Below are 56,973 nucleotides of genomic sequence, written 5' to 3'. Positions count from 1 at the left end.
GCCGAACTCCGCGCAGGTGCGGATCAGCGCGTCCTCCAGGCGTCGTACGTGCGCGACGACGTCCACCGGGCGGGGGAGCTGGAGGATCGGGTAGCCCACCAGCTGGCCGGGGCCGTGCCAGGTGATCTTGCCGCCGCGGTCCACGTCGACGACCGGGGTGCCGTCGAGGGGGCGCTCGCTCGGGTCGGTGCGCCGGCCCGCCGTGTAGACCGGGGGGTGTTCGAGGAGCAGCACGGTGTCGGGGGTCTCGCCGGCGAACCGGGCCGCGTGCACCCGGCGCTGCTCGTCCCAGGCCCGCTGGTACTCGACGGCCTCGGCACCGAAGCCCATATGGACGAACCGCAACTCGCTCACGGCAAGCGCCTCCCTGAAGGTCGCAGGACTCGAAGGTCGTAGGACTGCGAGGTCGTAAGGCACGTAACGCGCCCACGCCACTGTACGTCCGTGCGCCGGGCGTCAGTCTCGCGGCCAATCCTCACACGATCGGATGAATGAGCGTCGAGATGTGCGATCGGTTGCTTACGCTCCGCTACATTCGCGCCGTTCATGAGGCCGCAAAGGCCGCTCACCGCAATCAGGGCACTTCATCCGGGCACGTCAGAGGCCCGGAAGGCAGGAGACCGCACCGCAGATGACGGAACGACCCGCGCAGCGCACTCCCAACCGCCAGCTCGCCGCGCTCATCGCAGAAGCGGGCTTCTCCAACGCGGGTCTCGCCCGTCGCGTCGATCAGCTCGGTCTCGAGCACGGGCTCGACCTCAGATACGACAAGACCTCCGTCACCCGGTGGCTGCGCGGGCAGCAGCCCCGGGGCACCACCCCCGCCCTGATCGCCGAGGTCTTCACCCGCCGCCTGGGCCGCCGCCTCACCGCCCAGGACCTCGGCCTGGACGCCTGCGCCCCCGTCTACGCGGGACTGGAGTTCGCCGGCACCCCCGAGGAGGCCATCGACATCGTCGGCGGACTGTGGCGCAAGGACTCCGGCAGCCACGCCGAGCTGCGCAAGATCGCCTTCACCCCGGCGGGGCTCGTGGTGCCCAGCCGGGACTGGCTGATCGGACGGGCCGACGAGCGGGTCGCCCGCGCCGGCGAACAGCCGCCCCGGGTGCCCCTCCAGGGCGGCCGCCCGGCCCCCAAGTCCCCGGTCGCGCCCGCCCCGCAGCCGCCCGTCCAGCAGACGTCAGGCCAGCAGCCGCCCAGGCCGCCGGCCGTCCCCCGGCAACGCGGCCACGGCACCGAGCGCGGCCCCGGTCAGCGGGTCACCGGCGGCGACATCTCCGCGCTGCGCTCGGTCGGCGAGCTCTTCCGCACCCTCGACGACATGTACGGCGGCGGCCACGCCCGCCAGGCCCTCGTGCGCTACCTGGAGCACGAGTGCGAGCCGATGCTGCGCGGCTCCTACGGCGAGCAGACCGGCCGTCGGCTGTTCGGCGCCGCCGCCGACCTCACCCGGCTCGCCGGCTGGACCTCCTTCGACATCGCCGCGCACGGCCTCGCCCAGCGCTACTTCGTCCAGGCCCTGCGCCTCTCCCAGGCGGCCGGCGACCGGGCGTACGGCTCCTTCGTCCTCGTCACCATGAGCCGCCAGGCCGTCTACCTCGGCCATGGGCGCGAGGCCGTGCAGCTCGCGCGGGTGGCCCAGCAGGGGGTCGGCACCGGGGCCCCGCCGGTCGTGCAGGCGCTGCTGCACGCGGCCGAGGCGCGCGGGCACGGCGTGCTCGGCGAGGTGCGCGCCTGCACCGCCGCCCTGGTGCGCGCCGAGCGGGCGCTGGAGGCCGCCAAGACCGGCGACGACACGCCGTACTGGGCGCGGTTCTTCGACGACGCCCAGCTGGCCGACGAGTTCGGGCACTGCCACCGCGACCTCCAGCAGTACCGGGCCGCCGTCCAGCACGCCGAACGCGCCCTCCAGCTGCGCCCCGCCGCCTTCGCCCGCAGCCGCCTCTTCTGCCGCGTCGTCCTCGCCACCGCCCGCCTCGGCCTGGGCGAACTCGACCAGGCCTGCCAACTGGCCGCCGAGGCGGCCGGCCAGGCGGCGGAGATGCGGTCGGTGCGCGCGGTGGAGTACATCAGGGACTTCGAACGCCGCCTGGAGCCCTACAAGGACGCGGGCCCGGCCCGAAACTACCGGGACAGGGTGGCGGCGCTGGGGTAGGCGGGGGAGGGGCAGAGGCCGGGGGGCTGGGGGCGGGAGCCCCCGGTACGTCGGCTGCACCCCGCCCCACCCACCCGGCAAGCCCCCGGAGGAGCCCCTCAGGCCGCCGCCTGGTCCTCCCGGGCCGTCGGTAACGGGTCGGCCCGGTGCAGCGAGTTCGCCGCGCCCAGGTCGGAGACGATCGCCGCGGACACCCGGTGCGCCGAGTGCAAGGCCCCCTGCACGGTGCTGGTGTCCCGGTGGTCGCCGCACACGTACAGCCCCGCCAGCAGCCGTACCGGCCGCCGCAGATCGTGCGGCGGCCGCATCGCGGGGACGGCCTCGGCGGTGCGACGGACGGCGAGGGTCTCCCACCGGGCGGTCGAGACGCCGTACAGCCGGGCCAGATGCATTCGGACGGCGGTGTCGACGTCGTCGGGCGGGACGCCGAGGACCGTGGACGAGATCAGCGCGCGCCCGGCCGGCGCCCGGCTCGGGTCGACCTGGCTGACCACCGCCGTGTGCGCGACCGGCCCGCCCCGGTCGGCGTCCAGGAGCAGCGAGGCCCCGGTCGTCGGGGGCTCGTCCGTGGTGTGGTGGACGACCGTCACCGGGTGGAAGTCCGGCACGCGCAGCCCGGGCAGCAGTTCCGCCGCGGTGCGCGCGTCGGTGGCCACCAGCACGGCGCGGCAGCGGAACTCGCCGTGCTCGGCGGTGGTCACCGAGGTCGTGGAGACCGAGGTGACCCGCACCCCGGTGTGCACGGTGCCCGCCGGCAGCGTCCGCGCGAGCAGCTCCGGCAGCACCTCGGCCCCGCCCTCCGGCAGACACAGCCGGCCCGCCGCGAAGGCGCGCAGCGCGAGGTCCGCGCACCGGCTGGAGGTGGTGAGGTCCGGGTCGCAGAGCAGGGCCGCCAGCAGGGGGCGCAGGAAGCCGTCGATCGTGCGGGCCGGCAGCCCGCGCGCCGCGAGGGCCTGCGCGGCCGGCGACTCCGGGCGGCGCAGCAGCCGTTCGGCGGGCGTGGCCGCGAGCCGGGTGAGCGCGGCGCCCAGCCGCGCCTGGTCCACGGCCGTGCCCAGCGGCGCGCCCGCCCGGACCCGGGGCGGGGCCGCGGCCGTCTGCCACGGCGCGCCCGCCCGCCTTCCGGGCAACGGCACCGCCCGGGGGCCGCCCGTGCGCGGCCTGGGCAGCGCGGGCAGTGCGCCGGGCCGTGGGGCGCTCGCCAGGGCGCGTACGGCGTGCAGTGCGCCCCTCGCGCTCCCTGCGCCCACCTGCGCGCCCGCGCGATGGTGGCGTCCGTCGCTGTGCAGCAGAACCCCGGGGGCGAAGGGACGCAGGACGAGCGCGTCCAGCCCCGGGGTCTGCGCCAGTTCGGGATATGCCGTGGACAGCAGCTGCCCGATCCGGTCGAGCCGGAATCCGTCGACTTTCTCGGTCGACATGCGGCCGCCTACGCAAGGGGCGGCCTCCAGGACTGCGGTCGTTACTCCTGCGCTGGTCAGCCGATGCGCCGCCGAGAGTCCGGCGACCCCGGCTCCCACGACGACAACGTCCGCCTGATACGCGGGCTCAAGCACGTGCCCCTCCTCGAGGTTGCGCGGCCGGTGGAGACGTCATGCCCCCAACGGGCGTCCGGGATACCCGAGTTCGGATCGAGGTTAGGGCCGTGATCGGTCAGGGACAGTCGCGCATGAACAGGGCACGGTCGCACGGCGGTCGCATACGGTCCCTCCCGGGTCAGGCGGCCCGGATCGCGTCCTCGATCCCGGGGAACGCGAAGGCGAACCCCGACTCCAGCAGCCGCTTCGGCACCACCCGCGCGCTGCCCAGCACGTCCCCGGCCATCTCGCCCAGCACGGTCCGCAGCACCGGCGCCGGCACCGCGAACAGCGTCGGCCGGCGCAGCACCCGCCCCATCGCCACGGTGATCTCGCCGTTCGTCAGCGGCTCGGGCGCGGTCAGGTTGAACGGGCCCGACAGGTCGTCCCGGTCGAGGAGATGCCGGATCGCGGCCACCTCGTCGTGCAGCGCGATGTACGACCAGTACTGCCGTCCGTCGCCCATCCGCCCCCCGAGCCCCGCCTTGAACAGCGGGAACAGCTTCCCCCAGGCCCCGCCGCCGCGCGCCACGACCAGCCCGGTCCGGGTGAACACCGTGCGCACGCCCGCCTCCTGTGCCGGCGCGGCGGCCGCCTCCCACTCCACGCACAGCTCCGGCAGGAAGCCGGTCCCGGCGGGCGCGTCCTCGTCCACGACCCGGGCGCCCGTCTCGCCGTAGAAGCCCATCGCGCTGCCGTTGACGAACACCCGGGGCCGTTCGTCCAGTTCGGCCACGGCGCGGGCCAGGGCCCTCGTGCCGTGCACCCGGCTGTCGTGGATCCGCCGCTTGTACGCGTCCGTCCAGCGCCGGTCGCCGACCCCCGCCCCCGCCAGATTGACCACGGCGTCGCACCCGGCGAGCCCGGCCGTGTCCACCCGCCCCTGCTCCGGGTCCCAGCGCACCTCGTCCGTCCCCCGGGGCGCATGGCGCACCAGGCGCACCACCTCGTGCCCGTCGGCGGTCAGGGACCGCACCAGGGCGCTGCCGATGAGACCGGAGGCGCCGGCCACCACGATTCGCGTATGTTCCATGCCCTCATCCTGCCGCGCGACCCCGTAAAACCCCGGTCGGGTCACCGCCCTCGCGTCGTAGGGTGACGCTCATGCCCGAGTCGCACCCACCCCGCATACGCACCGCGCGTCCCGCCGACGACGAGGCGCTCGCCCTGCTCGACGCCCGGACCTGGTCGCCCCTGCACGCGGTCATGCCCGAGCCGCAGCCGCCGTACGGCCCCTTCTTCGACGCACGCCATGCTCCCGAGGACCATCTGGTCGCCGAACTCGACGAACCCGACGCCCGTGTCGTGGGCTATGTCCGCCTCGGCTTTCCCACCGAACTCGCCTGCAACGCGCACGTACGGCAGATCCAGGGCCTCGCCGTCGCCGACGAGGCGCGCGGCCTGGGCGTCGGACGCGCGCTGATCCGCGGAGCGGTCGACGAGGCCCGACGGCGCGGCGCCCGCCGCATCACCCTGCGCGTCCTCGGCCACAACACCCCGGCCCGCAAACTCTACGAGTCCGAGGGATTCGTGGTGGAGGGCGTCCTCCCGGAGGAGTTCCTGCTGGGCGGGGAGTACGTGGACGACGTGTTCATGGGGCGCTCGCTGTGACGCGCACGCCCTGACACGGCGGCCGCGCCAGGCCCGCTCCTACGACGTGACCAGGCTCCCCGTGTCGACCGGCGAGGTCGCCGTGGCGGCCCGCCGGGCGTCCCCGCTCACCTCCGCCGCCGTCAGGACGTAGCCCGTCTCGTCGTCCGAGGTGGAGCGGGCGAAGACCACGCCGAAGACCTGGCCGTCGGTGGTCAGCAGCGGGCCGCCGGAGTTGCCGGGGCGGACCGTGGAGCGGATCGAGTAGATCTCGCGGGTGACCGTCTCGTCGTTGTAGATGTTCCGGCCGGTCGCGTTCACCCGGTTGGCGACCGTGGCCGCCTGGAGATTGAGGTCGCCGTCCTGCGGATAGCCCGCGACGACCGCCTCGTCGCCCCGCTCCGCGCCGTCGTCGAAGCGCAGCAGCGGGGCCCTCAGATCCGGCACGTAGAGCACGGCCACGTCCTTGTCCGGGTCGAAGAGCACCACGCGCGCCTCGTACGACCGCCCCACCCCGCCGATCCGTACGGTCGGGTCGTCGATGCCCGCCACCACGTGCGCGTTGGTCATCACATGCTCGCTCGCGTACACGAAACCGCTGCCCTCGCGGCCCTGGTCGCCCGAGACGCCCTCGATCTTCACCGTGCTCAGCTTCGCCGCGTTCGTCGCGCTGACCGTGACGCTGTCGCCGGTGGGCTTGGCGACCTCGGCCGTCGACTCGTTCTCGAACGGGTTGAAGACCTGCGGGAAGCCCGCCTGGGTCAGCGCGGACGTGGCCCGCGAGAACCAGGTCGGCGTGGTGTCCGGCATGGCGTCCTGCACGGCGCCCAGCAGCTTGGATTCCTGGATCGACGACGTCACCGTCGACGACGAGGACGCGCCCAGCACGCTCGCCGCCACCCACGCCACGATCAGCACCGCCACCGCGTTCGCCGCGGCCCCGCCGATCCCGTCGGCCACCCGCAGCGGCCCCCGGTCCAGCTCGCGGCGCAGCCGCAGCGCCAGCCGCCCCGCCAGCTCGTGCCCGACCACCGCCGGGACGAGGACCGTGAACACCGCGGTCACCGTCGCCGCGGTCGTCCCCGGCGTCACCAGGTTCATCAGCCAGGGCAGGACCCACACGCCGATCACCGCACCGCCCACGAACCCGGCCAGCGAGACGCAGCCGGCCACCAGTCCACGGCGGTAGCCGGAGCCGGCATAGGCCAGGATCACCAGTGCCAGCAGGATGTCGAGCAGGTCCACGGAGCCGCCTTTCTCTAGGACCCCTTAGTACGTGGGGGACGGGCCCAGTGATCAGCCGCGCGCGCGGGACGCCCCGAAACGGTCACGCGCGCGTACACCCCGGAAAACGTCCCGGACCGGGACGATGGTTCCGCCAGGTGGCACAGCACACATCGCGGGCGGAGCGGAACCGGCCGAGAGTGGGTCCATGTGCGCCATCCGACCGGTCCCCCGCACGACGCGGGGCACGCGGGGCATGCGAAGCCGGCGCCCGGCGCGGATACCGGGCCCGCTCCTCGTGCTCCTGGGCTGTCTGCCCGGGCTCGCCGCCGTCGCCGCCCTGGGGCTGTGCGCGGGCGGAGTCGACCGCGCCGCCACCACCGCGCTGACCGCCCGCGCCGCCCGGCCCGCCGCCGTCCGCCCCGCGACGGCCGGGCACCCGGCCGGCAGGCCGCGCATCCTGCCCCGCGCGGCCTGGCTGGACGACCTCGCCGTCGCGGCACAGCGCACCCAGCCGCCCCCGCGCTACGACGACAAGGTCGTCGCCGTCTTCGTCCACCACACCGACTCGCCCAACGGCTACGACTGCGCCGACGCGCCCCGCATCATCCGCTACCTGTACGCGGGCCAGACCGGCACCCGCCAGTGGGACGACATCGGCTACAACTTCCTCGTCGACCGCTGCGGCACGATCTACGAGGGCCGCGCCGGCGGGGTCGACCGCCCCGTCACCGGCGCGCACACCCAGGGCTTCAACCACCGCACGGCCGGCATCGCCGCGCTCGGCACCTTCACCTCCGGCGTGCCGGTCCCGCAGCCCATGGTCGACGCGATCGCGTCCCTGGCCGCCTGGAAACTGGGCCTGTCCGACGTCGACCCGCGCACCAGCGTCCGGCTCACCTCCAGCAACAGCCTCAGCCGGTACCGGTCCGGGACCACCGCCACGCTCCCCGCGCTGGCCGGTCACAAGGACGGCTACATGACGAGCTGCCCCGGCGCGGCGCTCACCGCCCGCCTCCCGGAGATCCGCACGACGGCGGCCCGCCTCCAGGGCCGGACGCCCTCGGCCGCACCCTCAGGAACGCTCACAGGAACCCCTTAGACAAGCTTCAGGGTTCTCCCATCCCCGCGTCCTACGGTCATGGACAACACACACCGACTGGAGGCGGGGATCATGAACAGCAGTCGTATCGAGTCCACGGAGACCACGCACGCCAGGGAGGCCAGGGAGCAGAACGCGGGCTGGGCCCGGGCCGCCCGCAGCCCCTGGACGGTGCTCTGCGCGGTCGCCGCGGTCGTCCTGGGTCCGGCCGCGACCACCGCGTCCGCCCTCGAACAGGCCAACAAGGCCCCGATGCACCACGCGGTGCGGGTCGACCAGACACAGGCGTACATCCCGACGGACAGCACCCGCCGCCGGCTCGCCGTGTGACGTTCACCCGTGGCGCCCGTGGGTGACGCTCACTCCTTGAAGCGCTGCCACAGCCGGGGATACCGCTCGGCCAGCGCCCCCTCGTTCTCGAACGCGACCGGTGCGCCCTCGGGCTCGGCGGGCGCGGGCGGAATGCCCAGGTCCGGGGCGACGGTCCCGGTGAGCTGCTCGTAGGCCTCGTCGGCCGCGTAACCGAGTTCCTCGCCGTCCCCGTCGATCTCCTCGTCGAAGTCGTCCAGCAGATCGGCGAGCGAGTCCGGGTCGCCGTGCAGGGCCCCCTCGAAGACCTCGCGGCCCTGTCCGATCAGCCAGCACCGGAAGAAGTCGAAGGCGTCGTCGCTCGCGCCGTCCAGCAGCACCCAGGCCGCGCCCCACAGGTCCCAGCGGTAGGCGCGGTTGTAGCGGGACTCGAAGTGCCGGGCGAAGTCGAGCACGGACTCCGGGTCCAGCCGGAGCAGCCGCTCCACGAGCAGGTCGGCCTGCTCCTCGGGGTCGCCCTCCGCGGCCTCACGGGAGGCGTCCACCAGCTCCCAGAACTCCGTCTCGTCCATCACGGGTCCAAGCATCGTGCCTGGACGGGTGGGCCGCACCCGGAGTGCCGGGGATTGTCGCCACCACCACAGTCACCGCCGGTACAACTCGGCCAGCCGCGCCGCGTCCTCGGCCAGCCGTCGCCGCAGCGACCCGGGGGACACCACCTCCGCCTCCGGGCCCAGCGCCGTGAGCTGAGTGTGCGCCACGTCCTGCGACTCCACGCCCAGCGTCACCGTCACCCACCCCCGGCCGTCGGGCTCCCCGGCCGTCGCCAGGGCGTCCCGCGCGGCCACCGGATCCACGGCGTGCGGCAGTCTGCGCACCCCCGCCGCCGAGAGCCGCAGCACGACCTCGTCCCGCAGAAGCGACCGCGCGAACCCCTCGGCCTGCTCGGCCCAGAAGGCGGGAAGGTCGAACGCCTCGTCCCTGCTGAAACGATCCTTCAACCCTTCGGCCTCGACGAACCGATCAACCCGATACGTCCGAAACAAGCTGGCCCCCGCTGCTCCCGCCCCGGCCCCGGCCGCCTCGGCCCCGCCCACCGCCTCGGCCCCGCCCGCATCAGCCGCCCCGGCCCCGCCCGCCTCAGCCGCCCCGGCGTCGGCCACCACCCGGGCGCACAGGTACCAGACCCCCGCCTTGAGCACGAGGCCGTACGGCTCCAGTTCCCGTATCGCCTCCGCCTGCGGCTCCCCCTTGCCGCGTCGGTAGCGGGTCGCGATCCGGCGGTCGTCCCACACCGCGTCCGCGATCGCCGGCAGGAGCGGCGAGGCGGCCGGTTCCCGGAACCAGGCCGGCGCGTCCAGATGGAACCGTTGGGCCGCCGTGTGCGGAGCGTCCCGCAGGGAGGGGAGCAGGGCCGCCGAGACCTTCAGCCGGGCGGCCGAGCCGACGTCCTCGAGCCCCATCTCCCGCAGTGCGCCCGGCACTCCGCTCAGGAACAGCGCTTCGGCCTCGCCCCGCGCCAGCCCGGTCAGCCGCGTCCGGTAACCCCCGACGAGCCGATACCCCCCGGCCCGACCCCGCTCCGCGTACACCGGCACCCCGGCCTCCGACAGGGCCTGCGCGTCCCGTGTGACCGTACGCTCCGACACCTCCAGCTCGCGGGCCAGCTCGCCGGCGGTCATGGCGGGCCGGGACTGGAGCAGGAGCACCATCTTGATCAGGCGGGCAGCGCGCATGGGGCCATCATGCCGGGGTCCACTGACAACGGAAGGGGGGCACGGCAGTCGCCGTACCCCCCTTCCGCGTTCCGTCACACGAAGACCGACAGGCCTGTAGGCCTACAGGCCGTAGCGCTCGCGCGCCTCCTTCACGGCTGTCGCCTTGACCTCGCCGCGCCGGGCGAGCTGGGCCAGGGCCGCGACGACGATCGACTCGGCGTCGACGCCGAAGTGGCGGCGGGCCGCCTCACGGGTGTCGGAGAGGCCGAAGCCGTCCGCGCCCAGCGAGGAGTAGTCCTGCTCGACCCACTGCGCGATCTGGTCCGGGACCTGGCGCATGTAGTCGGAGACCGCGAGCACCGGGCCCTCCGCGCCCTGGAGCGCCTGACGGACGTACGGCGTGCGCTCCTCGCCGCGCAGCAGGCCGGCGTCGGCCTCCAGCGCGTCGCGGCGCAGCTCGGTCCAGGAGGTCGCGGACCACACGTCGGCGGCCACGCCCCACTCCTCGGCGAGCAGCTTCTGCGCCTTGAGCGCCCAGTGGATCGCCGTGCCGGAGCCCAGCAGCTGGATGCGCGGGGCGTTGGCCACCGGGGTCAGACCGGCCGACTCCGCCGTGTTGAAGCGGTACAGGCCCTTGACGATGCCCTCGTCGACGCCGGGGGCGGACGGCTTGGCGGGCTGCGGGAGCGGCTCGTTGTAGACCGTCAGGTAGTAGAAGACGTTCGAGTCCTCGCCCGGAGCCGCCTCGCCGTACATCCGGCGCAGACCGTCCTTGACGATCGCCGCGACCTCGTACGCGAACGCCGGGTCGTACGACAGGGCGGCCGGGTTCGTCGCCGCGATGACCGGGGAGTGGCCGTCGGCGTGCTGCAGGCCCTCGCCCGTCAGCGTGGTGCGGCCGGCCGTCGCGCCGACCAGGAAGCCGCGGCCGAGCTGGTCGCCGAGCTGCCACATCTGGTCGGCCGTGCGCTGCCAGCCGAACATCGAGTAGAAGATGTAGAACGGGATCATCGCCTCACCGTGCGTGGAGTACGCGGTGGACGCGGCGATGAAGTCGGCCATCGAACCGGCCTCGGTGATCCCCTCGTTGAGGATCTGGCCGTTCTTGGCCTCCTTGTAGTACATCAGCTGGTCACGGTCGACCGGCTCGTACGTCTGGCCCTTGGGGGAGTAGATCCCGAGGGACGGGAAGAGCGACTCCATGCCGAAGGTGCGCGCCTCGTCGGGGACGATCGGCACCCAGCGCTTCCCGGTCTCCTTGTCGCGGACCAGGTCCTTGACGAGACGGACGAAGGCCATCGTGGTCGCCACGTTCTGCGTGCCGGAGCCCTTGTCGAAGGACGCGAACGTCTTCTCGGCGGGAGCCGGGAGCGGGGCGAGCGCGTGCGTACGGCGGGCCGGGGCCGGGCCGCCGAGGGCCGCGCGGCGCTCCTGGAGGTAGCGGACCTCGGGAGAGTCGGCGCCGGGGTGGCCGTAGGGCACGACCCCGTCGACGAAGTCGCTGTCCTTGATCGGCAGCTCCAGGAGGTCGCGCATCGCCTTGAACTCGTCCACCGACAGCTTCTTCATCTGGTGGTTGGCGTTCTTCGACGCGAAGCCCTCGCCGAGGGTGTGGCCCTTGACCGTCTGCGCCAGGATCACCGTCGGCGCGCCCTTGAACTCCACGGCCGCCTTGTACGCGGCGTACACCTTGGAGGCCTCGTGGCCGCCGCGGGAGAGGTGGAAGCACTCCAGGATCTTGTCGTCGCTGAGCAGCTTCGCCAGCTCGACGAGCGCCGGGTCCTTGCCGAAGAAGTCCTGGCGGATGTAGGCAGCGTCACGCGTCTGGTACGTCTGCACCTGGGCGTCCGGCACCTCGCGCAGCCGGCGGACCAGCGCGCCCGTGGTGTCGAGCTGGAGCAGCTCGTCCCAGGCGGAGCCCCACAGCGACTTCACGACGTTCCAGCCGGCGCCGCGGAACTGGGCCTCCAGCTCCTGCACGATCTTGAAGTTCGCGCGGACCGGGCCGTCGAGGCGCTGCAGGTTGCAGTTGATGACGAAGGTCAGGTTGTCCAGACCCTCGCGGGAGGCGAGCGCGAGTGCCGCCGTCGACTCGGGCTCGTCCATCTCGCCGTCGCCGAGGAACGCCCAGACGTGCGACTGCGAGACGTCCTTGATGCCGCGGTTGGTCAGATAGCGGTTGAAGCGCGCCTGGTAGATCGCCGACAGCGGGCCGAGGCCCATCGACACCGTCGGGAACTCCCACAGCCAGGGCAGGCGGCGGGGGTGCGGGTACGACGGGAGGCCGTTGCCGCCCGACTCCTGACGGAAGTGGTCGAGCTGCTGCTCGGTCAGCCGGCCGTCGAGGAAGGCGCGGGCGTAGATGCCGGGGGAGGCGTGGCCCTGGATGTAGAGCTGGTCGCCGGACCCGTCGGCCTCCTTGCCCTTGAAGAAGTGGTTGAAGCCGGTCTCGTACAGCCAGGCCGCGGAGGCGAAGGTGGCGATGTGGCCGCCGACGCCGTGTTTCGCGCCCCGGGTCACCATCGCGGCCGCGTTCCAGCGGTTCCACGCGGTGATCTTCCGCTCCAGCTCCGCGTCGCCGGGCGCGGACGGCTCGGCGGCGGTGGGGATGGTGTTGACGTAGTCCGTCTCGAGCAGCTTGGGCAGCGCGATGCCGTTGCCCTCGGCACGCTCCAGCGTGCGCCGCATCAGATACGCGGCACGGTGCGGCCCGGCCGCCTGGGTGACGGCGTCCAGGGAGGCCTGCCATTCGGCGGTCTCCTCCGGGTCCCGGTCGGGGAGCTGGTCGAGCGCGCTCGGCTGGATGGCGTGGGGGTCGGTCATGTCGCCGCCTTCCTCAGTCGAAGGGGGTTCCCTGTGAGGTGGTGTTCCGGGGGTGCCCTTGGTCTTTGGCAGGACAGGGCGTGAGGCTCTGGTGGGAGCCCGTCGGCGACTGTAACTCCCTGATCGATGATCGATCAAAGGGTTGAAGGGCAAAACCTCTCGATTACGAGAAAGTCGGCACGGGGTGCCTTTCGGACAGGCACCGGGTGCCGCTCATTTGGGGCATTCTCGCGCTGTTTCCGCAGGTGAGCGTGGGGGCGCTCGACTGCTTCACTGCACGGCTGCACGGCTGCACGGCCGGGTCACGCCCGCGGCGCGCACCCCAGCACATGCGCCTTCACCAGTTCGGCGATCCGGGGGTCGCGCCGCTTGAACGCGGCCACCAACTCCTCGTGCTCCTCCGCGTACGACTGCTGCACCGTCCCCAGCCAGCGGATCGACAGCGCCGTGAACACCTCGATGCCCAGGCCCTCCCAGGTGTGCAGCAGCACCGAGTTCCCGGCCGCGCGCACCAGCTCCCGGTGGAAGCCCACGGTGTGCCGCACCTGGCCGGTGCCGTCCGCGTCCCGGTCCGCCTCGTACAGCGCCGCGACATGCGGCTCCAGGGCCGAGCAGTCCTCCGCGAGCCGCTGGGCCGCCAGCTCCGCCGCGATGGCCTCCAGACCGGCCCGTACGGGGTAGCTCTCCTCCAGGTCCGCGGCCGTGAGGTTGCGCACCCGGACGCCCTTGTTCGGCGCGGACTCGATCAGCCGCAGCGACTCCAGCTCGCGCAGCGCCTCCCGCACCGGCGTCTGGGAGACCTCCAGCTCGGTCGCGATCCGCCGCTCCACGATCCGCTCGCCCGGCTTCCAGCGCCCGCTGACGATCCCCTCCACGATGTGCTCGCGGATCTGTTCGCGCAGCGAGTGGACGACGGGCGCGGTCATGAGGGCTCCTTAGGGAGGGGCCGCCCATCGGCCCCGGGGGCGTTTGACGTTTAGACAATACGGCCGCAAGCGCTTTCCAGAAGGGCGGGCGGGGGTGCTTTTACGCAGGTGAGACGAGACTTACACGCTCACGTCAGGGTGGCGGCGTCCGCACGCACCCGCCCCTGGGGCGACGACCCTCTAGGTCGAGGAGGTCGACCTAGAGGTCGAGTACCGCGCGGAGCGCGTCGTCGACGAGCGCAAGCTGTTCCGGGCCGATGTTGCCGTGTGCGGTGGCGGTGTCGAACCGGGCTGCGGAGAGCTGGAGCAGGTCGACGGCGACGACGGAGGCGGCGACGGGGGACGACAGGCGGACGCTCATGGCCGTGTCGGGGTGCACGGCCGGGGCGTGCAGGACCAGGGTCACGACCACCCCGTAGGCGTCGGCGAGCCCGTCAAGGCTGACGACGAGTACCGTGCGGACGCCTTTGCCGGTGTCGACGTCCCACACGTCCCCCCGTTGGATGCTCACAGCGCGTCGCCCTCCCCTTCCAGGTCGAGAGGCCCGAGCGCGGCGAGCTTGCGAGCGGCGTCCAGCGTCATCTGCCGACGTACGGCCTTCAGTATGTAGTCGTTGAGCGAAGGGGCGTCGGCGGCGGCGTCCCGCAGCGCCTTGTCCATGGAGTCGGGGATGCGCAACGTGATGGCACTCATGAAGCCAAATCTAGTGTCAGATATGCCGTCAAGGAAGCCGGTCGCCGAAATGGACAGACGAGTGCCCCCGCCCGGAAAGCTCCGGACGGGGGCACTCGCTGTCGAACCCCGGGAGGTCAGAGGCCGAGCTCGACCTCGAACTCGCCCGCTTCCAGGATCGCCTTGACCGCGGTCAGGTAACGGGCCGCGTCGGCGCCGTCCACCAGACGGTGGTCGTAGGACAGGGTCAGGTACGTCATGTCGCGGACGCCGATGACCGTGCCCTCCTCCGTCTCGATGACGGCCGGACGCTTGACCGTGGCGCCGATGCCGAGGATCGCGACCTGGTTCGGCGGCACGATGATCGTGTCGAACAGCGCGCCGCGCGAGCCGGTGTTGGAGATGGTGAAGGTCGCGCCGGACAGCTCGTCCGGGGTGATCTTGTTGGCGCGGACCTTGCCCGCCAGATCGGCCGTGGCCTTGGAGATGCCGGCGATGTTCAGGTCGCCCGCACCCTTGATGACCGGCGTCATCAGACCCTTCTCGGAGTCGACGGCGATGCCGACGTTCTCCGAGTCGAAGTACGTGATGGTGCCCTCGGCCTCGTTGATCCGGGCGTTGATGACCGGGTGGGCCTTCAGCGCCTGGGCCGCCGCCTTCACGAAGAACGGCATCGGGGAGAGCTTGACGCCCTCACGGGCCGCGAAGGAGTCCTTCGCCTGCGCGCGGAGCTTCATCAGCCGGGTGATGTCGACCTCGACGACCGACGACAGCTGGGCCTGCTCTCGCAGCGCCTTGACCATGTTGTCGCCGATGACCTTGCGGATGCGGGTCATCTTGACGGTCTGGCCACGCAGCGGGGAGACCTCCAGGGAGGGGGTCTTCTTCGCGGCGGCGGCAGCCGGGGCGGCGGCCGGAGCCGGAGCGGCCGCGGCGGCCTTCGCGGCCTCGGCGGCGGCGAGGACGTCCTGCTTGCGGATCCGTCCGCCGACGCCGGTGCCCTTGACGGCGGCCAGGTCGACGCCGTTCTCGGCGGCGAGCTTGCGCACCAGCGGGGTCACGTAGGCGCCGTCGTCACCGGCGGGAGCCGCGGGCGCGGGGGCGACCGGGGCGACCGGAGCCGGAGCGACCGGCGCGGGGGCCGGGGCGACCGGAGCCGGGGCGGCGGCCACCGGAGCGGGCGCGGGAGCCGGAGCCGGGGCGGGCGGAGCGACCGGAGCGGGGGCCGGAGCCACCGGAGCCGGAGCGGGCGCCGGGGCGGCGGCGACGGGCGCCGGGGCCGGGGCGGCGGGGGCCGGGGCGGCAGCCGGAGCCGCGCCCGGGGCGCCGATGACGGCCAGCTTCGCGCCGACCTCGGCGGTCTCGTCCTCGGCGACCACGATCTCCAGCAGCACGCCGGCGACCGGCGCGGGGATCTCGGTGTCGACCTTGTCCGTGGAGACCTCGAGCAGGGGCTCGTCCTCCGCGACCTCCTCGCCGACCTGCTTCAGCCAGCGGGTGACGGTGCCCTCGGTGACGGACTCGCCGAGGGCGGGCAGGACCACGTCGGTGCCGGTGGCGCCACCGGCCGGAGCGGCGGGGGCGGCGGCCGGAGCCGCGGGAGCCGGGGCCGGAGCCGCGGGGGCCTCGGCGACCGGGGCCGGAGCGGCCGGAGCCGCCACGGGCTCGGCGGCCGGGGCAGGGGCGGCAACGGGGGCGCCCGTGCCGTCGTCGATGAGGGCCAGCTCGGCGCCGACCTCGACCGTCTCGTCCTCGGCGACCTTGATGGACGCGAGAATGCCGGACACGGGCGAGGGGATCTCGGTGTCGACCTTGTCGGTCGAGACCTCGAGCAACGGCTCGTCGGCCTCGACGCGCTCACCCTCGGCCTTCAGCCAGCGGGTGACGGTGCCCTCGGTGACGCTCTCGCCGAGCGCCGGAAGGGTTACGGAAACCGCCATGGTTTCGGTTGCTCCTTACGAATTGCGGAAGTCTGAGTCGTCGCTTAGTCGACCGAGGGTCAGTCGTGCGAGTGCAGCGGCTTGCCCGCCAGGGCCAGGTGAGCCTCGCCGAGCGCCTCGTTCTGCGTCGGGTGGGCGTGGATGAGCTGCGCGACCTCGGCCGGCAGCGCCTCCCAGTTGTAGATCAGCTGGGCTTCGCCGACCTGCTCGCCCATACGGTCGCCGACCATGTGGACGCCGACCACGGCGCCGTCCTTGACCTGGACGAGCTTGATCTCGCCCGAGGTGTTCAGGATCTTGCTCTTGCCGTTGCCCGCCAGGTTGTACTTCAGAGCGACGACCTTGTCCGCGCCGTAGATCTCCTTGGCCTTGGCCTCGGTGATGCCCACGGAGGCGACCTCGGGGTGGCAGTACGTCACCCGCGGGACACCGTCGTAGTCGATCGGGACGGCCTTCAGACCGGCCAGCCGCTCCGCCACCAGGATGCCCTCGGCGAAGCCGACGTGCGCGAGCTGGAGCGTGGGGACCAGGTCGCCGACGGCGGAGATGGTCGGGACGTTGGTGCGCATGTACTCGTCGACCAGGACGTAGCCGCGGTCGATCGCGACGCCCTGCTCCTCGTAGCCCAGACCGGCCGAGACGGGCCCGCGGCCCACCGCGACCAGCAGGACCTCGGCCTCGAACTCCTTGCCGTCGGCCAGGGTGACCTTGACGCCGTCGGCGGTGTACTCGGCCTTCGAGAAGAAGGTGCCCAGGTTGAACTTGATGCCGCGCTTGCGGAAAGCGCGCTCAAGAAGCTTGGAGGAGTTCTCGTCCTCGAGGGGCGCCAGGTGCTTGAGGCCCTCGATGATCGTGACGTCCGAGCCGAAGGACTTCCACGCCGAGGCGAACTCGACGCCGATGACGCCGCCGCCCAGGATGATCGCGGACTTCGGCACGCGGTCCAGGACGAGGGCGTGGTCGGAGGAGATGATCCGGTCGCCGTCGATCTCCAGGCCCGGCAGCGACTTCGGCACGGAGCCGGTCGCCAGCAGGACGTGGCGGCCCTGGACGCGCTGGCCGTTCACGTCGACGGAGGTCGGGGACGACAGACGGCCCGTGCCCTCGATGTACGTCACCTTGCGGGAGGCGATGAGTCCCTGCAGGCCCTTGTACAGGCCGGAGATGACGCCGTCCTTGTACTTGTGGACCGCGGGGACGTCGATGCCCTCGAAGGTGGCCTTGACGCCGAACTGCTCGCTCTCGCGGGCCTGGTCGGCGATCTCGCCCGCGTGCAGCAGGGCCTTGGTGGGGATGCAACCCCGGTGCAGGCAGGTGCCGCCGACCTTGTCCTTCTCGATCAGGGCGACGTCCAGGCCCAGCTGAGCCCCGCGCAGGGCCGCGGCGTAACCGCCACTACCACCGCCGAGGATCACTAGGTCGAAAACGGTGCTGGCGTCGTTCGCCACGTCACGTCCTCCATGCATGTGCGCCACGCCGGTCTCCAGTGACCGGTCGGCGGCTGGTGTCCGGCCGCTCTTCATCGGCCCTGTGGTGGGGGCCCTATCCTGCCGAGCCCCATCTTCGCACTTGCGGAGGACGAACGAGACGCGGGGCCCGGGTGTGAGACACCCCACGCTCACATGTGACCAGCGGCGAGTGGCCTTGCCAAGGGGCGCGGGGAACTGCGCGACCAGCCACATCCGGTCCGCACCCGCCGTGAAACGGATACGACCGAGTGATCAGGCGCACAGTCCCCACACCCCGAAAACGGGGACGTCAGCCCAGGTCGCCCGCAGCGGTCAGCTCAGCGAGCCGCACCAGAGTCCGCACAGCGCTTCCCGTTCCGCCCTTGGGCGTGTACCCGAACGGTCCGCCGTCGTTGAACGCCGGCCCGGCGATGTCCAGGTGCGCCCAGGTGATCCCCTCGCCCACGAACTCCCGCAGGAAGAGCCCGGCCACCAGCCCGCCGCCCATCCGCTCGCCCATGTTCGCGATGTCGGCGACGGGGGAGTCCATGCCCTTGCGCAGGTGCTCCGGCAGCGGCATCGGCCAGGCCGGCTCGCCGACCTCCTCCGCCGCCTCGTGCAGCGCGGAGCGGAACGCGTCGTCGTTCGCCATGATCCCGAACGTCCGGCTGCCCAGCGCCAGCACCATCGCGCCGGTCAGCGTCGCGACGTCCACGATCGCGTCCGGCTTCTCCTCGGAGGCGGCCCACAGCGCGTCGGCGAGCACCAGCCGGCCCTCGGCGTCGGTGTTGAGGACCTCGACCGTCTTGCCGCTGTACATGCGCAGCACGTCACCCGGGCGGGTGGCGGAGCCGGACGGCATGTTCTCGGCCAGCGCCAGCCAGCCGGTGACGTTGACCTCGAGGCCGAGGCGCGCCGCGGCGACCACGGCGGCGAAGACCGCGGCCGCGCCGCTCATGTCGCACTTCATGGTCTCGTTGTGACCGGCCGGCTTCAGCGAGATGCCGCCCGAGTCGTAGGTGATGCCCTTGCCGACGAAGGCGAGGTGCTTGTTCGCCTTGCCGGCGGTGTACGACAGCTTCACCAGGCGCGGGGTCGCCGCCGAGCCGACGCCGACGCCGAGGATGCCGCCGTAGCCGCCCTTGGCCAGGGCCTTCTCGTCGAGCACCTGCACCTTGATGCCGTGCTCCTTGGCCGCCGTCTGCACGAGGGCGGCGAAGGCCTCCGGGTCGAGGTCGTTGGGCGGCATGTTGATCAGGTCGCGGGCGCGGTTGAGCTCCTCGCCGACGGCGCCGGCGCGGACCAGCGCGGCCTTGTGGGCGGCGTCGCGCGGCTTGCCGCCGAGCAGGGCGGCCTCGGCGAGGGGCGCCTTGCCGTTCTTGGCCTTGGCGTCGCGGGGGGCGGCCTTGTAGGCGTCGAAGGAGTACGCGCCGAGCACGATGCCCTCGGCGATCGCGCCGATGTCGGCGGCGTCGGTCACCGGCAGGGCGAAGGCGGCCTTCTTGGCGCCGGTGAGGGTGCGGGCGGCCACGCCGGCCGCCCGGCGCAGGGCCTCGGCGTCGAAGGAGGCGTCCTTCTCGGGCTCCGCGCCCAGTCCCACCGCCAGAACGAGCGGCGCCTTGAAGCCGGCCGGGGCGGGCAGCTTGGTCACCTCGCCCTCGGCGCCGGAGGCTCCGAGGGTTTCCAGGACGCCGGCGAGCCGGCCGTCGTAGGCCTTGTCCACGGACTCGGCGCCCGGCGCGACGACCGGGCCGTTCGCGGCCTTGGCGACACCGATCACGATCGCGTCGGCCCGGAGGCCGGGCGCCGCGGCGGTGCTGAGAGTGAGAGCAGTCACGGTGGTGAATTCTCGCTTCCGATGTGAAGTTGCAATGGCCGGAAAGTGTGGGTCGACCGGGCCCGACAGCCGACCCTAGAACCGGGCCGAGGGTGCGGTCGCACTCGGGGTCGGCCCCACCGGCGCGGCGAACCGATGCGACGAACCCCGGGAACGAGCGTACGCGTGCGTGCGCACTCGCTCATGCACGCGAGTGTTCACCTGTCGGTGGCGTCGTAGCCACCTCTCGATCCTCGCACCCCCGGTGGGCCGGCTCGGACCTATGAGAGATCCTTACTTCGGTGAGACGCCCGATCCTGCTCCTGACCCTCTTTCTGCTGCCGCTCGCGGGCTGCGCCTCCGCGCCGGACGACGCTCCGGACGGCAGGACTTCCGACGCGGCCGGGCAGCGCTGGCGGCCCGCCCCCGGCATCGACTGGCAGTGGCAGCTCAGCGGTCGGCTGGACACCTCGATCGACGTGCCGGTCTACGACGTCGACGGCTTCGACCACACCGCGGACACGGTCGCCGACCTGCACCGCGACGGCCGCAAGGTCATCTGCTACCTGTCCACCGGCGCCTGGGAGGACTGGCGTCCCGACGCCGACGAGTTCCCCAAGTCCGTGCTGGGCAAGGGAAACGGCTGGGACGGCGAGCGCTGGCTCGACATCCGCCGCACCGACGTCCTGAAACCCCTGATGGCGGCTCGCCTCGACATGTGCCGCGAGAAGGGCTTCGACGCGGTCGAGCCGGACAACATGGACGGCTACAAGAACACGACCGGCTTCCCGATCAAGGCCGCAGACCAGCTCCGCTACAACCGGCTCATCGCCGAACTCGCCCACGACCGGGGCCTGTCGGTCGGCCTGAAGAACGACCTCGACCAGATCCCGCAGCTCGTCGACGACTTCGACTTCGCGGTCAACGAACAGTGCGCCCAGTACGAGGAGTGCGACGACCTGACCCCGTTCATCGAGGCGGGCAAGGCCGTCTTCCACGTCGAGTACGAGCTCCCCACGAGCCGCTTCTGCGCCGACTCCCGCCGCCTGAAGCTGAGTTCCCTGCTGAAGAAGTACGAGCTGGGCGCGTGGCGCGAGGCCTGCTGACGCCGACGGCCTGGTCCTGCCTCATGCCCCGTCAACTTCCCAGGCCAGTCAACTTCCCAGGCCAGTCAACTCCCCAGGCCGGTCAACTCTCCAGGTCCGTCAACTCCCCAGGCACAGCACCACGAGCGCGGTCGTCGTCGCCGTCTCCGCCAGGCCGCCGAAGACATCGCCGGTGACCCCGCCGAAGCGGCGCGTGCAGTGACGTAGCAGGAGTTCGCCGACGGCCAGCGCGAGGACGACCGCGACCGCCGTACGCACGCTGTCGTACCCCCCGAGTGCCCACGCGCAGGCCGCCGCCGCGAGTGTGCAGGCGGCCGTCACCGCCAGCGCGCCCGGCGCCGGGACCACCCCGGCGACCGCCGCGCCCAGCCCCTCGGGGCGGGCGGCCGGGACCCCGGCGCGGGCGGCCAGGGTGAGCGCCAGCCGTCCGGCGACCGCCGCGGTCACGGCCGCGATCGCGCCCCGCGCCCAGGAGGCGTCGTAGAGCTGCGCCAGCGCGGCCGCCTGGGCGAGCAGCACCAGCACGAGCGTGAGCACGCCGAACGGTCCGATGTCCGACTGCTTCATGATCCGCAGCGCGTCCTCCGCGGGCTTCCCGCTGCCCAGCCCGTCGGCGGTGTCGGCCAGCCCGTCGAGGTGCAGACCCCGCGTGAGGACGGCGGGTACGGCGGTGGAGGCGACGCCCGCGAGAAGGGGGCTCGCGCCCAGGAAGAGGAGCAGCAGCCCCAGCCCCGCCGCGCAGCCGCCGACGACCAGCCCGACCACGGGGGCGCTCAGCATGCCCGCGCGCGCGGCCCGGCGGTCCCAGCGGGTCACCCTGACCGGGAGGACGGTGAGCGTGCCGAAGGCGAAACGGAGGCCGTCGAGAGGCTGGGGCGGCGAGGACGACGGAGGCGGCGGAGGCGGCGGGGGCGTGGACACGTCGGCAGGGTAGCCCGGTCGCCGCACCGGCCGGGCAGCCCGCCCGGCTCCCCGAGAGACTGGGGACATGGGCCACTGGCTGCAGCGCAACATCGTCGAACCGGGGAAACTCCCCCTGCTCGTCGCCCTGGCCGCGTTCGTGCTCACCTTCCTGATCACCCGGGTCGTCACCCGTCTCATCCGGGCGGGCAAGGGGCCCTTCGGCAACATCAGCTCCGGCGGGGTGCACATCCACCATGTGGTGCCCGGGGTCGTGCTGACCGTCGCGGGCGGCTTCGGCGCGGTGGCGAGCGGCCGGCACGGCTTCGGGGCGGTCGTCTTCGCGGTGGTCTTCGGCATCGGCACGGGCCTCGTCCTCGACGAGTTCGCGCTGATCGTGCACCTCGACGACGTGTACTGGACCGAGGCCGGGCGCAAGAGCGTCGAGGTCGTCGTCCTGGCGGCGGCGCTGGTCGGACTGCTGCTGGTGGGCTTCGCGCCGTTCGGCGTCAACGACATGAGCCAGGACGAGCTCCAGGACCGGGGGAGCGTCATCTCGACCGTCGCGGTCAACTTCCTCTTCTCGTTGGCCGTGCTGAGCAAGGGCAAGGCCCGGATGGCGATCTTCAGCGTGATCGTCCCGTTGGTGGGCCTGATCGGCCTGGTACGGCTGGCCCGCCCGGGCTCCCCCTGGGCCCGCCGCTTCTACCGCCGCCGCCCCCGCGCCCGAGCCAGAGCGATCCTCCGCGCCTACCACCACGACCGCCGCTGGGCCCGCCCCCGCCGCCTGATAGGCGACTGGCTGGGCGGCAAGACGGACGCGGAGCTCGCGCAGTCGGGCGAGGGCGGATGACGGACGAACGCCGATGCTGGTGACCGGAGAGTGCAGCTGACCGGAGAGTGGAGACGACCGTGCGCTGCCGCCAGCCGCCAGCCGCCAGCCGCCAGCCGCCAGCCGCCAGCCGCCAGCCGCCAGCCGCCAGCCGCCAGCCGCCAGCCGCCAGCCGCCTCAGCAGCCGTCGCCGCAGCCGCCGCAGCCTCAGCCGCCGCCCCGCCCCCCGCTCGCGCCCACCGGCTTCCTGAGCCCTCCCCGTCGGCCCCGCCCGGCCCACCGCCCCCGTCGGCGGCGGCGTAGTTCCGCCGCTCCGCACAGGGCCAGTACCGCCGCGATCGCCGCCAGGTGTTCCTTGCCGGCCAGGTTGTTCTTCAACAGCACCTCGACGACCATCGCCAGGATCACCGCGGCCGCCGTGAGGTACGCGCCGTGTCGCCAGCCCAGGAAGACCGCGAGGCCGACCACGGCCGCCGAGGGGCCGGTGTCGACGATCCGGGCGTCGGAGCCGGGCAGGCCGAACGGGGCGCCGGGGCCGAGGGCGACGCCCACGCGCGCGTACAGCGTGCCGGCGAGGGTGGCGGCGTAGGCGATGACGAGGGTGCGCCACCAGCCCAGACAGATCTCGGCGATCCCGAACACCAGCAGAACCTGTGCGAGCGCACCCCACACGGGCAGGTCCAGCGCCGGGACGAAGAGGGAGAGCGGGGTGCGCAGCAGGGCGAGCCACAGAGGGTCCTCGGCCCGCACGGCCCCGAGGTTCTGCACGAGCCGGTAGCCCCAGGACTGGTTCTGCACGACCTGTAGGGCCGCCGTCAGGCACACCGCCCCGAGCGTCATCGGGATCGCCCGAAGCCGCCGTTTCACCAGGGGCTTGCGTACGGCCCTGTACAGCGGCCCCCACTCGGCGCGGGCCCAGCGGGCGAGCGGTCTCATCGGTGGGTCTCCAGATGCCTGCGGTGCAGCCACTTCGGCAGTCCCGGCGCCTCCAGGAAGCCCTCCGCCCGCGCCGCCGCGATGGCGATGCGGGGCAGGTCCGCGCTCTTCTCGAAGAGCAGGAACCTCGGCTCCCAGATGGGCCGGTACTTGGCGTTGGCGCGGTACAGCGACTCGATCTGCCACCAGCGCGAGAAGAAGCTGAGCAGCGACCGCCACAGCCGCAGCACCGGCCCGGCGCCGAGCCGTGCGCCCCGTTCGAACACCGACCGGAACACGGCGAAGTTGAGCGAGACCTGGGTGATGCCGATCTCCCGGGCTCCCCGCAGCAGCTCGATGACCATGAACTCCATCAGCCCGTTGTCGGACTCCCGGTCCCGCCGCATCAGGTCCAGGGACAGCCCGTGCGGTCCCCACGGCACGAAGGAGAGCAGCGCCCGCAGTTCGCCCTGCGCGTCAGTGCACTCCAGCATCACGCAGCGCCCGTCCTCCGGGTCCGCGAGCCGCCCCAGCGCCATGCTGAACCCGCGCTCGGTGGCCCCGTCCCGCCAGTCGTCGGCGCGCCGCACGAGGTACGTCATCTCGTCGGCCGGGATGTCCTCGTGCCGCCGTACGCGCACGGTGTACCCGGCCCGCCGCACCCGGTTGTACGCCTGCCGCACGGTCCGCATCGCCCGTCCTTCGAGGGTGAACTCGGCGACCTCGACCAGGGCCTCGTCCCCGAGCTCCAGCGCGTCGAGACCGTGCCGCGCGTACACGGTCCCGGCCTCCTCGCTCGCCCCCATCACCGCCGGGATCCATCCGTGCGCCCGCGCCTCGGCGAGCCACGGCTCGATCGCCCCCGGCCAGGCCTCCGGGTCCCCGAGCGGATCCCCGGAGGCCAGCGACACCCCGCCCACGACCCGGTAGGCGAGGGCCGCCTTCCCCGTGGGCGACCAGCGCACGCTCTTCTCCCGGCGCAGCGCGAAGTACCCGAGGGAGTCCCGCTCGCCGTGCCGCTCCAGCAGCTCCCGCAGCCGTTTCTCGTCGTCCTCGGTGAGCGGGTCGACGGCCCGCCGGGAGCGGAAGGCCGCGTACAGCACGGCGAGGACGAGCACGGTGCTCAGGACGTTGACGGCGACGTCGACCCAGGTGGGCGTGGCGATGCCGGAGTAGTGGGACTCCTCGGCGGCGACCGAGACCAGCCGGAGCGTGCCGTACCGCCAGCGTTCGAGGAACGTGGAGGGCGTCTGCGCCCGGTTGGTGACGGTCACCAGCAGCGCGGCCAGCAGCGAGGCGCCGAGCAGCCCGCCGGTCCCGACGGCCGCGGCGAGTTTCGGATTGGTCCGGTCGCCCTTGGCGTAGAACTCCCGCCGCCCGGCGACCAGCGCGGCGACGAAGGCGGCGGTCAGCCCCAGCGAGACCCAGTTCTGTGGATGGCGGCGGATCTCGGGGAACGCCATGGCGAGCGCGAACAGGCCCAGGAACGTCCCGCTCAGCGCGAGGTTCAGGATCCACGCGGCCCGCTTGCGCCGCCGCATGGTGACGGCGAGGAACGCGGTGAAGACACCCGAGGCGAACCCGGCCGTCAGCAGATACGGGGTGAAGAAGTCCTCCTGGTTGTGGCGCCGTACGTCCTGCCCCAGGGAGACCGACATCGCACTGAGGAAGTTGACGAACGCGACGGCACGCAGATACCAGACGGTGAAGGCGGCGGCCCGGGCATTTCCCATGAGCGGTGATCATATGGGTGCACTTCCATAGATCCGCTCTTTTGGGCCGCCTGTCCCTTTACTCCTTTTACTCCTTCTCCGGCCCCTCGTCCGAGTGCCTCTCCGACTCCTCGTCCGCCGCCTCGTGGGAGTCCTTGTCGGGGTCCTTCTCGGGCTCCTCGGAAGCGGTCTCCTGCGGCTTCTCCGGCAGTTCCGCCGCCAGGGCCGCCGCGGCCTGGACCAGGGGCAGCGCCAGCAGTGCGCCCGCGCCCTCGCCCACGGTCACGCCCTGGTCCAGGAGCGGCTCCAGGGCCATCCGGTCGAGTGCCTTCGCCTGCCCCGGCTCGCCGCTCTTGTGCGCCGCCAGCCACCAGTCCGGCGCCCGGAACGCGATCCGCTGCCCGACGAGCGCGCACGCCGCCGCCACGACCCCGTCCAGGACCACCGGCAACTTCCGTACCGCGCACTGGAGCAGAAAGCCCGTCATGGCGGCGAGGTCGGCGCCGCCCACGGTCGCCAGCAGCTGCAACTGCTCCCCGAGCACCGGCCGCGCCCGCCGCAGCGCGTCCCGGATCGCGGCGCACTTGCGCATCCACACCAGGTCGTCGATCGCCTCGCCGCCCCGCCCGGTCACCACGGAGGCGTCGGTCCCGCACAGCGCCGCGACCAGCACGCCGGCCGCCGTCGTCCCGCCCACGCTCACATCGCCGAGCACCACCAGGTCCGTACCGGAGTCGGCCTCCTCGTCGGCCACCGCGACCCCGGCGAGGAAGGCCGCCTCGGCCTCTTCCAGGGTCAGCGCGTCCTCGACGTCGATCCGGCCGCTGCCGCGCCGCACCCGATGCCGTACGACGTCCTCGGGGAACGTCTCCGGCGGGCAGTCCAGCGCCATGTCGACGATCCGCACGGGCACGTCGAGCCGCCGGGCGAGCACGGCCACCGGGCGGCCGCCCGCCAGGATCTCGCGCACCAACTCCGAGGCGCTGCCCGCCGCTCGCGCCGAGACGCCGAGCTCGGCGATCCCGTGGTCGCCGGCGAACAGCACCGCCCGCGGCCGCGCGATGGGCCGTACGGGCACCGAGCCCTGCGCCGCCGCCAGCCACTCACCCAGGTCGTCCAGTCGCCCCAGCGCTCCGGGCGGCACGATCTGACGTTCCCGGCGGGCCTCCGCGTCGCGGCGCATCCCGCCGTCCGGGCGCTCGATCAGATCGGTGAAGTCGTCGAGATTAAGCGAGCTCATTCGCCGAACAGTACCGGCACCGATCGAACGGTTCCGCGCCACATCGCCACCACAATCCCACGACGTCTTTGCACCCAAGATCGGTATCCCATACGTTCCGTTTTACTGCGAATTGTCGTACGTTCCGTCTCCCGCTCGATCTCCCCTCCGGAGCCGCTCATGCCCCCCAGGCCCGTCCACGAGCCGCGCCGCGACGACTGCCCCTGGTGCGGCTCGAAACGGCTGCGCACCCGGCTGCGCGCCCCGGACCTGCGCCAGCGCAGACCCGGCACCTTCGTGGTCGACGAGTGCCGCGACTGCGCCCACGCCTTCCAGAACCCCCGCCTGACCCCCGAGGGCCTCGGGCTGTACGACGTCCAGGGCGACGTCGAGCGGGTCGGCCGCAGGCGCCTGAGGGCGACGGCCCGGGCGATGCTGCCCTTCCCGGAGCCGGAAAGTTGGCTGGATGTGGGGACCGGGGACGCGGCCTTCCCTCAGACGGCGAAGGAACTGTTCGCCTACACGGCGTTCGACGGGGTGGACCCCACCCCGAGAGTGGAGCGGGCGCGAGCGGCGGGCCGGCTGGACGAGGCCCACCGGGGCCAGTTGACGAGCCCGGAGGTCCTGTCCCGGCTGCGCGGCCGCTACGACGTGGTCAGCATGCTGCACCACCTGGAACACACCCGCGACCCCAGACAGGAGCTCGCGGCGGCGCTGACGGCCCTGCGCCCGGGCGGCCACCTCCTCCTCGAACTCCCCGACCCGGCCAGCGCGTCCGCGGCCCTCCTGGGCAAGTGGTGGCACTCCTACGACCAGCCCCGCCATCTCCACCTGATCCCGCTGGCCAACCTCCGGGCGGAACTCGAGGCCCAGGGCTGCCAGATCGTGGCGACGGACCGCAAGGCCCCCCACACCCCCCACGACCTGGCGGCGGCCGTCTCACTCTTCGCCCGCCGGACCCCCCTGCGCCGAGCGGCCGGCCCTCTGGTCGCCCTGGCCGCGGCCGCCGACCACCTCCTGGCCCCGGCCCTGCGCCGCACCCGCTTCTCGAACGCGTACCGGATCATCGCCCGCCGCGACTGATCACCGGCCATCGGCCACCGACCATCGGCCACCAGGGAAACCAGCTGCAACCTGCGGTCAGGCGCCGGTCGCCGGTCCCCGCAGGACCAGCGCCTGCCCCGCCACCACCAGCACGACCTCCTCGCACTCGCCCGCGACCGCCGCGTTGAGCCGGCCCAGCTCGTCCCGGTAGCGTCGCCCGGACGCCGTGGCCGGCACGATCCCCGAGCCCACCTCGTTGGACACCAGCACCACCGTCCGCCGGGCCGACCGCACGGCCCCCGCCAACTCCGCGACCCGCCCGCGCAGCGCCCGTTCGCCCCCGTCCGCCCACATCGCGTCGTCCCATGCCCCGACGGCGTCCATCACGTCCGTCAGCCACAGCGACAGACAGTCGATCAGCAGCGGCGCCCCGTCCTTGGCCAGCAGGGGCACGAGGTCGCAGGTCTCCGTCGTACGCCATGAGCCGGGCCGCCGCTCCCGGTGCGCGGAGACCCGCGACGCCCACTCGGTGTCCCCGCCCCGGGTCCCGCCGGTCGCCACGTACAGCACGTCCGGGAAGGACTCCAGCCGCCGCTCGGCCTCCACCGACTTCCCCGACCGCGCGCCGCCCAGCACCAGCGTCCGCCGCGGTACGTCCGGCACGTCCTCGTACACCCCCACGGTCAGCGTCGACCCGTCCGGCACCGCCCGCGCGCCCGCCGCCGCGAGCCGGCGCCGCGACTCCGCGCCCGGCGGCACGCCGTGGTCCAGGTGGACGGCGACGACGTCGGTAGTGGGTCCCACCGCGCCGACCGCCCGCAGCTTCGCCAGGGCGTCCGGCCGCCCCACGAGATCCGCCAGGACCATGTCGTACCGCTCGGCCGGCGTCGTCCCCTCCTCCAGCCCGGCGGGCGCGCCGCCCGGCGGCAGATACAGCAGCCGCTGCCCCTCGGGGCCGGTCACCGCGTACCCGGTGCCCGGCGCGTCCATCGCCACCGCCCGCACCCGATGCCCCGTCAGCAGCGTCAACTCCCGTCCGTCCGGCACCCGCCCCGGCTGCGGCAGCCCGGCCGGCACCTCCACCGGGGGCCCGTCGTGCGGATGCGACAGCAGCACCTGCCGCACCCCGCCCAGCGAGCGTCCCGCCCGCGCCGCCGCGAACGCCGCGCCCGGCGTCAGATCCAGCAACAGCGCCCCGTCCACGAGCAACGCGGTCGCCGCGCGCGCGTGCACCCCGAGCGAGGTCGCGCACACCGCGCAGGAACAGTCGGGGCGGGGCAGTCCCGCGGGGGCGCCGGTACCGAGCAGAGTTACTTCCACGAAGCTGATTTTCGCGCGTCTGACCAGGTCTTGCGCATCCGACTAGGCTGCGTGGCAGGAGCCGGACCAAGATCCGGCTCCTGTTTTGCACCTGTTCACATCAGGGAGGCGTACATGGCGGCATGGACGTGGCGGTTCGAGAAGGCCGACGGGACGGAGGTCCAGCCCGCGGTGCAGCCCGAGGAGTTCACCACGCAGGGGGACGCCGAGTCCTGGATCGGGGAAATCTGGAAGGACCTCCTCGAAGGCGGCGCGGACCAGGTGCATCTCTTCGAGGACTCCACCAAGATCTACGGCCCGATGAGCCTGCACGCGAACGAGGCGTAGGCCCCGTGCCCGCGTAGCCGCGCGACGGGGTGGCCGCAGCCCGGCCACCCCGTCAGGGGTGAGAACCAGGCGAGCCCGTCTCACCCGAACGAGCGCACTTCAGCCGCGGACTCCGCAGAGGTGCAGCAGCGCCGCCACATTTCGATAGGGATCGGTGCGCCCCGCGCGCTCCTCCGCGGCCAGCAGCGTCTCCAGGGCCCCGGGGTCCTGCGGAAGCTCCGCGCCGTCCGCCGCCGTGTCCGTGAACACCCGCACCCCGAACCAGGCCTGCAACGGCGCCCCGATCCCGGCCAGCGTGTCCGTCAGCCGCTCCAGCCGGTCCGCCCGCACGTCCAGGCCCAGCCGGTTGCGGTACGTCACGCTGTCGAAGGCGTCCAGCGCGCCCGCCCAGTCGCCGGACAGCCCCGGCCGCATGGCCAGCCCGTCCGCGTTGCGCACCAGCAGCGACAGCAGCCCGCCCTGGGCCAGCATCCGCGCCAGCCCCGCGAGCAGGGGGTCGGGCTCCTCCACGTACATCAGTACGCCGTGGCACAGCACCACGTCGAAGCTGCCGGGCAGGAAGTGCACGCCCGTGTCGCGGCCGTCGCCCTCGATGATCCGAACCCGCTCCCGGATGCCCTCCGGCTCGCAGGACAGGGCCTTGCGGGCCGCGGCGACCATCGTCGTGTCCTGTTCGAGCCCGGTCACCTGATGACCGAGCCGGGCCAGCCGCAGCGCCTGCGTGCCCTGGCCCATCCCTACGTCGAGCACCCGCAGCCGCCGCCCGACCGGATACCGCCCCGCCATCTGCTCGTCGAGCTGCCGGGCCACCAGCTCCTGGCGTACGACGTCACGCAGCCCACCCAGCTTGCTCAGCCAGGCCTTGGCCGCCCCCCCGGAGAAAGACGCAGTGCTCAGGGCCGCTCTCCGCGCTTGACCTGTGGCTTGGGCAGCCGGAGCCGACGCATCTGGAGGGAGCGCATGAGGGCGTAGGCCACCGCGCCCCGGCGGTTCTGCTCGGGGAAGCGCTCGGCGAGCCGCTTCTTGAGACGGAAGGAGGTGACGAACGAGTCGACCACGATGAGCACGATCACCACCAGCCACAGCAGCAGCGCGATGCTCTGCAGCGCGCCCACCCGCACCATGCTCAGCACGAGGATGACCACGGCCATGGGCAGGAAGAACTCCGCCACGTTGAACCGCGAGTCGATGAAGTCACGCGCGAACTTGCGCACGGGCCCCTTGTCCCGCGCGGGCAGATAGCGCTCGTCGCCGCTGGCCAGCGCCTGGCGCTGCCTCTCCAGCTGCGCACGGCGCTCGTCGCGCTGGCGCTTGGAGGCCTCCTTGCGCGACGTCGTCGTGTTGGCGACGCTGCGGCGCTGGGACTGGGCCTCACTGCGCTTGGGCGTGGGCCTGCCCTTCTTGGCCTGCGGGTCACGGGTCTGCTTGGAGTCGGTCACCGGCGCCTTGTCGGCGACCTGGGCCTTCTCTTCCTTGGCACGGCTACGGAACACAAAACCCAAGGGTAAGCGCTCCCCGGGCATGGACCCCAGCCGGGCGGGGAACGATCCGGCAACACCAGGCGTCTGTACAGGAAGACGGACCGGGTCAGATGGGTGGAAGAGGGGACGTCGAGTGACCTACCGGTCACACGGCGACCCTGAAGGTCACCTACTCCTTACGCCGGAGCAAGACCTTGGTCAGTCGTCCTTGGGGATGAGCGCATCCGTCCCCGAACAGTGCGTCAATGGATGCAGGGCCCGTACTGTGGGTTCTGTCGCAAGGCCGGTGCCGGAGTCCGTCAGAAGGGGGCGCGCGAAGCCCATGAGCGGTGTCATGAAGCGTATGGGGATGATCTTCCGCGCGAAGGCGAACAAGGCCCTTGACCGGGCCGAGGACCCGCGCGAAACCCTCGACTACTCGTACCAGAAGCAGCTCGAGCTGCTCCAGAAGGTCCGCCGCGGCGTCGCCGACGTGGCCACCTCGCGCAAGCGTCTGGAACTCCAGCTGAACCAGCTGCAGAACCAGTCCACCAAGCTGGAGGACCAGGGCCGCAAGGCGCTCGCGCTCGGCCGGGAGGACCTCGCCCGCGAGGCCCTGTCCCGCCGCGCCGCCCTCCAGCAGCAGGTCACCGACCTCGAGACACAGCACTCCACGCTCCAGGGCGAAGAGGAGAAGCTCACCCTCGCGGCCCAGCGCCTCCAGGCCAAGGTGGACGCCTTCCGCACCAAGAAGGAGACCATCAAGGCCACCTACACGGCCGCCCAGGCCCAGACCCGCATCGGGGAGGCCTTCTCGGGCATCTCCGAGGAGATGGGCGACGTCGGCCTGGCCATCCAGCGCGCCGAGGACAAGACCGCCCAGCTCCAGGCCCGCGCCGGCGCCCTCGACGAGCTCATGGCCTCCGGGGCCCTCGACGACCCCACCGGCATCGCCAAGGACGACCTCCAGGCCGAGCTGGACCGCCTCTCCGGTGGTACGGATGTAGAGCTGGAACTGCAGCGCATGAAGGCCGAGCTCGCCGGAGGAAGCTCCGCCGGGCAGCAGGCCATCGAAGGTGGCACGAGCCAGTCGCAGTCCCAGCAGCAGCCACAGGACACCCCGCGCTTCGACAAGCAGTGAGCAGTCCGGCGCCGGGGCCCGGAGCCGAGGAGGCCGACATGATCGTCCGGATCATGGGGGAGGGCCAGTGGACGCTGGCCGACTCCCACTTCGCCGAGCTGAACAAGCTGGACGACGAGCTGCTGGAGCAGATGGAGGCCGGCGACGAGGACGGCTTCCACCGCACCCTCGGCGCCCTCCTCGACGCCGTCCGGCGTCTGGGCGGCACCCTCCCCGACGAGTCCCTGGAACCATCGGAACTGATCCTCCCGTCCCCGGACGCCAGCCTGGACGAGGTCAGGGAGATGCTGAGCGACGACGGCTTGATCCCCGGCTGAGGGCCTGATGGTCTTTTCCGGGCTGAGGGCGGCAACCTTCCAGCGCCGGTCACGGCACTGCAGCCCGTCTGGGGGTGCCCCCTCTGGGGGAGATTGAGGACGAGGCCCCTAAAGGGCCGACAGCGGGGGTCTGGAGGCGGCAGCCCCCCAGCTACGGCACGGAAAGCGACGGTACCCAAAAAGTGACCCCCCCAAAGTGACCCCCTTCGCTCAGGCCCAGCGCCAGCTGAAGGCGCACCCCCTGGCCCTGGACACCGCCCTCGCCGCCGCCGTACTCCTGTGCATGCTCGCGAGCTCCTTCGTGAACCCGCACGGCCAACAGGGCGTCAGCTGGAGCCTGCGCACCCCGGACGCCTTCAGCCTCCTGCTGATGACCCTCGGCGCCGTCGCCCTCGTCTTCCGCCGCCGCACCCCCATGACGGTCCTCGCGCTCACCGGCGCCGTCTCCCTCGTCGAGTCCCTCACCGGCGACCCCCGCCACCCGGTCGCGATGTCCGCCGTGGTCGCCCTGTTCACCGTCGCCGCCACCACCGACCGCCCCACCACCTGGCGTGCCGGTCTGCTCACCATGACGGTCCTCACCGGCGCGGCCATGCTCGCCGGACCGCTGCCCTGGTACGCCCAGGAAAACCTCGGCATCCTCGCCTGGACCGGCATCGGCGCCACCGCCGGGGACGCCGTGCGCAGCCGCCGGGCCGTCGTCCAGGCCATCCGCGAGCGCGCCGAGCGGGCCGAGCGCACCCGCGAGGAGGAGGCCCGCCGCCGGGTCGCCGAGGAACGCCTGCGCATCGCCCGCGACCTGCACGACGTCGTCGCCCACCACATCGCCCTGGTCAACGTCCAGGCCGGAGTCGCCGCGCACGTCATGGACAAGCGCCCCGACCAGGCCAAGGAGGCACTCGGGCACGTCCGCGAGGCCAGCCGCTCCGCCCTCAACGAGCTGCGCGCCACCGTCGGCCTGCTGCGCCAGTCCGGCGACCCCGAGGCCCCGACCGAGCCCGCCCCCGGCCTGGACCGTCTCGACGAGCTGGCCGGCACCTTCCGCAACGCCGGCCTTCGGATCGAGGTCGCCCGAGCCGACCAGGAGACGAAGCTCCCCGCCGCCGTGGACCTGGCCGCCTACCGGGTCATCCAGGAGGCGCTCACCAATGTGCAGAAGCACGCGGGAGGCGAGGCCAAGGCCGAGGTGAGCGTCGTACGCGTGGGACCGAACATAGAGATCACGGTCCTCGACGACGGACGCCCCACGGACGAGGAGCCCCCGCAGGCCGGCGGGGGTCATGGTCTGCTCGGCATGCGGGAGCGCGTCAGCGCCCTGCGCGGCACCCTCACCACCGGTCCCCGCTACGGAGGCGGCTTCCGCGTCCATGCGATCCTGCCGGTCAAGACCCGCACGGCCGCCACGGGAGAGACCGTATGACCATTCGCGTCCTGCTCGCCGACGACCAGGCGCTGCTGCGCAGCGCGTTCCGGGTGCTCGTCGACTCGGAGCCCGACATGGAGGTGGTCGGCGAGGCGTCCGACGGCGCTCAGGCGGTCGCGCTGGCGAAGGAGGAGCGCGCCGACGTCGTCCTGATGGACATCCGTATGCCGGGCATGGACGGTCTCGCCGCGACCCGTCTGATCAGCGCCGATCCGGCCCTGGCGCAGGTCAGGGTGGTCATCCTGACGACCTTCGAGGTCGACGACTACGTGGTGCAGTCGCTGCGCGCGGGCGCCTCGGGCTTCCTCGGAAAGGGCAGCGAGCCCGAGGAACTGCTGAGCGCGATCCGGATCGCCGCGGGCGGCGAGGCGCTGCTGTCGCCGGCCGCCACCAAGGGTCTGATCGCCCGCTTCCTCGCGCAGGGCGGCGCGGCGGACGACGACCGCGACCCGGCCGGCGCACAGCGGCGGCTCGACGCGCTCACCGTGCGCGAGCGCGAGGTCCTCGTGCAGGTCGCCGGCGGTCACTCCAACGACGAGATAGCCGAGCGCCTGGAGGTCAGTCCGCTGACCGTGAAGACGCACGTCAACCGGGCCATGGCCAAGCTGGGCGCGCGCGACCGGGCGCAGCTCGTGGTGATCGCGTACGAGTCGGGGCTGGTCCGTCCGAGGGTGGAGTGAGGTCCGCCCGGCCGTACTGCGCTCGGAGTATGAGCCGCATAAGGAACGGGACCTGGGGTCTACGGATCGGGACACAGTGATGCCACAGGGTGAGGGGGACACTTCTGCCGCTCACAGAAGAGAGACCCGTAACCCATGTCCTGGCTGTCCAAGTTCAGCCTCGCGCAACGGGCCCTGATAGGCCTGATGTCCCTTGTCGCGCTCGCCTTCGGCGCGATCGCGATTCCGCAGCTCAAACAGCAGCTCCTGCCCACCATCGAACTGCCGATGGTGTCCGTGCTCGCCCCGTACCAGGGCGCCTCGCCGGACGTCGTCGAGAAGCAGGTGATCGAGCCCATCGAGGACAACCTCGAGGGCGTCGACGGCATCACCGGTGTGACCTCCACGGCCAGCGAGGGCAACGCCCTCATCGTGGCCTCCTTCGACTACGGCAACGACACCAAGCAGCTGGTCGCCGACGTCCAGCAGGCCGTCAACCGGGCCCGCGTCCAGCTCCCGGACGCCGTGGACCCGCAGGTCGTCGCCGGTTCCACCGACGACATGCCGACCGTCGTCCTCGCCGTCACCTCCGACAAGGACCAGCAGGCCCTCGCCGACCAGCTCGACCGGAGCGTCGTCCCCGCCCTGCGGGACGTCGACGGCGTCGGCCAGGTCACCGTCACCGGAGTCCGCGACCTCCAGGTCTCGGTCACCCCCGACGACGCGAAGCTGGCGAAGGCCGGCCTGACCACGCAGGCCCTCGCCCAGGCCCTCCAGGCGGGCGGCGCGACCGTCCCGGCCGGCTCCTTCGACGAGTCGGGCGCCAACCGCACCGTCCAGGTCGGCGGCGGCTACACCTCCGTACAGCAGATCGAGGACCTGACGATCCCCGGCGTCGGCGGCAAGAAGCCGGTACGGGTCGGCGACGTATCGGCCGTGCAGCAGGAGGAGGCCCCGGCCGACTCCCTCACCCGCACCGACGGCAGGCCCAGCCTCGCGGTCATGGTCACCATGGACCACGACGGCAGCGCGGTCGCCATCTCGAACGCCGTCGAGGACAAGCTGCCCGGCCTGCGCCGGGACCTCGGCTCCGGCGCGACGATCACCGTCGTCAGCGACCAGGGCCCGGCCGTGTCGAAGGCCATCGAGGGCCTGACGACCGAGGGCGCGCTCGGTCTGCTCTTCGCGGTCCTCGTCATCCTGGTCTTCCTGGCCTCGCTGCGCTCCACGCTGGTGACGGCGGTCAGCATCCCGCTGTCGGTCGTCCTGGCCCTGATCGTGCTGTGGACGCGCGACCTCTCCCTGAACATGCTGACCCTGGGCGCGCTGACCATCGCGATCGGCCGGGTCGTCGACGACTCGATCGTCGTCCTGGAGAACATCAAACGCCACCTCGGCTACGGCGAGGAGCGCCAGACGGCGATCATCGCCGCCGTCCGCGAGGTGGCCGGCGCGGTCACCTCCTCCACCCTCACCACGGTCGCCGTGTTCCTGCCAATCGGCCTGGTCGGCGGCATGGTGGGCGCCCTGTTCGGCGCGTTCAGCCTCACCGTGACGGCGGCCCTGCTGGCCTCCCTGCTGGTCTCGCTGACGGTCGTCCCGGTCCTGTCGTACTGGTTCCTGCGCGCCCCCAAGGGCACGTCCCGGGACGCCGAGGAAGCCCGCCGCGCGGCCGAGGAGAAGGAGGCGAAGAGCCGCCTCCAGCGCCTCTACGTCCCCGTCCTGCGCTTCGCGACCCGGCGCCGGCTGACCAGCGTGGCCATCGCGGTCGTCGTCCTGGTCGGCACCTTCGGCATGGCGCCCCTGCTGAAGACCAACTTCTTCGACCAGGGGGAGCAGCAGGTCCTGACGGTCAAGCAGGAGCTGAAGCCCGGCACCAGCCTGGCCGCCACCGACGTCCAGGCGAAGAAGGTCGAGCGGCTGCTCGCCGGCGTCAAGGGCGTGAAGGACTACCAGGTCACCGTCGGCTCCTCCGGCTTCATGGCGGCCTTCGGCGGCGGCACCGACACCAACCAGGCGTCCTACCAGGTGATGCTGACGGACTCGGCGTCCTACGACGACGTCCAGGACCGCATCGAGGACGGGCTGAAGAAGCTCGACGGCATCGGGACCACCACCGTCGCCGCCGGCGACGGCTTCGGCAGCCAGGACCTCAGCGTCGTGGTGAAGGCGGCCGACGGGGACGTGCTGCGCACGGCGGCCGAGCAGGTCCGCAAGGCCGTGGCCGGCCTCGACCACGTCACCGACGTGACCAGCGACCTCTCGCAGAGCGTGCCGCGCATCTCGGTCAAGGCCAACGCCAAGGCCGCCGCGGCCGGCTTCGACGACCAGACGCTGGGCGCCGCGGTCGCCCAGGCGGTGCGCGGGACGACGGCCGCGAAGGCCGTCCTGGACGACACCGAGCGCGACGTCGTCATCCGCTCGGCGAAGCCCGCCGAGACCCTGGACCAGCTGAGGTCGCTGCGCCTGGGCGCGGTGAGGCTGGGCGACATCGCCACCGTCCAGGTGGTCGACGGACCGGTGTCGATGACCCGGATCGACGGTCAGCGGGCGGCGACCGTCACCGCCCGGCCGACCGGCGACAACACGGGCGCGGTCAGCACGAAGCTCCAGTCCGAGATCGACGCCCTGAAGCTCCCGGCGGGCGCCACGGCCGAGATCGGCGGGGTCAGCCAGGACCAGGACGACGCCTTCGCCAACCTCGGCCTGGCGATGCTCGCGGCGATCGCGATCGTCTTCATGCTGCTGGTGGCGACGTTCCGGTCGCTCGTGCAGCCGCTGATCCTGCTGGTCTCCATCCCGTTCGCGGCGACCGGCGCGATCGGCCTGCTGATCGTCACGGGCACCCCGATGGGCGTCCCCGCGATGATCGGCATGCTGATGCTCATCGGCATCGTGGTGACCAACGCGATCGTCCTGATCGACCTGATCAACCAGTACCGGAAGCAGGGCTACGGCGTCGTGGAGGCCGTGGTGGAAGGCGGCCGGCACCGGCTGCGGCCCATCCTCATGACGGCCCTGGCGACCGTCTTCGCCCTGCTCCCGATGGCCCTGGGCGTCACCGGCGAGGGCGGCTTCATCGCCCAGCCGCTGGCGGTGGTCGTGATCGGCGGTCTGATCACCTCGACCCTGCTCACCCTGCTCCTGGTCCCGACGCTCTACGCGATGCTCGAACTGCGCAAGGAGCGCCGGGCGCAGAAGCGCGCGGCGAAGCGGCAGGCGCCGGAGCCGGAGAGGACGCCCGAGCCGGCCGGCGTGTGACGCCCTGACCGGCCGGTGCCCTTCCCCCGCGGGCTTGCTCTGCGGGGGAAGGGCATCTCGGGCCTACGGGAGCCTGCGAGGGCCTACGGGCCTACGGGCCTACGGGGTTACGGCAGCGCCAGCATCCGCTCCAGCGCCAGCTTCGCGTACGCCTCGGTCTCCTCGTCGACCTCGATCCGGTTGACCAGCTTGCCCTCGGCGAGGGACTCCAGGGTCCAGACCAGGTGGGGGAGGTCGATGCGGTTCATGGTCGAGCAGAAGCAGACCGTCTTGTCGAGGAAGACGATCTCCTTGCCCTCGGGCGCGAAACGGTTCGCCAGCCGGCGGACCAGGTTCAGCTCGGTGCCGATGGCCCACTTGGAGCCGGCCGGGGCCGCCTCCAGCGCCTTGATGATGTACTCGGTCGAGCCGACGTAGTCCGCCGCGGACACGACCTCGTGCCGGCACTCGGGGTGCACGAGCACGTTGACGCCGGGGATCCGGGCGCGCACGTCCTCGACCGACTCCAGGCTGAAGCGGCCGTGCACCGAGCAGTGGCCGCGCCACAGGATCATCTTCGCGTCGCGCAGCTGCTCGACGGTCAGCCCGCCGTTCGGCTTGTGCGGGTTGTAGAGGACGCAGTCCTCCAGGGACATGCCCATGTCGCGCACGGCCGTGTTGCGGCCCAGGTGCTGGTCGGGCAGGAACAGCACCTTCGTCGTCGAGGGGTCGTCCCCCTGGTCGAAGGCCCACTCCAGGGCCCGCTGGGCGTTGGAGGAGGTGCAGATCGTGCCGCCGTGCTTCCCCGTGAACGCCTTGATGTCGGCGGACGAGTTCATGTACGAGACGGGCACGACCTGCTCGGCTATGCCGGCCTCGGTCAGCACGTCCCAGCACTCGGCGACCTGCTCGGCCGTCGCCATGTCGGCCATGGAGCAGCCGGCGGCGAGGTCGGGCAGCACGACCTTCTGGTCGTCGGAGGTCAGGATGTCGGCGGACTCGGCCATGAAGTGCACACCGCAGAACACGATGTACTCGGCCTCCGGGCGTGCGGCCGCGTCCCGGGCCAGCTTGAAGGAGTCGCCCGTGACGTCGGCGAACTGGATGACCTCGTCGCGCTGGTAGTGGTGGCCGAGCACGAAGACCTTGTCACCGAGCTTCTCCTTGGCCGCGCGGGCCCGCTCCACCAGGTCCGGGTCGGACGGGGAGGGCAGGTCGCCGGGACACTCGACGCCCCGCTCGCTCCTCGGGTCGGCCTCACGGCCGAGCAGCAACAGGGCGAGCGGAGACGGCTTTACGTCGAGCTCCGTGGTCTGGGCGGTGGTCACGACACGCACCCTTTCTACTTTTCGTCGATCTGACGTTATCTATCATAACCCGCATACCGTCACTTTGACGATGGTCATAGCGTCGATGTGACGTGAATCCCGGAGAAGCGCCGGAGGCGTGTCCGCAGGCATTTTCCGCTCGCAACCGCATGTGCGAGCATGAGAAGGGAACGAAAAGACAAGAGCTCGGCCCGGAATGAATCCGCGGCCCCGTCGGTTGCAACCGTCGGCAAGCAGTCTCCGTACAACCCGGGAGAGATGTAGATGTCCGTATCGGACGAGACCAGCACCGTCACCGACGGCATCATCCTGTCCGACGCCGCCGCGGCGAAGGTCAAGGCCCTGCTCGACCAGGAAGGCCGCGAGGACCTGGCCCTGCGTGTCGCCGTTCAGCCCGGTGGCTGCTCCGGCCTGCGCTACCAGCTCTTCTTCGACGAGCGCTCCCTCGACGGCGACGTCGTCAAGGACTTCGACGGCGTCAAGGTCGTCACCGACCGGATGAGCGCCCCGTACCTGGGCGGCGCGTCCATCGACTTCGTCGACACCATCGAGAAGCAGGGCTTCACGATCGACAACCCGAACGCGACGGGCTCCTGCGCCTGCGGCGACTCCTTCAGCTGAACCGTCCGAGGCGGCTGAGCCGTCGCGGACGACACAAGGCGGCGGCCCCCCTTCGAAGGGGGGCCGCCGCCTTGCGTCTGCCCTGGTGGCCCTACTGCACCTGCGGCAGCCGCGCCCCCGTCTTCTCCAGCGGGATCGCCTTGCCGTCGGAGCCGACGACCTTCCGGCTGCCGAGCGGCTCGTCCAGCTTCACGGTCTGGTGGTACTCCTTGGCGATCATGATGCAGACCTTGTCCGGCCAGGGCGTCTCGGTCACGGTGACCTTCACCTCGTCCCCGCTCTCGGACGCCGTCGACTCGTAGTCGCCGCACACCCCGCCGGTGAAGCTCACGACCAGCTCGCTGCCCTCGACGGTGTAGCCGTCCACCTGCACGTTCTGCGGACCGGAGGTGGCCGTCGAGGTCGGCGTCGGAAGCGGCGCGGCCGTCGTCGCGGACGTCAGATAGGCGGGGTCGACCGCCGGCTGCGTCACCGTGTAGTCGTCGCCGCCCGCGCTCGCCCGTACGTCGAACAGCCAGGACGGCACGAGCACCTGCCGGCCGCCCGAGGTGTGCGGGGCGAGTCCGAGCACCGCGTGCTCGACCGTCGCCGTCTCCTGCTGCGGGGCGGCCGTCGACGACCCGCACGGGCTCTCCAGCCGGTCCTTGAGCGGCACCGGACTCGCACAGCCCCCGATGCCCATCCGATGGTCGGTCCCCGGCGCGGCGTTCAACGCGTCCAGCGCCTCCCGCGCACTGAGCAAGGGGTACGTGTCGCCCTTCACCGGCGTCTTCAGCTGCCCGTTCGCGCCGACGACCTCGCCCTGCGCGTTCACACTGATCCCGGTCGTCCAGCCGGAGCTGGTCAGTCCGCCGATCACGGGGTCGGCGTTCACGACCCGCTGGGCGCCCATGATCTGGCTCGCGTCGATCTTGGCGTCGTCCTGCCCGACCGCCTTCAGGATCGGCGCCGCCGCCTTCTTCGCGGCCGCCTCGCTCACCGGGGCGGTGGCCGGAGCGGCGGGATCCTTCTTGCACACGGCGATGCCGCCGGTGCAGTCGTCGGTGCCGGGCGCGTACCGGGTGAACGTCCACATGCCCGGCGCCTGCCGGTTCACCCGCAGCACCGGCCCCGAGCCGTCGTTCCCCGAGCCGACCTTCCAGGCCGCCCCGTCGACCGCCGGCGTCCCGTCCACCCCCAGCGCCTTCGCCAGATCGGCCACCTCGGCCTTGGTGACCTCGCCCTTCGCCCAGTACACGGGCGCGGAGCCGGGAGTGGAGGGGAGCGTGCCGGTGGCCTGGTACGTCACGCCGTACGGGTTCGGCTCGCCGGGTGCGATGCCGTTCGTACCGCCCGCGGAGGCGGCGGAGTAGTCGTCGAGGACGAGCGGCGCGGGGGCGCCGTCACCGGAGGGCGCCCCGGAGCCGGCGCCTCCGGCGGACGCGCTCGAGGTCAGATAGGCGCCGCCGCCACCCACCAGCAGCACGGCGGCCGCGACGGAGGCGATGAGCACGGGGGAGCGCCGCCGCACCCCGCCGGACGCGTCAGCCTCCTCGGGGGCGCCGGTCTCGGTGACGTCGGTGACGTCGGTGACGTCTGTGGCGTCGGGGGAGGCGTCTGAGGGGTCCGGCACGTCTGTGGCATCCGGAGTGTCCGAGGCCGCCGGGGCGTCTGCGGCCTCCGCCGGGGCGTCTGCGGTCTCCGCCGAAGCGTCTGCGGCCTCCGCCGGGGCGTCCGCGGTCTCCGCCGAAGCGTCTGCGGCCTCCGCCGGAAGGTCACTTTCCCCGACGTCACTCTCCTCGACGTTGCTCGCCTCGACGCCGCTCTCCTCGGCGGAGCCGCCCTCGTCGTTCTCGGGTCGCTCGGTGTTCACCGCATGCTCCTTCGGCTGCCCTGCTGTCGTACCTCGCATCCCCTTTACGGGGGACAGCGGTGGGACGTAGAAGGGGAGCGCACGGTTCCCTGTTCAGTTCCCGTACTCGGGCATCGCCTCCAGCATCCGGGCCGAGGACGCCGGGACGCGCACGCCGTGGATGAGGGACGGGGACACCGGACGGGAAACGATCCGTTCCTGAGCCGTCCAGTGCGGCGCCATCCGCGCGCAGTCGCCGCGCAGCGACGCCAGGTCGCCTTCGAGGTCGGCCGGAGCGGAGGTGGGGACCTTGAGGTTCGTCATAGTCGAACCGTAGGCACGCTGGAGCCTGCGAAGAAAGATCTACTATCGGGTAGTTTCGTCGGCTTCAGCAGCGACCGCCGACCCGGTAGCGTGAACTGTCAATCCCCCTCCCCACAGGAGAGTCCACGCCGTGCGCATCGCAGTCACCGGCTCCATCGCAACCGACCACCTCATGACGTTCCCCGGCCGCTTCGCCGATCAGCTCGTCGCGGACCAGCTGCACACGGTCTCGCTCTCCTTCCTGGTCGACAACCTGGACGTACGCCGGGGCGGCGTCGGCGCGAACATCGCCTTCGGGATGGGCCAGCTGGGGACCGAGCCGATCCTGGCCGGCGCCGCGGGCGCGGACTTCGACGAGTACCGGGCCTGGCTGGACCGGCACGGCGTCGACACCAGGTCCGTCCGCATCTCCGAGACCCTGCACACCGCGCGCTTCGTGTGCACCACCGACGCCGACCACAACCAGATCGGCTCCTTCTACGCCGGCGCGATGAGCGAGGCCCGTCTCATCGAGCTGAAGGCCGTCGCCGACCGCGTCGGCGGCCTCGACCTGGTCCTGATCGGCGCCGACGACCCGGAGGGCATGCTCCGCCACACGGAGGAGTGCCGCTCCCGCTCGATCCCGTTCGCCGCCGACTTCTCCCAGCAGATCGCCCGCATGGACGGCGAGGAGATCCGGATACTGCTGGAGGGAGCGACCTACCTCTTCTCCAACGAGTACGAGAAGGGCCTCATCGAGTCCAAGACGGGCTGGAGCGACGCCGAGATCCTCTCCAAGGTCGGCCACCGCGTCACCACCCTCGGCGCGCGCGGCGTCCGCATCGAGCGCGTCGGCGAGGACCCGATCGAGGTCGGCTGCGCGCAGGAGGAGCGCAAGGCCGACCCCACCGGCGTCGGCGACGCCTTCCGCGCCGGCTTCCTCTCCGGCCTGGTCTGGGGCGTCTCCCTGGAGCGCGCCGCCCAGGTCGGCTGCATGCTCGCCACCCTGGTCATCGAGACGGTCGGCACCCAGGAGTACCAGCTGCGCCGCGCCCACTTCATGGACCGCTTCGCCCAGGCCTACGGCGACGAGGCCGCCGCCGAGGTCCAGAAGCACCTCAGCTAGTCACGCCACCCGGCGGACCACGTAGGCCGAGCCGTGGTCCGCCGGCTCCTCGCCGACGTACTCCTGTCCCCGCATCTCGCACCACGCGGGGATGTCGAGGCGGGCCGCCGCGTCGTCGGAGAGGACCCGCACCGTGCCGCCGACCGGCACGTCCCCGATGACCTTCGCCAGTTCGATGACGGGGATCGGGCAGCGCTTGCCGAGGGCGTCCACGACGAGGACGTCGTCCGGTGCGGCGCTCGCGGGATCCGGTACGACCGTGGCGGGCGCCGGCGCCCCCAGCTTCTCGCGCACCCCGGCCACCGCCTCCGGGAGCACGGTCAGAAACCGCTCCACGTCCTCCTCGGCCGCCCCCGCCGGCAACGACACCCGTACGTTGCCCTCGCTCAGCACGCCCATCGCCTTGAGCACATGGCTCGGCGTCAGCGTGTCGCTGGTGCAGGACGACCCGGACGACACCGAGAACCCCTCCCGGTCCAACTCGTGCAGCAGCGCCTCCCCGTCGACGTACAGACAGGAGAAGGTGACGACGCCCGGCAGCCGCCGTACCGGATCGCCCACCACCTCCACGTCCGGCACCCGTTCGGGCACCCGCACCCGGATCCGCTCCGTCAGGTCCCGCAGCCGTACGGCCTCCCGGTCCGCCTCGGCCCGCACGGCCCGCAGGGACGCGGCGGCGGCCACGATCGCCGGCAGACCGGCGAACTCCTCCGCCTCCCGCGCCGCGAACCGCACCCCCTTGCGCACCACGAGCAGCCCGACCCCCGACGGACCGCCCCACTTGCGCGCACTCGCCGTCAGCACCGACCAGTCCCCGTCCACCCGCCCCCACCCGAGCGACTGGGCCGCGTCCACCAGCAACGGCACCCCCGCCGCCCGGCACACCTCGGCCACCGCCGCCACCGGCTGCTCGGTGCCCACCTCGTGGTTGGCGGACTGCAGACAGGCGAGCGCGGTGTCGGCCCGCAGCGCCTCGGCGTACGCCTGCACGGTCACCGCCCCCGTCCGCGTGACCGGCGTCCGCGTCACCGACCCGCCCTCCGACTCGAACGTCTCGGCCGAATGGAGCACCGAGGAGTGTTCGACCGATGACACGATCAGGTGACGCCCGACGCGTCGCCGCCCCGCCAACACCCCCGAGACACCCCTGTGCACGGCCCGAGTCCCGGAGGCCGTGAAGACCAGTTCGTCCGCCCGGCACCCGACCATCTCCGCGGCCGCCTCCCGCGCCGCGTCGAGCAGCATCCGAGCCCTGCGTCCCTCCCGGTACAACCGCTGCGGGTCCGCCCACCCCTCGTCAAGGGCGGCCAACAACGCCTGCCGGGCAACGGAATGAAGGGGAGCGGCGGAAGCGGCATCAAAGTAGGACACACGGCAACGTTAAAACGCCGGTGAGCAAATCAGGGGCGCGGGGCTGTGACATCTGCGGCTCCGCGGCGGGGCACGAACAGCCACAACAGCCCTGCACACGCCACACAACCGAACGTTTCGAGCTATTAGGCGCCCCGAACGAACCGTCAGAAGTAGCCCCCGGCGCGTTGGGGACCCTCCCCGCGCGACCCCAAAACGCGTCCAGTAGGGTTTGGTCCGCATAAACATCCAAACCCCTGCCCGACGCAGGGCGGCGACCGACCACCGAGAAGGCCGCAGCCAATCCGCGCGGGCGAGACTCTCGGGAAGGCGCTACGTGAGTCCCAACGGCTCCGACCGCTCGCCGCGGCGCCCGATGCGGCGGAAGCTGCTGCAGGCAATGACCGCGGGCCTGGTCCTGGCGACCGCCACCGGTTGCACATACAAGGACTTCCCCCGCCTTGGCATGCCCACCCCCACCACGGAAGAGGCTCCGCGGATCCTCTCCCTGTGGCAGGGCTCATGGGCCGCCGCGCTGGCCACCGGCGTGCTGGTGTGGGGCCTGATCCTGTGGAGCACCTTCTTCCACCGGCGCAGCCGCACGAAGGTCGAGGTACCCCCGCAGACCCGGTACAACATGCCCATCGAGGCGTTGTACACGGTGGTACCGATCATCATCGTCTCGGTGCTGTTCTACTTCACCGCCCGCGACGAGTCGAAGCTCCTGAGCCTCGACAAGAAGCCCGACGTCACGGTCAACGTGGTCGGCTTCCAGTGGAGCTGGTGCTTCAACTACATCGAGAGCGTCGACGGTTCCACCGGCGACGCGAAGACCGACGAGAACCTGGCCGCGATCCCGGACCGGTTCAAGGCGGACTTCCCGGACAACGCGGGCGGCGTCTACACCTGCGGCACCCCCAGCGAGCGGAACCCGCAGACCGGCAACCCGGGCCCGACCCTCTGGCTCCCCGAGGGCAAGACGGTCCGCTTCGTCCTCACCTCGCGTGACGTCATCCACTCCTTCTGGGTGGTGCCGTTCCTGATGAAGATGGACGTCATCCCGGGCCACACCAACTCCTTCCAGGTGACCCCCAACAAGGAGGGCACCTTCCTGGGCAAGTGCGCCGAGCTCTGCGGCGTCGACCACTCCCGGATGCTGTTCAACGTGAAGGTCGTCTCCCCCGAGCGCTACGAGCAGCACCTCAAGGACCTCGCCAAGAAGGGGCAGACCGGTTACGTTCCCGCGGGCATCGAGCAGACCGCCCATGAGAAGAACCGGGAGACGAACAACCTGTGAGCATCCTCAACGAACCCCAGGGTGCCGCGGCAGCTGAAGACTCCTACGAGAATGAGCTGCCGGTCCGGCGCAAGCAGCCCGGTAACGTCGTGATCAAGTGGCTCACCACCACCGACCACAAGACCATCGGTACGTTGTACCTGGTCACGTCGTTCGCGTTCTTCTGCATCGGCGGCGTCATGGCGCTCTTCATGCGCGCCGAGCTCGCCCGACCCGGTCTGCAGATCATGTCGAACGAGCAGTTCAACCAGGCGTTCACGATGCACGGCACGATCATGCTGCTGATGTTCGCGACGCCGCTGTTCGCGGGCTTCGCGAACTGGATCATGCCGCTGCAGATCGGCGCGCCCGACGTCGCCTTCCCGCGACTGAACATGTTCGCCTACTGGCTGTACCTGTTCGGCTCGCTCATCGCCGTCGGCGGCTTCCTCACCCCCTCGGGTGCGGCCGACTTCGGCTGGTTCGCCTACTCCCCGCTGTCGGACGCGGTCCGCAGCCCGGGCATCGGCGCCGACATGTGGATCATGGGTCTGGCCTTCTCCGGCTTCGGCACGATCCTCGGCTCGGTCAACTTCATCACCACGATCATCTGCATGCGCGCTCCCGGCATGACGATGTTCCGCATGCCGATCTTCGTGTGGAACGTCCTGCTGACCGGTGTCCTCGTCCTGCTGGCGTTCCCGGTCCTGGCCGCCGCGCTGTTCGCCCTGGAGGCGGACCGCAAGTTCGGCGCCCATGTCTTCGACGCGGCCAACGGCGGCGCACTGTTGTGGCAACACCTCTTCTGGTTCTTCGGCCATCCAGAGGTGTACATCATCGCGCTGCCGTTCTTCGGAATCATTTCCGAAGTGATCCCGGTGTTCTCCCGAAAGCCGATGTTCGGCTACATGGGCCTGATCGCCGCGACCATCTCCATCGCCGGTCTGTCCGTGACCGTGTGGGCGCACCACATGTACGTCACCGGCGGAGTGCTCCTGCCGTTCTTCTCCTTCATGACGTTCCTCATCGCCGTGCCGACGGGCGTGAAGTTCTTCAACTGGATCGGAACGATGTGGAAGGGGTCGTTGTCCTTCGAGACACCGATGCTCTGGGCCACCGGCTTCCTCATCACCTTCACCTTCGGCGGTCTGACCGGCGTCATCCTGGCCTCGCCGCCGATGGACTTCCACGTCTCCGACTCGTACTTCGTGGTGGCGCACTTCCACTACGTGGTCTTCGGCACCGTCGTCTTCGCGATGTTCTCCGGCTTCCACTTCTGGTGGCCGAAGATGACCGGCAAGATGCTCGACGAGCGCCTCGGCAAGGTCACCTTCTGGACGCTGTTCGTCGGCTTCCACGGCACCTTCCTGGTCCAGCACTGGCTGGGCGCCGAGGGCATGCCCCGTCGTTACGCGGACTACCTCGCGGCCGACGGCTTCACCGCCCTGAACACGATCTCGACGATCAGCTCCTTCGTCCTCGGCCTGTCCGTCCTGCCGTTCTTCTACAACGTCTGGAAGACGGCCAAGTACGGCAAGAAGGTCGAGGTCGACGACCCGTGGGGCTACGGCCGCTCACTGGAGTGGGCCACGTCCTGCCCGCCGCCGCGGCACAACTTCCTCACCCTGCCGCGGATCCGCAGTGAATCCCCGGCGTTCGACCTGCACCACCCGGAGATCGCCGCGCTCGAGCAGCTGGAACACGCCGGCCACGGCGCCAGCGCCATCTCGGGCAGCAAGGAGGCCGGCAAGTGAAGATCCAGGGCAAGATGTTCATCTGGCTGAGCGTCTTCGTCCTCGCCATGGCGGTTGTCTATGGCGTGTGGTCGAAGGAGCCGGCCGGCACCACGGCCCTCTTCCTGGCCTTCGGCCTGTGCATCATGATCGGCTTCTACCTGGGCTTCACCGCCCGGCGGGTCGACACCGGCGCACAGGACAACAAGGAGGCGGACGTCGCGGACGACGCCGGCGAGCTGGGCTTCTTCAGCCCGCACAGCTGGCAGCCGCTGTCCCTGGCCGTCGGCGGCGCCCTGGCCTTCCTGGGCGTGGCGGTCGGCTGGTGGCTGCTGTACTTCTCCGCGCCGCTGCTCCTGATCGGCCTGTGGGGCTGGGTCTTCGAGTACTACCGAGGCGAGAGCCGCACCCAGTAGGACCCGGCGGCGCCCCCAGTAACACGAGCTGAGCGCGACCAGAGCCCGGACACTCCGTCAGGAGGGTCCGGGCTCACGCTTTTGCCGTACATCGTGTCCTCCGTCCGTGTCACCCAGCGCGCCGCCGTTGACGTGGCTGCCCACCATGAAGTCATGAGCCACGAACCCCGCCCCCGCACCGTCGTCGGCTGCATCCTGCTGGTGATCGCCCTGGGCGCGGTCGCCAGCGCGTGCGGCTCGAACGGCAACCCGCTCTCCGCGCGCCCCTACGACGCGACGGACCAGATCTCCTTCAACGGCCCCAAGGGCGACGGCAAGAAGGCCGACCCGGACAAGCCTCTGGAAGTCACCGCGACGGACGACGACGAGCCCATCACGGACGTCATCGCCGTGGACGGCTCAGGACGCTACGTGGCCGGCGAACTCGCCGCCGACGGCAGCCGCTGGCACAGCACCGAGCCGCTCGCCGCCGACGCCCACTACACGGTCCGCGTGAGCACCGAGGACGACGACGGCGCCCCCGGCCGGCGGGTCCTCGCCTTCGACACGGGCAGGCCGACCGCCAAGAAGACCCTCACGGTCGAGTTCGGCCCCGACAAGGGCGAGTACGGCGTGGGCCAGCCGATCACCGCCAAGCTGAGCCGGCCCGTCAAGGACCCCGCCCAGCGGGCCGTCGTCGAACGGGCCCTCAAGGTCGACTCCACGCCCTCCGTGCAGGGCGCCTGGTACTGGGTGGACGACAAGGAGCTCCACTACCGCCCCAAGGAGTACTGGCCCGCCCACGCCGCCATCCGCGTCCACAGCAACCTGGACGGCATCAAGGTCGGCGACCGCCTGTGGGGCACCCGCACCAAGGACCTCAAGCTGACCATCGGCGAGCGGATCATCGCCGTGACGGACGCCTCCTCCCACTCCATGACGGTCTACAGGAACGACGAGGAGATCAACTCGATCCCCGTCACCACCGGCAAGCCCGGCTTCGAGACCCGCAACGGCGTCAAGGTCATCCTGGGCAAGGAGTACTTCGTACGGATGCGCGGCACCACGGTCGGCATCGCCGAGGGCTCCTCGGACTCCTACGACCTGCCCGTCTACTACGCCACCCGCGTCACCTGGAGCGGCGAGTACGTGCACGCCGCCCCCTGGTCGGTGGGCTCCCAGGGCTACGAGAACGTCAGCCACGGCTGCACCGGCATGAGCACGTCCAACGCCGAGTGGTTCTTCGACACCGTCCACCAGGGCGACGTCGTCAAGGTCGTCAACAGCTACGGCGACACGATGGAGACCTTCGGCAACGGCTTCGGCGACTGGAACCTGGCCTGGGACAAGTGGCGCGACGGCAGCGCCCTGACCGGCGGCAAGCAGCAGCCGGCCCAGGAACCCTCCCGTCTGCGTCCCGAGAGCGTCTGACAGCCCCTGAGGGCATCTGACAGACGGCCCTGGGGCGATCCGGGCGATCCTGGGGGCGGCGAAGCCCCCAGGAGGCCCAGGAGGCCCAGGAGGCCCAGGAGGCCCAGGGGGCCAGGCTCAGGAGACCAGGGAGACCAGGGAGACCAGGGAGACCAGGGAGACCAGGGAGGCGCGGAGGCGCGCTCCTAGGCGCTCTGCTGCAGCCTCTTCTTGCGCAGCAGAGCGGCCAGCGCCCCCGCGAACTCCACGGGCTCCACAGGCAGCGTCACAGCCGCGTCGGCGCGGCTCCACGTGGCCAGCCAGGCATCCTGGGGCCGCCCGATGAGCACCAGCACCGGCGGGCAGTCGAACACCTCGTCCTTGATCTGCCGGCACAGCCCCATGCCCCCCATGGGCACGGACTCCCCGTCCAGCACGCAGACGTCGATCCCGCCCCGGTCCAGCTCCGTCAGCACGGCGGCGGGTGTGGCGCACTCCAGGAACTCCACCACGGGCACGTCCGGAGCGGGCCTGCGCCCGGTCGCCAGCCTCACCTGCTCGCGGGTGTTGGAGTCGTCGCTGTAGACCAGCACCGTGACGGTCGACCGCATGCTTCCTCCGTGACATCAGCGTCGTACGGACATGAGACGGGCGGAGCCCATGCGGCGGATGCTACTCCCTTGGACACCCCGCCAACACCGCTTGGAACACCACTTCGATGGGCCATACGGGCACTACACGACGTGCGAACACTCCGAACGGCACCCCCCGGAGTGAGGGCGGGATAAGCGACCGACATAATGTCGGTCGTGGCGACAGCAACGACAGTAGAAACCGGGCACGCGCACCCGTCGGTCAATCGGCCGAACCTCACCAGCGTCGGAACCATCATCTGGCTGAGCTCCGAGCTGATGTTCTTCGCGGCCCTCTTCGCGATGTACTTCACCCTGCGATCGGTGACGGGTCCTGATCACTGGAAGGAGATGGCCGAGTCCCTGAACTTCCCGTTCTCGGCCACGAACACCACGATCCTGGTGCTCTCCTCCTTCACCTGCCAGATGGGCGTCTTCGCCGCCGAGCGAGGTGATGTCAAGAAGCTCCGGTCGTGGTTCATCGCCACGTTCATCATGGGAGCGATCTTCATCGGCGGTCAGATCTTCGAGTACACCGAGCTGGTGAAGAAGGACGGGCTCTCGCTCTCCTCCGACCCGTACGGCTCGGTGTTCTACCTGACGACCGGCTTCCACGGCATGCACGTGACGGGCGGCCTCATCGCCTTCCTGTTCGTCCTCGGACGCACCTATGCGGCCAAGAGGTTCACCCACGAGCAGGCGACCGCGGCCATTGTCGTGTCCTACTACTGGCACTTCGTCGATGTCGTCTGGATCGGCCTCTTCGCCACGATCTACATGATCAAGTAGCCGGGCCCGCTCCCGCACATCGCAAGCATCGACGCAGAAGATCCTGACACCGGGGTAATCCGTGAAAAAGCTCTCCGCACGACGACGCCATCCGCTGGCGGCGCTCGTCGTCCTACTCCTCGCGCTGGCATGCACAGGGGGGCTGTACGCCGCGTTCGCGCCCGCGAGCAAGGCGCAGGCTGATGAAACAGCCCAGTCCCTGGCCATCGACGAGGGCAAGAAGCTCTTCGCCGTAGGCTGCGCCAGCTGCCACGGCACCGGCGGTCAGGGCAGCTCCGACGGTCCCAGCCTGGTCGGCGTGGGCGCCGCGGCCGTCGACTTCCAGGTCGGCTCCGGACGCATGCCGGCGGCCACCTCCCAGGGCGCCCAGGTGCCCGCGAAGAAGAACATCTACTCGCAGGCCGAGATCGACCAGCTCGCCGCGTACGTCGCCTCCCTGGGCGCCGGCCCGTCCGTCCCGACCGAGGCCCAGTACGGCTCGGAGGGCGCGGACATCGCCAAGGGCGGTGAGCTGTTCCGCACCAACTGCGCGCAGTGCCACAACTTCACCGGCAAGGGCGGCGCCCTCACCAAGGGCAAGTACGCTCCGACCCTCGAGGACGTGGACCCGAAGCACATCTACGAGGCCATGCAGACCGGCCCGCAGAACATGCCGTCCTTCCCCGACACCACGCTGTCGGAGCAGAACAAGAAGGACATCATCGCGTACCTGCACGCGGTCAACAGCGACGAGACGAACAACCCCGGTGGTCTGGAGCTGGGCGGCCTCGGGCCGGTCAGTGAGGGCCTGTTCTCCTGGATCTTCGGCCTCGGCGCCCTGATCGCGGTCGCCGTCTGGGTCGCCGCTCGGACCGCAAAGGCCAAGAAGTCATGAGTAGCCAAGACATTCCAGAAGAGAACCTGCCGGCTGAGCAGTCCGCAGGACACCACGAGCACGGGCCCGGCTCCCTGGCCGTGGCGGACGAGAAGAACCCGTTCGCCGACCCCGGCCTGCCGCCCCACGAGCACCGCGTCCAGGACATCGACGAGCGGGCCGCCAAGCGGTCCGAGCGTGCGGTCGCCTTCCTGTTCACGTTGTCGATGCTGGCCACGGTCGGCTTCATCGCCTCGTACGTCGCCATCCCCGCCGACAAGTCGATCTTCGTCTTCCCGATCGGCCACCTCAGCGCGCTGAACTTCGCGCTGGGTCTGACGCTGGGCACGGCGCTGTTCACCATCGGCGCCGGCGCGGTCCACTGGGCCCGCACGCTGATGTCGGACGAGGAGGTCGCCGACGAGCGCCACGCGATCGCCGCGTCCCCCGAGGTCCGGGCGAAGGTCCACGCGGACTTCAAGCAGGGCGCCAAGGAATCGGCGCTCGGTCGGCGCAAGCTGATCCGCAACACGATGTTCGGCGCGCTCAGCCTGGTGCCGCTCTCCGGTGTCGTGCTGCTGCGCGACCTCGGTCCGCTGCCCGAGGACAAGATGCGTCACACGCTGTGGGCCAAGGGCAAGCTCCTCGTCAACATGAACACGAACGAGCCGCTGCGTCCCGCGGACGTCGCCGTCGGTTCGCTCACCTTCGCCAAGCCCGAGGGCCTGGAGGAGCACGACGAGGAGTTCCAGAACGAGATCGCCAAGGCGGCCCTGATGATCGTCCGGCTCCAGCCGGAGGACATCAAGGACAAGCAGGAACTCGACTGGTCCTACCAGGGCATCGTGGCGTACTCGAAGATCTGCACCCACGTCGGCTGCCCGATCTCCCTGTACGAGCAGCAGACGCACCACGTGCTGTGCCCGTGCCACCAGTCCACCTTCGACCTCTCCGACGGCGCCAAGGTCATCTTCGGCCCGGCCGGTCACGCCCTGCCGCAGCTGCGCATCGGCGTGAACGACGAGGGCTACCTCGAGGCGCTCGGCGACTTCGAAGAGCCCGTCGGTCCTGCATTCTGGGAGCGCGGATGAGCACCAACGAGAGCACCGAGACGCGCGAGCGCGGCAAGGCGCCGGCCGGCGAACGCATCGCCGACTGGGCCGACGGCCGGCTGGGGATCTACTCCCTGGCCAAGGCCAACATGCGCAAGATCTTCCCCGACCACTGGTCGTTCATGCTGGGCGAGATCTGCCTCTACAGCTTCATCATCATCATCCTGACGGGTGTGTATCTGACGCTGTTCTTCCACCCGTCGATGAACGAGGTGGAGTACCACGGCAGCTACGTCCCGCTCCAGGGACAGCTGATGTCCGAGGCGTTCAGCTCGACCCTGCACATCTCCTTCGACGTGCGCGGCGGTCTGCTCATCCGGCAGATCCACCACTGGGCGGCGCTGATCTTCCTCGCCGGCATGTTCGTGCACATGATGCGCGTGTTCTTCACGGGCGCGTTCCGCAAGCCGCGCGAGGTCAACTGGCTGTTCGGCTTCCTGCTGTTCGTCCTGGGCATGTTCACCGGCTTCACCGGCTACTCGCTCCCGGACGACCTGCTCTCCGGCACCGGCGTCCGCTTCACCCAGGGCGCGATCCTGTCGATGCCGATCGTCGGCACGTACATCTCGATGTTCCTGTTCGGCGGGGAGTTCCCGGGCCACGACTTCGTGGCGCGGTTCTACTCGATCCACATCCTGCTGCTGCCGGGCATCATGCTCGGCCTGGTGGTCGGCCACCTGATCCTGGTCTTCTACCACAAGCACACGCAGTTCGCGGGTCCCGGCAAGACCAACAAGAACGTCGTCGGCATGCCGCTGCTGCCGGTGTACATGGCGAAGGCCGGAGGCTTCTTCTTCCTGGTCTTCGGCGTCATCGCGGTCATCGCGGCCGTCGCGCAGATCAACCCGATCTGGGCCATGGGCCCCTACCGTCCGGACCAGGTGTCGACCGGCGCCCAGCCCGACTGGTACATGGGCTTCGCCGAGGGTCTCATCCGGTTCATGCCGGGCTGGGAGATCAACATCTGGGGTCACACGCTCGTCCTGGGCGTGTTCATCCCGCTGGTCCTCTTCGGCGTGGTCCTGGGCGCGCTGGCGGCCTACCCGTTCATCGAGGCCTGGATCACCGGCGACAAGCGCGAGCACCACATCCTGGACCGTCCGCGCAACGCCCCGACGCGCACCGCGCTCGGCGTCGCCTGGGTCACGATGTACATGATCACGCTGGTCGGCGGCGGCAACGACCTGTGGGCCACGCACTTCCACCTGTCGATCAACTCGATCACCTGGTTCGTCCGGATCTTCTTCTTCGCCGGACCGGTCATCGCGTACATCGTCACCAAGCGGATCTGCCTCGGCCTGCAGCGCCGTGACCACGACAAGGTGCTGCACGGTCGTGAGACCGGCACCATCAAGCGGCTGCCGCACGGTGAGTACATCGAGATCCACGAGCCCCTCAGCCAGGAGCAGCTGCACACCCTCACCGCGCACGAGCAGTACGCGCCCGTCGCGATCGGCCCGACGGTCGACGAGAACGGCGTCGAGCGCAAGGTGACGGGCAAGGAGAAGCTGCGCGCCAAGATCAGCGGCGCGTACTTCGGCGAGGACCAGCAGATCCCGAAGCCCACTGTGGAGGAGTACAAGGAGATCACGAGCGGCCACGGCCACCACTGATCGCTGAGGCGTCGCCACGCCACAGGGAAGGGCCCCGTCCGATCTTCGGACGGGGCCCTTTGCCGTGCCTTCCGGCTGGATAGGGTGGGGTCGCACTCGTCCGCGAGTGCCGTCCGAGTTCCGAGTCCCGTACGACACCCAGGAGCAGCTCATGAGCGCTGTGACCCCCGCTGGAGGCGACACCGCGGCGGGCCGTTCCTGGCCCGACGTGCTGAACGCCCTGCTGTACGGCCGCGACCAGAGCGCCGACGCCACCTTCTGGGCGATGGACCAGATCATGCGCGGGGAGGCGACCGACGCGCAGATCGCCGGGTTCGTGGTGGCGCTGCGGGCCAAGGGGGAGACCGTCGAGGAGATCAACGGGCTCGTCCGGGCGATGTACGAGCACGCCAACGTGATCGAGGTGCCCGGCCGGACGGTCGACATCGTCGGCACGGGCGGCGACGGCGCGAAGACGGTGAACATCTCCACGATGTCCTCGATCGTCGTCGCCGGCACCGGCGCGAAGGTCGTCAAGCACGGCAACCGGGCCGCGTCCTCCGCGTCCGGCGCCTCGGACGTCCTGGAGCAGCTCGGCGTCAATCTGGACCTGACCCCGCAGCGGGTGGCCGAGGTCGCCGAGGAGGCCGGGATCACCTTCTGCTTCGCGGTCAAGTTCCACCCGGCGCTGCGTCACGCGGGCGCCGCGCGCGGCCAGTTGGGCATCCGTACGGTGTTCAACGCCCTCGGCCCGCTGACCAACCCGGCCAGGGTCAAGGCCCAGGCGGTGGGCGTCGCCGACCCGCGGATGGCGCCGATCATCGCCGGCGTGTTCGCCGAGCGCGGCAACTCCTCCCTGGTGTTCCGCGGCGACGACGGCTTCGACGAGCTGACCACCACGGCCACGTCCCGGGTGTGGGTGGTGCGCGACGGCAAGGTCGCCGAGGAGAGCTTCGACCCGCGGGACGTCGGCATCGAGCTGGTGCCGGTGGAGGCGCTGCGCGGCGCGGACCCGGCGTACAACGCGGCGGTCGCGCGCCGGCTGCTGGACGGCGAGCAGGGTGCGGTGCGGGACGCCGTGCTGCTGAACTCGGCGGCGGCCCTCGTGGCCCTCGACCCGGGCCCCGGGACGCTGGCCGAGCAGCTCGGGGACGGCATGGTCAGGGCGGCGGAGTCGATCGACTCGGGCGCGGCGAAGCGGGCGCTGGAGCGCTGGGCGGCGGCCAGCAACGCGTAACACGACTGGAGGGGCGTCCCGCGATCCGGACACGGGTTGCGGGACGTCGATCACTTCACGTACGTTCCTGTGTCAGGTCATGAGTGACAGTCATGAGGCCCCGGCCGACTGTCCGGCAACCCTCCGTCCGTGGCGGGGTGCCCCGGGTGAAGACCAGGCTGTGGGCAGCGAGGTCCACGGCAAGCGCGGGCCCCTCGAAAGACACCAGGGGTCCTGGTCATCGAGGGAGCCTTCCGTGAGCAAGCGAATGCGATAGGGCGTAGAGCCCCGCCTCCGCACACCCCTTTCACCTTCCTCCGTGCTTGAGCCACGCGTGCTCGTACGGCGGTTCCGCCTTGCTTCTCACGGGAGTGCCCCATGTCCGTCTCCACCGCTGCCGCCGCCCAGACCGTTTGTGCGCCTCTGCCCGTTCTCGGACGAGATGTCACCGTGCCGCTCGTCACCGGCGGCGAGGTCGCCTACGCGGCGCTCGACTACGCGGCCAGCGCCCCCGCCCTCCAGCGCGTCTGGGACGACGTGGCCGCCTACGCCCCGTACTACGGCAGCGTCCACCGCGGCGCCGGCTACCTCTCCCAGCTCTCCACGGACCTCTTCGAGAACGCCCGCCGCACGGTCGCCGAGTTCCTCGACTGCCGGGCCGACGACCAGCTGGTCTTCACCCGCTCCACCACCGACTCCCTCAACCTCCTGGCCGCCGCGCTCCCCGCCGACTGCCAGGTCTTCGTCTTCGAGACCGAGCACCACGCCTCGCTGCTGCCGTGGAAGGACGCGCGGGTCACCTACCTCGACGCCCCGCGCAGCCCGCGCCAGGCCGTCGAGACCCTGGAGCGCGCCCTCGCCGCCCGCACTGTGTCTCTTGACGGGGGCTACGGCCCGGCCCTGGTCTGCGTCACCGGCGCCTCGAACGTCACCGGCGAGCTGTGGCCCGTACGGGAGCTGGCGGCGGCCGCGCACGCCCACGGCGCCCGGATCGTGCTGGACGCGGCCCAGCTGGCCCCGCACCACCCGGTGTCCGTCCAGGACCTGGACGTCGACTGGATCGCCTTCTCCGGGCACAAGCTGTACGCCCCCTTCGGCTCCGGCGTCCTGGCCGGGCGCGCCGACTGGCTGCGCGCGGCCGAGCCCTACCTCGCGGGCGGCGGCGCCAGCCGCAAGGTCACCCGGCGCGAGGACGGGGGAGTGGACGTCGAGTGGCACGACACCGCCGCCCGGCACGAGGCAGGCTCCCCGAACGTCATCGGCGCCTACTCCATCGCCTCGGCCTGCAAGGCCCTCACCGAGGCCGGCTTCGAGGCCCTGGTCGCCCGTGAGCGGCACCTGATCGAGAAGGTCCGCACGGGCCTCGCCGGGGTGCCCGAGGTCAGGATCCTGTCCCTCTTCGGGGACGACGCCCCCCGGGTCGGCGTGATCTCCTTCGTCGTCGAGGGCTGGAACAGCTCCCACTTCGCCGCGGCCCTCTCCGCGGAGTACGGCATCGGCGTGCGCGACGGCCTGTTCTGCGCCCACCCGCTGGTGCGCACCCTGCTGGGCGGGGACCCCCAGACCCAGGGCGAGTGCGGAGCCCCCGAGGCGGCGCCCGGCGAGAAGTCCCTGAACGCGATCCGCGTCAGCTTCGGCGCGGGAACGCCCGACGAGCACGTGGACCGCTTCGTCGCCGCGGTGCGGGAGCTGGTGAGCGACGGCGCGCGCTGGACGTACCGCACGCAGGACGGCCGCTGCGTCCCGGCGGTGTAGCCGTTCGGGGGCCGGCTACTCGAGGCCGATGGCGAACGCGGCCTCGAGGTCGTGCTGGGAGTAGGTGCGGAACGCCACGTGGGTGTCGGTCGCCTCGACCCCCGGGATCTTGCTGATGGACCCGGGGATGATCTCGGCGAGGTCCTCGTGCTGCTTGACCCGGACCATGGCGATCAGGTCGTACGTCCCGGTCACGGAGAACACCTCGCTCACGGAGTCCAGCGAGGCGATCGACTCCGCGATCTCGGGGATCCGGTCCACGCTGGTCTTGATGAGGACGATCGCGGTGATCACGGCTGGTTCTCTCCCTCGGGGGCCGGAGCTGGAGGTCTCACCCTACTCGCGGTCCGGTGGGCCTGTTCTTGCCGCCGGGGGTCCGGGGGGCGTCCCCCGGGAGGGCGCGGCATGGGGAGGACGAAAGCGGGCCCACGCGTAGCCGAGGCCCAGTCCGAAGCCCACCAGGTGGGCCAGATACGCCACCCCGGGCCCCTGGGAGGCCCGGCCCGCGGCCACCCACTGCAGGGCCGCCCAGAACGGCAGCACGACCCACGCGGGGAAGCGCAGCGGCAGGAAGAACAGGAACGGCAGGAGGCTGGTCACGCGTGCCCGGGGGAACAGGTAGAGGAACGCGCCGAGGACCGCTGAGATCGCCCCCGAGGCCCCGACCAGGGACTGCCCGGAGTCGGCGTTGGCGGCGGCGTAGCCCAGCAGGGCCAGGTAGCCGCAGCCGAGGTAG

Annotated in this window: 52 protein-coding genes and 1 riboswitch (2 of these 53 only partly in view); of the genes, 25 read left to right on the top strand and 27 right to left on the bottom strand. The window is 71.4% G+C overall.

The features are described 5' to 3' along the window. Positions 1-354 carry the 5' portion of a lipoyl(octanoyl) transferase LipB gene (lipB, locus tag OG562_RS10635; RefSeq protein WP_266396138.1) on the bottom strand. Its footprint begins 507 nt before the window's first position, so only the first 354 of its 861 coding nucleotides appear in the window; the start codon lies at positions 352-354; its stop codon lies beyond the left edge, outside the window. Between the two features lie 277 nt (positions 355-631). Here lipB and OG562_RS10630 point away from each other — a divergent pair, with 277 nt between their 5' ends. Further along, positions 632-2,155, top strand: a complete 1,524-nt coding sequence (locus tag OG562_RS10630; protein WP_266396136.1) for a regulator — start codon at positions 632-634, stop codon at positions 2,153-2,155. Between the two features lie 98 nt (positions 2,156-2,253). Here the strand turns inward: OG562_RS10630 and OG562_RS10625 are convergent, their stop codons facing one another. Both OG562_RS10625 and OG562_RS10620 read right to left on the bottom strand, forming a co-directional pair. Then, positions 2,254-3,711, bottom strand: a complete 1,458-nt coding sequence (locus OG562_RS10625; RefSeq protein ID WP_266396134.1) for an NAD(P)/FAD-dependent oxidoreductase — start codon at positions 3,709-3,711, stop codon at positions 2,254-2,256. Positions 3,712-3,871: 160 nt separating this feature from the next. Then, a complete protein-coding gene (locus OG562_RS10620; protein WP_266396132.1) occupies positions 3,872-4,765 on the bottom strand; it encodes a TIGR01777 family oxidoreductase in 894 nt (297 codons plus the stop codon). 71 nt (positions 4,766-4,836) lie between these two features. Here OG562_RS10620 and OG562_RS10615 point away from each other — a divergent pair, with 71 nt between their 5' ends. Further along, the gene (locus OG562_RS10615) at positions 4,837-5,343 is read left to right on the top strand and encodes a GNAT family N-acetyltransferase (protein ID WP_266396130.1); all 507 of its coding nucleotides are present in this window, start codon (positions 4,837-4,839) and stop codon (positions 5,341-5,343) included. 39 nt (positions 5,344-5,382) lie between these two features. Here the strand turns inward: OG562_RS10615 and OG562_RS10610 are convergent, their stop codons facing one another. Next, entirely contained in the window at positions 5,383-6,567 is a 1,185-nt protein-coding gene (locus OG562_RS10610; protein WP_266396129.1) for a MarP family serine protease, read from the bottom strand. A 235-nt stretch (positions 6,568-6,802) separates the two neighbouring features. On the opposite strand from OG562_RS10610, the gene OG562_RS10605 reads away from it, so the two are divergent. Beyond that, positions 6,803-7,648: a peptidoglycan recognition protein gene (locus OG562_RS10605; protein WP_266396128.1), complete on the top strand. Its 846-nt coding sequence runs from the start codon at positions 6,803-6,805 to the stop codon at positions 7,646-7,648. 72 nt (positions 7,649-7,720) lie between these two features. After that, a complete protein-coding gene (locus OG562_RS10600; RefSeq protein ID WP_266409173.1) occupies positions 7,721-7,978 on the top strand; it encodes a hypothetical protein in 258 nt (85 codons plus the stop codon). Between the two features lie 29 nt (positions 7,979-8,007). Here the strand turns inward: OG562_RS10600 and OG562_RS10595 are convergent, their stop codons facing one another. The 9 genes from OG562_RS10595 to OG562_RS10555 form a co-directional block, all read right to left on the bottom strand. Then, complete coding sequence (locus OG562_RS10595; protein ID WP_266409170.1) at positions 8,008-8,529, bottom strand: DUF4240 domain-containing protein; 522 nt, start codon at positions 8,527-8,529, stop codon at positions 8,008-8,010. 72 nt (positions 8,530-8,601) lie between these two features. Further along, positions 8,602-9,693 (bottom strand): YafY family protein, encoded by a 1,092-nt coding sequence (locus tag OG562_RS10590; RefSeq protein ID WP_266396126.1) that lies wholly within the window; start codon positions 9,691-9,693, stop codon positions 8,602-8,604. A 102-nt stretch (positions 9,694-9,795) separates the two neighbouring features. Next, the gene (gene aceE / locus OG562_RS10585) at positions 9,796-12,498 is read right to left on the bottom strand and encodes a pyruvate dehydrogenase (acetyl-transferring), homodimeric type (protein ID WP_266396124.1); all 2,703 of its coding nucleotides are present in this window, start codon (positions 12,496-12,498) and stop codon (positions 9,796-9,798) included. A gap of 302 nt (positions 12,499-12,800) precedes the next feature. Next, on the bottom strand, positions 12,801-13,424 hold the full coding sequence (locus OG562_RS10580; protein WP_266396122.1) for a GntR family transcriptional regulator: 624 nt from the start codon (positions 13,422-13,424) through the stop codon (positions 12,801-12,803). 199 nt (positions 13,425-13,623) lie between these two features. Further along, entirely contained in the window at positions 13,624-13,935 is a 312-nt protein-coding gene (locus OG562_RS10575; RefSeq protein ID WP_266396120.1) for a type II toxin-antitoxin system PemK/MazF family toxin, read from the bottom strand. After that, on the bottom strand, positions 13,932-14,117 hold the full coding sequence (locus OG562_RS10570) for a hypothetical protein (protein WP_266396118.1): 186 nt from the start codon (positions 14,115-14,117) through the stop codon (positions 13,932-13,934). Before OG562_RS10570 ends, OG562_RS10575 begins: the two co-directional genes overlap by 4 nt. 116 nt (positions 14,118-14,233) lie before the next feature. Further along, complete coding sequence (gene sucB / locus OG562_RS10565) at positions 14,234-16,036, bottom strand: 2-oxoglutarate dehydrogenase, E2 component, dihydrolipoamide succinyltransferase (RefSeq protein WP_266396116.1); 1,803 nt, start codon at positions 16,034-16,036, stop codon at positions 14,234-14,236. A 59-nt stretch (positions 16,037-16,095) separates the two neighbouring features. After that, on the bottom strand, positions 16,096-17,484 hold the full coding sequence (gene lpdA, locus OG562_RS10560) for a dihydrolipoyl dehydrogenase (RefSeq protein ID WP_266396115.1): 1,389 nt from the start codon (positions 17,482-17,484) through the stop codon (positions 16,096-16,098). A 310-nt stretch (positions 17,485-17,794) separates the two neighbouring features. Beyond that, on the bottom strand, positions 17,795-19,321 hold the full coding sequence (locus OG562_RS10555; protein WP_266396114.1) for a leucyl aminopeptidase: 1,527 nt from the start codon (positions 19,319-19,321) through the stop codon (positions 17,795-17,797). Between the two features lie 281 nt (positions 19,322-19,602). Here OG562_RS10555 and OG562_RS10550 point away from each other — a divergent pair, with 281 nt between their 5' ends. Then, positions 19,603-20,406 (top strand): endo alpha-1,4 polygalactosaminidase, encoded by an 804-nt coding sequence (locus OG562_RS10550; RefSeq protein ID WP_266396113.1) that lies wholly within the window; start codon positions 19,603-19,605, stop codon positions 20,404-20,406. Between the two features lie 99 nt (positions 20,407-20,505). On the opposite strand, the gene OG562_RS10545 is transcribed toward OG562_RS10550, so the two are convergent. Further along, on the bottom strand, positions 20,506-21,327 hold the full coding sequence (locus OG562_RS10545; RefSeq protein WP_266396112.1) for an adenosylcobinamide-GDP ribazoletransferase: 822 nt from the start codon (positions 21,325-21,327) through the stop codon (positions 20,506-20,508). Positions 21,328-21,394: 67 nt separating this feature from the next. Here OG562_RS10545 and OG562_RS10540 point away from each other — a divergent pair, with 67 nt between their 5' ends. Beyond that, positions 21,395-22,159, top strand: coding sequence for a hypothetical protein (locus OG562_RS10540; protein WP_266396111.1), 765 nt, complete (start codon positions 21,395-21,397; stop codon positions 22,157-22,159). 186 nt (positions 22,160-22,345) lie between these two features. Here OG562_RS10540 and OG562_RS10535 read toward each other — a convergent pair whose 3' ends face one another. The 3 genes from OG562_RS10535 to cobT all read right to left on the bottom strand — a co-directional run bounded on the left by OG562_RS10535 (position 22,346) and on the right by cobT (position 26,005). Beyond that, positions 22,346-23,074, bottom strand: coding sequence for a hypothetical protein (locus OG562_RS10535; RefSeq protein WP_266396110.1), 729 nt, complete (start codon positions 23,072-23,074; stop codon positions 22,346-22,348). Continuing rightward, positions 23,071-24,786, bottom strand: a complete 1,716-nt coding sequence (locus OG562_RS10530; protein WP_266396108.1) for a phosphatidylglycerol lysyltransferase domain-containing protein — start codon at positions 24,784-24,786, stop codon at positions 23,071-23,073. Before OG562_RS10530 ends, OG562_RS10535 begins: the two co-directional genes overlap by 4 nt. Before the next feature lie 67 nt (positions 24,787-24,853). Further along, a complete protein-coding gene (gene cobT, locus OG562_RS10525) occupies positions 24,854-26,005 on the bottom strand; it encodes a nicotinate-nucleotide--dimethylbenzimidazole phosphoribosyltransferase (protein WP_266396107.1) in 1,152 nt (383 codons plus the stop codon). Between the two features lie 159 nt (positions 26,006-26,164). On the opposite strand from cobT, the gene OG562_RS10520 reads away from it, so the two are divergent. After that, positions 26,165-27,067: a class I SAM-dependent methyltransferase gene (locus OG562_RS10520; RefSeq protein ID WP_266396105.1), complete on the top strand. Its 903-nt coding sequence runs from the start codon at positions 26,165-26,167 to the stop codon at positions 27,065-27,067. 57 nt (positions 27,068-27,124) lie between these two features. On the opposite strand, the gene OG562_RS10515 is transcribed toward OG562_RS10520, so the two are convergent. Next, positions 27,125-28,348, bottom strand: a complete 1,224-nt coding sequence (locus tag OG562_RS10515) for a bifunctional adenosylcobinamide kinase/adenosylcobinamide-phosphate guanylyltransferase (protein WP_266396104.1) — start codon at positions 28,346-28,348, stop codon at positions 27,125-27,127. A gap of 114 nt (positions 28,349-28,462) precedes the next feature. Between OG562_RS10515 and OG562_RS10510 the strand changes: the two genes are divergently transcribed. Continuing rightward, a complete protein-coding gene (locus OG562_RS10510) occupies positions 28,463-28,675 on the top strand; it encodes a hypothetical protein (RefSeq protein WP_266396102.1) in 213 nt (70 codons plus the stop codon). 99 nt (positions 28,676-28,774) lie between these two features. Here OG562_RS10510 and OG562_RS10505 read toward each other — a convergent pair whose 3' ends face one another. Both OG562_RS10505 and OG562_RS10500 read right to left on the bottom strand, forming a co-directional pair. Next, positions 28,775-29,485: a bifunctional 2-polyprenyl-6-hydroxyphenol methylase/3-demethylubiquinol 3-O-methyltransferase UbiG gene (locus OG562_RS10505; protein WP_266396101.1), complete on the bottom strand. Its 711-nt coding sequence runs from the start codon at positions 29,483-29,485 to the stop codon at positions 28,775-28,777. Positions 29,486-29,568: 83 nt separating this feature from the next. Further along, positions 29,569-30,198, bottom strand: a complete 630-nt coding sequence (locus OG562_RS10500) for a DUF3043 domain-containing protein (protein ID WP_266396100.1) — start codon at positions 30,196-30,198, stop codon at positions 29,569-29,571. Between the two features lie 307 nt (positions 30,199-30,505). On the opposite strand from OG562_RS10500, the gene OG562_RS10495 reads away from it, so the two are divergent. The 5 genes from OG562_RS10495 to OG562_RS10475 all read left to right on the top strand — a co-directional run bounded on the left by OG562_RS10495 (position 30,506) and on the right by OG562_RS10475 (position 36,936). Continuing rightward, the gene (locus tag OG562_RS10495) at positions 30,506-31,276 is read left to right on the top strand and encodes a PspA/IM30 family protein (protein WP_266409167.1); all 771 of its coding nucleotides are present in this window, start codon (positions 30,506-30,508) and stop codon (positions 31,274-31,276) included. 38 nt (positions 31,277-31,314) lie between these two features. Beyond that, positions 31,315-31,593, top strand: a complete 279-nt coding sequence (locus tag OG562_RS10490) for a hypothetical protein (protein WP_266396098.1) — start codon at positions 31,315-31,317, stop codon at positions 31,591-31,593. A 196-nt stretch (positions 31,594-31,789) separates the two neighbouring features. Continuing rightward, complete coding sequence (locus tag OG562_RS10485; RefSeq protein ID WP_266396096.1) at positions 31,790-33,013, top strand: sensor histidine kinase; 1,224 nt, start codon at positions 31,790-31,792, stop codon at positions 33,011-33,013. Then, on the top strand, positions 33,010-33,696 hold the full coding sequence (locus OG562_RS10480) for a response regulator transcription factor (RefSeq protein WP_266396095.1): 687 nt from the start codon (positions 33,010-33,012) through the stop codon (positions 33,694-33,696). The genes OG562_RS10485 and OG562_RS10480 overlap by 4 nt, the downstream gene beginning before the upstream one ends. A 135-nt stretch (positions 33,697-33,831) precedes the next feature. Then, a complete protein-coding gene (locus OG562_RS10475) occupies positions 33,832-36,936 on the top strand; it encodes an efflux RND transporter permease subunit (RefSeq protein WP_266396094.1) in 3,105 nt (1,034 codons plus the stop codon). Between the two features lie 107 nt (positions 36,937-37,043). Here OG562_RS10475 and nadA read toward each other — a convergent pair whose 3' ends face one another. Next, positions 37,044-38,243, bottom strand: coding sequence for a quinolinate synthase NadA (gene nadA, locus OG562_RS10470; RefSeq protein WP_266396092.1), 1,200 nt, complete (start codon positions 38,241-38,243; stop codon positions 37,044-37,046). Positions 38,244-38,507: 264 nt separating this feature from the next. On the opposite strand from nadA, the gene erpA reads away from it, so the two are divergent. Then, a complete protein-coding gene (gene erpA / locus OG562_RS10465) occupies positions 38,508-38,864 on the top strand; it encodes an iron-sulfur cluster insertion protein ErpA (RefSeq protein WP_030039301.1) in 357 nt (118 codons plus the stop codon). A gap of 91 nt (positions 38,865-38,955) precedes the next feature. Here the strand turns inward: erpA and OG562_RS10460 are convergent, their stop codons facing one another. After that, positions 38,956-40,716, bottom strand: coding sequence for a hypothetical protein (locus OG562_RS10460; RefSeq protein WP_266396089.1), 1,761 nt, complete (start codon positions 40,714-40,716; stop codon positions 38,956-38,958). Between the two features lie 93 nt (positions 40,717-40,809). Beyond that, positions 40,810-41,019: a hypothetical protein gene (locus OG562_RS10455; RefSeq protein WP_266396088.1), complete on the bottom strand. Its 210-nt coding sequence runs from the start codon at positions 41,017-41,019 to the stop codon at positions 40,810-40,812. 130 nt (positions 41,020-41,149) lie between these two features. Here OG562_RS10455 and OG562_RS10450 point away from each other — a divergent pair, with 130 nt between their 5' ends. Beyond that, positions 41,150-42,124, top strand: coding sequence for a carbohydrate kinase family protein (locus OG562_RS10450; RefSeq protein ID WP_266396087.1), 975 nt, complete (start codon positions 41,150-41,152; stop codon positions 42,122-42,124). On the opposite strand, the gene OG562_RS10445 is transcribed toward OG562_RS10450, so the two are convergent. Next, positions 42,125-43,495 carry a cysteine desulfurase/sulfurtransferase TusA family protein gene (locus OG562_RS10445; RefSeq protein WP_266396086.1) on the bottom strand — a complete coding sequence of 457 codons (1,371 nt, stop codon included), beginning with the start codon at positions 43,493-43,495 and terminating at the stop codon, positions 42,125-42,127. It abuts the gene before it with no gap. A 316-nt stretch (positions 43,496-43,811) separates the two neighbouring features. On the opposite strand from OG562_RS10445, the gene coxB reads away from it, so the two are divergent. The 4 genes from coxB to OG562_RS10425 all read left to right on the top strand — a co-directional run bounded on the left by coxB (position 43,812) and on the right by OG562_RS10425 (position 48,309). Continuing rightward, complete coding sequence (gene coxB / locus OG562_RS10440) at positions 43,812-44,771, top strand: cytochrome c oxidase subunit II (RefSeq protein ID WP_266396085.1); 960 nt, start codon at positions 43,812-43,814, stop codon at positions 44,769-44,771. Beyond that, positions 44,768-46,504: a cytochrome c oxidase subunit I gene (gene ctaD, locus OG562_RS10435; RefSeq protein WP_266396083.1), complete on the top strand. Its 1,737-nt coding sequence runs from the start codon at positions 44,768-44,770 to the stop codon at positions 46,502-46,504. The genes coxB and ctaD overlap by 4 nt, the downstream gene beginning before the upstream one ends. After that, the gene (locus tag OG562_RS10430; RefSeq protein WP_266396081.1) at positions 46,501-46,899 is read left to right on the top strand and encodes a cytochrome c oxidase subunit 4; all 399 of its coding nucleotides are present in this window, start codon (positions 46,501-46,503) and stop codon (positions 46,897-46,899) included. Before ctaD ends, OG562_RS10430 begins: the two co-directional genes overlap by 4 nt. A 153-nt stretch (positions 46,900-47,052) precedes the next feature. Beyond that, positions 47,053-48,309 (top strand): Ig-like domain-containing protein, encoded by a 1,257-nt coding sequence (locus OG562_RS10425; RefSeq protein ID WP_266396079.1) that lies wholly within the window; start codon positions 47,053-47,055, stop codon positions 48,307-48,309. 185 nt (positions 48,310-48,494) lie between these two features. On the opposite strand, the gene OG562_RS10420 is transcribed toward OG562_RS10425, so the two are convergent. Continuing rightward, a complete protein-coding gene (locus OG562_RS10420) occupies positions 48,495-48,899 on the bottom strand; it encodes a hypothetical protein (RefSeq protein ID WP_266396078.1) in 405 nt (134 codons plus the stop codon). Between the two features lie 189 nt (positions 48,900-49,088). Between OG562_RS10420 and OG562_RS10415 the strand changes: the two genes are divergently transcribed. The 6 genes from OG562_RS10415 (at position 49,089) to OG562_RS10390 (ending at position 56,237) form a co-directional block, all read left to right on the top strand. Next, positions 49,089-49,709: a heme-copper oxidase subunit III gene (locus OG562_RS10415; RefSeq protein ID WP_266396076.1), complete on the top strand. Its 621-nt coding sequence runs from the start codon at positions 49,089-49,091 to the stop codon at positions 49,707-49,709. A gap of 61 nt (positions 49,710-49,770) precedes the next feature. Continuing rightward, on the top strand, positions 49,771-50,583 hold the full coding sequence (locus tag OG562_RS10410) for a c-type cytochrome (RefSeq protein WP_266396075.1): 813 nt from the start codon (positions 49,771-49,773) through the stop codon (positions 50,581-50,583). Further along, positions 50,580-51,653 carry a ubiquinol-cytochrome c reductase iron-sulfur subunit gene (locus tag OG562_RS10405; protein WP_266396074.1) on the top strand — a complete coding sequence of 358 codons (1,074 nt, stop codon included), beginning with the start codon at positions 50,580-50,582 and terminating at the stop codon, positions 51,651-51,653. Before OG562_RS10410 ends, OG562_RS10405 begins: the two co-directional genes overlap by 4 nt. Then, complete coding sequence (locus OG562_RS10400) at positions 51,650-53,287, top strand: cytochrome bc complex cytochrome b subunit (RefSeq protein WP_266396072.1); 1,638 nt, start codon at positions 51,650-51,652, stop codon at positions 53,285-53,287. The genes OG562_RS10405 and OG562_RS10400 overlap by 4 nt, the downstream gene beginning before the upstream one ends. A 151-nt stretch (positions 53,288-53,438) precedes the next feature. Then, a complete protein-coding gene (gene trpD, locus OG562_RS10395) occupies positions 53,439-54,503 on the top strand; it encodes an anthranilate phosphoribosyltransferase (RefSeq protein WP_266396070.1) in 1,065 nt (354 codons plus the stop codon). A gap of 75 nt (positions 54,504-54,578) precedes the next feature. After that, positions 54,579-54,695, top strand: a riboswitch (SAM riboswitch). A gap of 165 nt (positions 54,696-54,860) precedes the next feature. Continuing rightward, a complete protein-coding gene (locus OG562_RS10390; RefSeq protein ID WP_266396069.1) occupies positions 54,861-56,237 on the top strand; it encodes an aminotransferase class V-fold PLP-dependent enzyme in 1,377 nt (458 codons plus the stop codon). Between the two features lie 15 nt (positions 56,238-56,252). Here the strand turns inward: OG562_RS10390 and OG562_RS10385 are convergent, their stop codons facing one another. Next, a complete protein-coding gene (locus OG562_RS10385; protein ID WP_266396068.1) occupies positions 56,253-56,531 on the bottom strand; it encodes an Lrp/AsnC family transcriptional regulator in 279 nt (92 codons plus the stop codon). 42 nt (positions 56,532-56,573) lie between these two features. Further along, positions 56,574-56,973, bottom strand: partial view of a rhomboid family intramembrane serine protease gene (locus OG562_RS10380; protein WP_266396067.1) — the 3' portion only. It continues 353 nt past the right edge of the window; 400 of the gene's 753 nt are visible here — the last part of the coding sequence; its start codon lies off the right edge, out of view; it ends in the stop codon at positions 56,574-56,576.

The sequence above is a fragment of the Streptomyces sp. NBC_01275 genome (assembly GCF_026340655.1).
Taxonomy (GTDB): domain Bacteria; phylum Actinomycetota; class Actinomycetes; order Streptomycetales; family Streptomycetaceae; genus Streptomyces.
Note: the sequence above shows the minus strand (reverse complement) of the source record. Positions and strands in the feature narration are given on the sequence as shown.

Bases quoted from the DNA above. Each gene is read 5' to 3' on its own strand.
- OG562_RS10580 (WP_266396122.1), bottom strand. From the start codon at position 13,424: ATGACCGCGCCCGTCGTCCACTCGCTGCGCGAACAGATCCGCGAGCAC.
- OG562_RS10415 (WP_266396076.1), top strand. From the start codon at position 49,089: ATGTCGGTCGTGGCGACAGCAACGACAGTAGAAACCGGGCACGCGCAC.
- OG562_RS10570 (WP_266396118.1), bottom strand. From the start codon at position 14,117: ATGAGTGCCATCACGTTGCGCATCCCCGACTCCATGGACAAGGCGCTG.
- OG562_RS10405 (WP_266396074.1), top strand. From the start codon at position 50,580: ATGAGTAGCCAAGACATTCCAGAAGAGAACCTGCCGGCTGAGCAGTCC.
- OG562_RS10595 (WP_266409170.1), bottom strand. From the start codon at position 8,529: ATGGACGAGACGGAGTTCTGGGAGCTGGTGGACGCCTCCCGTGAGGCC.
- OG562_RS10535 (WP_266396110.1), bottom strand. From the start codon at position 23,074: ATGAGACCGCTCGCCCGCTGGGCCCGCGCCGAGTGGGGGCCGCTGTAC.
- aceE (WP_266396124.1), bottom strand. From the start codon at position 12,498: ATGACCGACCCCCACGCCATCCAGCCGAGCGCGCTCGACCAGCTCCCC.
- trpD (WP_266396070.1), top strand. From the start codon at position 53,439: ATGAGCGCTGTGACCCCCGCTGGAGGCGACACCGCGGCGGGCCGTTCC.
- cobT (WP_266396107.1), bottom strand. From the start codon at position 26,005: ATGAGCTCGCTTAATCTCGACGACTTCACCGATCTGATCGAGCGCCCG.
- OG562_RS10620 (WP_266396132.1), bottom strand. From the start codon at position 4,765: ATGGAACATACGCGAATCGTGGTGGCCGGCGCCTCCGGTCTCATCGGC.
- OG562_RS10630 (WP_266396136.1), top strand. From the start codon at position 632: ATGACGGAACGACCCGCGCAGCGCACTCCCAACCGCCAGCTCGCCGCG.
- OG562_RS10600 (WP_266409173.1), top strand. From the start codon at position 7,721: ATGAACAGCAGTCGTATCGAGTCCACGGAGACCACGCACGCCAGGGAG.
- OG562_RS10480 (WP_266396095.1), top strand. From the start codon at position 33,010: ATGACCATTCGCGTCCTGCTCGCCGACGACCAGGCGCTGCTGCGCAGC.
- OG562_RS10475 (WP_266396094.1), top strand. From the start codon at position 33,832: ATGTCCTGGCTGTCCAAGTTCAGCCTCGCGCAACGGGCCCTGATAGGC.
- OG562_RS10520 (WP_266396105.1), top strand. From the start codon at position 26,165: ATGCCCCCCAGGCCCGTCCACGAGCCGCGCCGCGACGACTGCCCCTGG.
- erpA (WP_030039301.1), top strand. From the start codon at position 38,508: ATGTCCGTATCGGACGAGACCAGCACCGTCACCGACGGCATCATCCTG.
- OG562_RS10590 (WP_266396126.1), bottom strand. From the start codon at position 9,693: ATGCGCGCTGCCCGCCTGATCAAGATGGTGCTCCTGCTCCAGTCCCGG.
- OG562_RS10455 (WP_266396088.1), bottom strand. From the start codon at position 41,019: ATGACGAACCTCAAGGTCCCCACCTCCGCTCCGGCCGACCTCGAAGGC.
- OG562_RS10400 (WP_266396072.1), top strand. From the start codon at position 51,650: ATGAGCACCAACGAGAGCACCGAGACGCGCGAGCGCGGCAAGGCGCCG.
- OG562_RS10605 (WP_266396128.1), top strand. From the start codon at position 6,803: ATGCGAAGCCGGCGCCCGGCGCGGATACCGGGCCCGCTCCTCGTGCTC.
- OG562_RS10420 (WP_266396078.1), bottom strand. From the start codon at position 48,899: ATGCGGTCGACCGTCACGGTGCTGGTCTACAGCGACGACTCCAACACC.
- OG562_RS10510 (WP_266396102.1), top strand. From the start codon at position 28,463: ATGGCGGCATGGACGTGGCGGTTCGAGAAGGCCGACGGGACGGAGGTC.
- OG562_RS10490 (WP_266396098.1), top strand. From the start codon at position 31,315: ATGATCGTCCGGATCATGGGGGAGGGCCAGTGGACGCTGGCCGACTCC.
- OG562_RS10530 (WP_266396108.1), bottom strand. From the start codon at position 24,786: ATGGGAAATGCCCGGGCCGCCGCCTTCACCGTCTGGTATCTGCGTGCC.
- OG562_RS10390 (WP_266396069.1), top strand. From the start codon at position 54,861: ATGTCCGTCTCCACCGCTGCCGCCGCCCAGACCGTTTGTGCGCCTCTG.
- OG562_RS10425 (WP_266396079.1), top strand. From the start codon at position 47,053: ATGAGCCACGAACCCCGCCCCCGCACCGTCGTCGGCTGCATCCTGCTG.
- OG562_RS10495 (WP_266409167.1), top strand. From the start codon at position 30,506: ATGATCTTCCGCGCGAAGGCGAACAAGGCCCTTGACCGGGCCGAGGAC.
- OG562_RS10500 (WP_266396100.1), bottom strand. From the start codon at position 30,198: ATGCCCGGGGAGCGCTTACCCTTGGGTTTTGTGTTCCGTAGCCGTGCC.
- OG562_RS10615 (WP_266396130.1), top strand. From the start codon at position 4,837: ATGCCCGAGTCGCACCCACCCCGCATACGCACCGCGCGTCCCGCCGAC.
- sucB (WP_266396116.1), bottom strand. From the start codon at position 16,036: ATGGCGGTTTCCGTAACCCTTCCGGCGCTCGGCGAGAGCGTCACCGAG.
- OG562_RS10540 (WP_266396111.1), top strand. From the start codon at position 21,395: ATGGGCCACTGGCTGCAGCGCAACATCGTCGAACCGGGGAAACTCCCC.